This is a genomic window from Thiohalobacter sp. (assembly GCF_027000115.1).
GTDB lineage: Bacteria > Pseudomonadota > Gammaproteobacteria > Thiohalobacterales > Thiohalobacteraceae > JALTON01.
Map to the genome: position 1 here is coordinate 1 of NZ_JALTON010000045.1, position 43,602 is coordinate 43,602.

Annotated in this window: 40 protein-coding genes; 10 read left to right on the top strand and 30 right to left on the bottom strand. The window is 67.5% G+C overall.

Translation table 11 applies throughout. From position 1 onward, the window contains the following. The coding region (gene priA / locus MVF76_RS08070; RefSeq protein ID WP_297528298.1) for a replication restart helicase PriA at nucleotides 1-1,587 on the bottom strand (1,587 nt) is incomplete at its 3' end. Nucleotides 1,588-1,970: 383 nt separating this feature from the next. Here priA and MVF76_RS08075 point away from each other — a divergent pair. The 4 genes from MVF76_RS08075 (at nucleotide 1,971) to MVF76_RS08090 (ending at nucleotide 3,934) form a co-directional block, all read left to right on the top strand. After that, complete coding sequence (locus MVF76_RS08075) at nucleotides 1,971-2,354, top strand: hypothetical protein (protein WP_297528299.1); 384 nt, start codon at nucleotides 1,971-1,973, stop codon at nucleotides 2,352-2,354. Nucleotides 2,355-2,368: 14 nt separating this feature from the next. Further along, nucleotides 2,369-2,917: an RNA polymerase sigma factor gene (locus tag MVF76_RS08080; RefSeq protein ID WP_297528300.1), complete on the top strand. Its 549-nt coding sequence runs from the start codon at nucleotides 2,369-2,371 to the stop codon at nucleotides 2,915-2,917. Further along, a complete protein-coding gene (locus MVF76_RS08085; protein WP_297528301.1) occupies nucleotides 2,914-3,255 on the top strand; it encodes a DUF3619 family protein in 342 nt (113 codons plus the stop codon). Before MVF76_RS08080 ends, MVF76_RS08085 begins: the two co-directional genes overlap by 4 nt. 145 nt (nucleotides 3,256-3,400) lie before the next feature. Continuing rightward, complete coding sequence (locus MVF76_RS08090; RefSeq protein ID WP_297528302.1) at nucleotides 3,401-3,934, top strand: DUF3106 domain-containing protein; 534 nt, start codon at nucleotides 3,401-3,403, stop codon at nucleotides 3,932-3,934. A 116-nt stretch (nucleotides 3,935-4,050) separates the two neighbouring features. Here the strand turns inward: MVF76_RS08090 and MVF76_RS08095 are convergent, their stop codons facing one another. The 4 genes from MVF76_RS08095 to MVF76_RS08110 form a co-directional block, all read right to left on the bottom strand. Further along, a complete protein-coding gene (locus MVF76_RS08095) occupies nucleotides 4,051-4,773 on the bottom strand; it encodes a DUF6901 family protein (protein WP_297528303.1) in 723 nt (240 codons plus the stop codon). 141 nt (nucleotides 4,774-4,914) lie between these two features. Next, nucleotides 4,915-6,273 carry an NAD(P)(+) transhydrogenase (Re/Si-specific) subunit beta gene (locus MVF76_RS08100; RefSeq protein WP_297528304.1) on the bottom strand — a complete coding sequence of 453 codons (1,359 nt, stop codon included), beginning with the start codon at nucleotides 6,271-6,273 and terminating at the stop codon, nucleotides 4,915-4,917. Beyond that, on the bottom strand, nucleotides 6,270-6,566 hold the full coding sequence (locus MVF76_RS08105; RefSeq protein ID WP_297528337.1) for an NAD(P) transhydrogenase subunit alpha: 297 nt from the start codon (nucleotides 6,564-6,566) through the stop codon (nucleotides 6,270-6,272). The genes MVF76_RS08100 and MVF76_RS08105 overlap by 4 nt, the downstream gene beginning before the upstream one ends. Continuing rightward, the gene (locus MVF76_RS08110; protein WP_297528305.1) at nucleotides 6,560-7,693 is read right to left on the bottom strand and encodes a Re/Si-specific NAD(P)(+) transhydrogenase subunit alpha; all 1,134 of its coding nucleotides are present in this window, start codon (nucleotides 7,691-7,693) and stop codon (nucleotides 6,560-6,562) included. Before MVF76_RS08110 ends, MVF76_RS08105 begins: the two co-directional genes overlap by 7 nt. A gap of 307 nt (nucleotides 7,694-8,000) precedes the next feature. Here MVF76_RS08110 and MVF76_RS08115 point away from each other — a divergent pair, with 307 nt between their 5' ends. After that, nucleotides 8,001-8,600, top strand: a complete 600-nt coding sequence (locus MVF76_RS08115; RefSeq protein WP_297528306.1) for an HNH endonuclease — start codon at nucleotides 8,001-8,003, stop codon at nucleotides 8,598-8,600. A 37-nt stretch (nucleotides 8,601-8,637) separates the two neighbouring features. On the opposite strand, the gene MVF76_RS08120 is transcribed toward MVF76_RS08115, so the two are convergent. Beyond that, nucleotides 8,638-8,892, bottom strand: coding sequence for a hypothetical protein (locus tag MVF76_RS08120; protein ID WP_297528307.1), 255 nt, complete (start codon nucleotides 8,890-8,892; stop codon nucleotides 8,638-8,640). Between the two features lie 242 nt (nucleotides 8,893-9,134). Between MVF76_RS08120 and MVF76_RS08125 the strand changes: the two genes are divergently transcribed. Beyond that, nucleotides 9,135-10,022, top strand: coding sequence for a fructosamine kinase family protein (locus MVF76_RS08125; RefSeq protein ID WP_297528308.1), 888 nt, complete (start codon nucleotides 9,135-9,137; stop codon nucleotides 10,020-10,022). Between the two features lie 3 nt (nucleotides 10,023-10,025). Here MVF76_RS08125 and MVF76_RS08130 read toward each other — a convergent pair whose 3' ends face one another. From MVF76_RS08130 to MVF76_RS08200, 15 genes are all read right to left on the bottom strand, one after another. Continuing rightward, nucleotides 10,026-10,448, bottom strand: coding sequence for a hypothetical protein (locus MVF76_RS08130; protein ID WP_297528309.1), 423 nt, complete (start codon nucleotides 10,446-10,448; stop codon nucleotides 10,026-10,028). Nucleotides 10,449-10,456: 8 nt separating this feature from the next. Next, on the bottom strand, nucleotides 10,457-13,018 hold the full coding sequence (locus tag MVF76_RS08135; protein WP_297528310.1) for a putative bifunctional diguanylate cyclase/phosphodiesterase: 2,562 nt from the start codon (nucleotides 13,016-13,018) through the stop codon (nucleotides 10,457-10,459). Between the two features lie 203 nt (nucleotides 13,019-13,221). Next, nucleotides 13,222-14,295, bottom strand: a complete 1,074-nt coding sequence (hemE, locus tag MVF76_RS08140; RefSeq protein ID WP_297528311.1) for a uroporphyrinogen decarboxylase — start codon at nucleotides 14,293-14,295, stop codon at nucleotides 13,222-13,224. Nucleotides 14,296-14,410: 115 nt separating this feature from the next. Further along, nucleotides 14,411-15,862, bottom strand: a complete 1,452-nt coding sequence (locus MVF76_RS08145) for a glutamate synthase subunit beta (RefSeq protein ID WP_297528312.1) — start codon at nucleotides 15,860-15,862, stop codon at nucleotides 14,411-14,413. A gap of 6 nt (nucleotides 15,863-15,868) precedes the next feature. After that, the gene (gene gltB / locus MVF76_RS08150; RefSeq protein ID WP_297528313.1) at nucleotides 15,869-20,506 is read right to left on the bottom strand and encodes a glutamate synthase large subunit; all 4,638 of its coding nucleotides are present in this window, start codon (nucleotides 20,504-20,506) and stop codon (nucleotides 15,869-15,871) included. Nucleotides 20,507-20,833: 327 nt separating this feature from the next. Beyond that, nucleotides 20,834-22,423 (bottom strand): AAA family ATPase, encoded by a 1,590-nt coding sequence (locus MVF76_RS08155; protein ID WP_297528314.1) that lies wholly within the window; start codon nucleotides 22,421-22,423, stop codon nucleotides 20,834-20,836. Next, on the bottom strand, nucleotides 22,420-22,671 hold the full coding sequence (locus MVF76_RS08160) for a WGR domain-containing protein (RefSeq protein ID WP_297528315.1): 252 nt from the start codon (nucleotides 22,669-22,671) through the stop codon (nucleotides 22,420-22,422). Before MVF76_RS08160 ends, MVF76_RS08155 begins: the two co-directional genes overlap by 4 nt. A gap of 73 nt (nucleotides 22,672-22,744) precedes the next feature. Continuing rightward, a complete protein-coding gene (locus tag MVF76_RS08165; protein ID WP_317622952.1) occupies nucleotides 22,745-23,896 on the bottom strand; it encodes a deoxyguanosinetriphosphate triphosphohydrolase in 1,152 nt (383 codons plus the stop codon). 32 nt (nucleotides 23,897-23,928) lie between these two features. Further along, on the bottom strand, nucleotides 23,929-25,014 hold the full coding sequence (aroB, locus tag MVF76_RS08170; RefSeq protein WP_297528317.1) for a 3-dehydroquinate synthase: 1,086 nt from the start codon (nucleotides 25,012-25,014) through the stop codon (nucleotides 23,929-23,931). Nucleotides 25,015-25,127: 113 nt separating this feature from the next. Next, a complete protein-coding gene (aroK, locus tag MVF76_RS08175) occupies nucleotides 25,128-25,670 on the bottom strand; it encodes a shikimate kinase AroK (RefSeq protein ID WP_297528318.1) in 543 nt (180 codons plus the stop codon). A gap of 42 nt (nucleotides 25,671-25,712) precedes the next feature. Continuing rightward, entirely contained in the window at nucleotides 25,713-27,866 is a 2,154-nt protein-coding gene (gene pilQ / locus MVF76_RS08180) for a type IV pilus secretin PilQ (protein WP_297528319.1), read from the bottom strand. A 21-nt stretch (nucleotides 27,867-27,887) separates the two neighbouring features. Beyond that, a complete protein-coding gene (locus MVF76_RS08185; RefSeq protein ID WP_297528320.1) occupies nucleotides 27,888-28,421 on the bottom strand; it encodes a pilus assembly protein PilP in 534 nt (177 codons plus the stop codon). An 8-nt stretch (nucleotides 28,422-28,429) separates the two neighbouring features. Further along, entirely contained in the window at nucleotides 28,430-29,044 is a 615-nt protein-coding gene (locus MVF76_RS08190) for a type 4a pilus biogenesis protein PilO (protein WP_297528321.1), read from the bottom strand. Further along, entirely contained in the window at nucleotides 29,044-29,622 is a 579-nt protein-coding gene (locus MVF76_RS08195) for a PilN domain-containing protein (protein ID WP_297528322.1), read from the bottom strand. Before MVF76_RS08195 ends, MVF76_RS08190 begins: the two co-directional genes overlap by 1 nt. Before the next feature lie 15 nt (nucleotides 29,623-29,637). Continuing rightward, a complete protein-coding gene (locus MVF76_RS08200; protein WP_297528323.1) occupies nucleotides 29,638-30,714 on the bottom strand; it encodes a pilus assembly protein PilM in 1,077 nt (358 codons plus the stop codon). Between the two features lie 219 nt (nucleotides 30,715-30,933). Between MVF76_RS08200 and MVF76_RS08205 the strand changes: the two genes are divergently transcribed. Next, nucleotides 30,934-33,357: a penicillin-binding protein 1A gene (locus MVF76_RS08205; RefSeq protein WP_297528324.1), complete on the top strand. Its 2,424-nt coding sequence runs from the start codon at nucleotides 30,934-30,936 to the stop codon at nucleotides 33,355-33,357. Between the two features lie 53 nt (nucleotides 33,358-33,410). Further along, a complete protein-coding gene (locus tag MVF76_RS08210; RefSeq protein ID WP_297528325.1) occupies nucleotides 33,411-34,061 on the top strand; it encodes a hypothetical protein in 651 nt (216 codons plus the stop codon). Nucleotides 34,062-34,206: 145 nt separating this feature from the next. Here the strand turns inward: MVF76_RS08210 and MVF76_RS08215 are convergent, their stop codons facing one another. The 5 genes from MVF76_RS08215 to MVF76_RS08235 form a co-directional block, all read right to left on the bottom strand. Beyond that, nucleotides 34,207-35,460, bottom strand: coding sequence for a malic enzyme-like NAD(P)-binding protein (locus tag MVF76_RS08215; protein WP_297528326.1), 1,254 nt, complete (start codon nucleotides 35,458-35,460; stop codon nucleotides 34,207-34,209). Nucleotides 35,461-35,554: 94 nt separating this feature from the next. Further along, on the bottom strand, nucleotides 35,555-37,012 hold the full coding sequence (locus tag MVF76_RS08220; protein WP_297528327.1) for a M48 family metalloprotease: 1,458 nt from the start codon (nucleotides 37,010-37,012) through the stop codon (nucleotides 35,555-35,557). Next, a complete protein-coding gene (locus MVF76_RS08225; RefSeq protein ID WP_297528328.1) occupies nucleotides 37,009-37,839 on the bottom strand; it encodes a thermonuclease family protein in 831 nt (276 codons plus the stop codon). The genes MVF76_RS08220 and MVF76_RS08225 overlap by 4 nt, the downstream gene beginning before the upstream one ends. A 9-nt stretch (nucleotides 37,840-37,848) precedes the next feature. Then, nucleotides 37,849-38,052: a 50S ribosomal protein L31 gene (gene rpmE, locus MVF76_RS08230; RefSeq protein ID WP_297528329.1), complete on the bottom strand. Its 204-nt coding sequence runs from the start codon at nucleotides 38,050-38,052 to the stop codon at nucleotides 37,849-37,851. Nucleotides 38,053-38,524: 472 nt separating this feature from the next. Beyond that, a complete protein-coding gene (locus MVF76_RS08235) occupies nucleotides 38,525-38,872 on the bottom strand; it encodes a DUF3135 domain-containing protein (protein WP_297528330.1) in 348 nt (115 codons plus the stop codon). Nucleotides 38,873-39,023: 151 nt separating this feature from the next. Between MVF76_RS08235 and MVF76_RS08240 the strand changes: the two genes are divergently transcribed. After that, nucleotides 39,024-39,221, top strand: coding sequence for a hypothetical protein (locus MVF76_RS08240; protein WP_297528331.1), 198 nt, complete (start codon nucleotides 39,024-39,026; stop codon nucleotides 39,219-39,221). A 17-nt stretch (nucleotides 39,222-39,238) separates the two neighbouring features. Beyond that, nucleotides 39,239-40,552 (top strand): 30S ribosomal protein S12 methylthiotransferase RimO, encoded by a 1,314-nt coding sequence (rimO, locus tag MVF76_RS08245; RefSeq protein WP_317622951.1) that lies wholly within the window; start codon nucleotides 39,239-39,241, stop codon nucleotides 40,550-40,552. A 39-nt stretch (nucleotides 40,553-40,591) separates the two neighbouring features. Here rimO and MVF76_RS08250 read toward each other — a convergent pair whose 3' ends face one another. The 4 genes from MVF76_RS08250 to MVF76_RS08265 form a co-directional block, all read right to left on the bottom strand. Then, on the bottom strand, nucleotides 40,592-40,834 hold the full coding sequence (locus MVF76_RS08250) for a Rho-binding antiterminator (protein ID WP_297528333.1): 243 nt from the start codon (nucleotides 40,832-40,834) through the stop codon (nucleotides 40,592-40,594). Further along, a complete protein-coding gene (locus MVF76_RS08255) occupies nucleotides 40,827-41,012 on the bottom strand; it encodes a CPXCG motif-containing cysteine-rich protein (RefSeq protein WP_297528334.1) in 186 nt (61 codons plus the stop codon). Before MVF76_RS08255 ends, MVF76_RS08250 begins: the two co-directional genes overlap by 8 nt. Continuing rightward, nucleotides 41,005-42,171 carry a radical SAM family heme chaperone HemW gene (gene hemW, locus MVF76_RS08260; protein WP_297528335.1) on the bottom strand — a complete coding sequence of 389 codons (1,167 nt, stop codon included), beginning with the start codon at nucleotides 42,169-42,171 and terminating at the stop codon, nucleotides 41,005-41,007. Before hemW ends, MVF76_RS08255 begins: the two co-directional genes overlap by 8 nt. Continuing rightward, nucleotides 42,164-43,602 (bottom strand): efflux RND transporter permease subunit (locus MVF76_RS08265; protein WP_297528336.1); only part of this gene is annotated, 1,439 nt, incomplete at its 5' end. The genes hemW and MVF76_RS08265, both read right to left, overlap by 8 nt.

The window sequence follows — 43,602 nt, forward strand, 5'->3', positions numbered from 1 at the left end:
GCCGCGGCCGCGGCTGCTGTCACGATCGATGCGCAGGATGCGTGCCTCGGGGAAGTGCGTCTGCAGGGCCTGTTCCACCCGCTCGGTGCCGGTGCCGACGGCGCGCAGTTCGGCACTGCCGCACTGCGGGCAGTGCGCGGGGATGGCTCGTTGATGATCGCAGTGATGGCAGTGCAGCCGGCCACGGCGCTGGTGCAGGGTGAGGTGGGCATCGCAGCGCTCGCAGCGCGCCACCCAGCCGCACGGGTGGCACAGGAGCACGGGTGCGAAGCCGCGGCGATTGAGGAACAGCAGCACCTGGTTGCCGGCGGCGAGGGTGTCGGCCATGCGCTGGCGCAGGGCCAGGCTCAGGCCCTCGTCCATGGGCTGGGCGCGCACATCGATCAGCGACAGCGGCGGCGCCTCGGCGCCGCCGGCGCGCTCCGGCAGGTGCAGCCGGCGGTAGCGGCCGCGCTCGGCGTTGTACAGGGACTCCAGCGAGGGTGTCGCGCTGCCCAGCACCGCCGGCACCCCGGCGAGCTGGGCGCGGCGGATGAGCAGGTCGCGGGCCGAATAGCGGAAGCCGTCCTGCTGCTTGAACGAAGGGTCGTGCTCCTCGTCGATCAGGAACAGTCCGGGCCGTGCCAGCGGGGTGAACACCGCCGAGCGGGTGCCCACGACCACGCCGACCTCGCCCCGCTGCGCCGCCAGCCAGGCATTGAGGCGTTCCCCTTCGGGCAGCGCCGAGTGCAGCACGGCGATGTCGCAGTCGAGCCGCCGGCGCAGGCGTGACACCAGCTGCGGCGTCAGCCCGATCTCGGGGACCAGCAGCAGGGCCTGTTCACCACGGGCGAGGCAGGCCTGGATGGCGCGCAGGTAGACCTCGGTCTTGCCGCTGCCGGTGACGCCCTCGAGCAGGAAGCGTTCGAAGCCGCCGAGTGCGCCGGTGATGGCCTCGATGGCCGCGCGCTGTGCCGGTTCCGGTGCCGGTGGCGTGGCCGGCGGGAGCGGCGGCAGGCCGGGGGCGGCTTCGATCGCCGCTACCCAGCCCTTGTCGCGCAGCCGGCGGAGGCTGGCGCGATCGCCGGCGCCGGTGATGGCCTCGTCGGCGAGTTCGCCCTCGCGCAGCCGGTCGAGCAGTGCCTGCTGTCGCGGCGCACGGGCGCAGGCGTCGGCGGTCACTGCGGCGCCCGCCTCGGTCAGTCGCCAGCGCCGTGCCGGGCGCCCTGCGGCCGGCGCGCCCTGCCGCAGCCGCACCGGCAGCAGGGCGGCGAACACCTCGCCGGTCGCGTGGTGGTAGTAGCCCGCCGCCCAGTGCGCCAGCGCCAGCAGTTGCGGGTCGATCAGCGGGACTTCATCGAGTACCGCCTCCGCCGGTCGCAGCCGCGCCGGATCGTGCCGGGGGCGATCCAGCACCCCCACCAGCACCCCCACCAGCCGCCGCTTGCCGAAGGGCACGCGCACCCTGACCCCGGGCCTCAGGCCTGCGGGATCGACGCCCTCGGGGGGCAGATAGTCGAGGCTGTCGGCCAGCGGGCAGGGCACGGCGACGGCGAGGACGGGGCCGGTTGCGGGCGGGGACCCGGAAGGCGGGTTAGGTGAATTCATTGCGGTTGTCTGTTATGAGATGACGGTAAGCCCTTGTCCCGATGTGAGTCGCCGCTTATCCACAAAAACTGTGGATAACTTTGTGGAACACTTGGGGTAAAGGGGCTGCAAGCCGCGCCATTATTGCACTTTTGTTAATTTGGTGAAATTTGCGCCACCGAAAAAAGACATTAAAACTCAGTAACATAGGTAAATCGTCGGGTTCCCGTCGGGCGATCCCGATCGGGGACATGCCGGTTCGTCGGGATCGTTGCCGCGCTGTGCATAAGCCGCTGTTGTCAAGTCCCCGCAAAGCGCTTTTTTTACGGGGTTTCCGTGTCTGTCAACCCTTTTCCGGGGTGTGCGTCGAACAGGGTGAGACGCAACCCACGGGAGACACTAGCATGAAAAAGACCCTTCTGATCGCCGTTCTGTTCAGCCTGGCTCCGGGCCTCGGGGCCGGCGCCGCCCTTGCCGACGCGCTGCCCGGCCGGGACCTGGGGGATCGCATCGATCACCGCCTGGATCGCAAGGGCGAACGCATCGATCAACGCCTGGACCGGCGCGGTGAGCTCATCGATCGGCGCCTCGATCGCCGGGCGGCGTGGGCCGATGCCCATGGCCGCGAGGGCCTGGCCCAGCGTCTGGATCGCAAGGGGGATCGGATCGAGCGGCGCCTGGACCGCAAGGGTGACCGTATCGAGCACCGGCTCGACCGCAAGGGGGACCGCATCGACCGCCGGCTGGATCATCGCCGCGACCGGGTTCATCATGCACGCAAACCCTGACCCGGAACCGGAGCATGGCCGATGGCACCGCGGCCCCGTCCGCGCTGGATCGATTTCTTGCCGATGTCGAGCGGCGCGCGCTGCGCATGGCGGAGTACGCCACGGGCAATCGTGACGATGCCCTGGAGCTGGTGCAGGAGGCCATGCTGCGGCTGGTGGAGCGCTATGCCGGGCGCGATCCGTCCGACTGGCCGAAGCTGTTCCATCGCATCCTGCACAATGCCATCAACGACTGGTACCGCCGGCGCAGTGTGCGCCGCCGGTGGCTGGTCTGGTCGCGGCCGTCGGACGACCCCGAGGCGGACCCGGTGCCCGAGGCCGCGGATCCCGCCGACCCGGATCCGGCCCGCGAGGTGGCGCGCGATGCGGCCATGGCGGCGTTGCGCGCCGGCCTGCGTGCCCTGCCCCTGCGCCAGCAGCAGGCGTTCCTGCTGCGGGTCTGGGAGGGGCTGGACGTTGCCGAGACGGCCTATGCCATGGGTTGCTCGGAGGGCAGCGTGAAGACACATCTGTCGCGGGCCATGAGTCGGCTGCGCGAGCAACTGGGAGCCCACTGGCCATGACAGGGAACACGGACGAATTCGAGCGCAGGGTCCGCGCCCTGCTGGATGCGGACGCCGACGCCCTCGACCCGGCGACCCGCGAGCGGCTGGCCGCCGCGCGGCAACGGGCGCTGGCGCAGGCCCGGGAGGGCGGGGGATCGCGCCGGGGCTGGGTCTGGGGGCTCGCGGCCAGCCTGGTGCTTGGCATTGCGCTGATCCTGACGCTGCGCCAGGGCGAACCTGCGGCGCCGGCGCTGGAGGACCTGGCGGTGCTCTCGGCCGACGAGGCGCCGGAGTTCTACGAGGATCTCGACTTCTACACCTGGCTGGCCGAGCAGGCGCAGGCGGAACAGGGTTAGGTGGCCGCGAGGTGCCGGAGCGATCATGGGCAGGTTATTCGGGCATGGTGCTGGCGGGATCGGCGTTCCTTGCGCGCCCGGCACTGGCAGGCGGCCGAGCTGGATGGTGCACCGCCAGCGGACACACGCAAGCAGAAGATTGAGGATGAGCAAGAGGATCGCTGAAACACTGCTGGCCTGCCTGCTGCTGTGGCCGCTGGCAGGCTGGACGCTGGACTGGGATGCGCTGAAGCCCGAGGAGCAGCGCGTGCTCGCGCCCTTCCGCGAGCAGTGGGCGCAGATCCCCGAGGCACGCCAGCAGCGGCTGCGCGAGGGGGCGGCCCGCTGGCGGCAGATGACGCCGGAGCAGCGCGCTGCGCTGAAAGCGCGTTTCCGTCGCTGGCAGTCGCTGGACCCGGAGCAGCGCGCGCGCATCCGCGAACGCTACGAGCGTTTCCGTGCCCTGCCGCCCGAGGAGCAGGCCCGCATTCGCGAGGGCTACCGCTGGTTCCGCAATCTCCCGCCGGAACGCCGCGAGGCACTGCGTGAACGCTGGCGCAGCATGAGCCCCGAACAGCGACGCAAGGTGATCGAACACCGTAAGCAGCTGCACGAGCGCTGGCAACGCATGTCGCCACAGGAGCGCGATGCGGCCCGGCAGCGCCTGCGGGACCGCATGCGGCGTTCACCCGAACGCTGAGAGTCGCCCAATATCGGTCAAACGGCGCGCCGAGGTCGAAGGAACACGGAGGTTCCCCGGCGTTCTCTGCGCCTCCGTGACCTCCGCGTTCATCCCGCGCCCGCCGGGGAATCCTGCTAAGCGTCGCCAGGGTCGACATCCTCCGCCAGCGGCGCGAACAGCGGCTCCAGGCCGCTCAGCATCTCGCCGATGGCATTGGGTAACGCGATGGTGAAGATGTCCAGTATCAGCAGTGCCCTGATGGCGGCGCTGTCCTCGGAGGCGTGGCGGATGCGGCGGGCAAACTCGCGATTGGTCTTGTGCGCCAGCCGGTAGATGGCATCCAGGCCCATCAGCTCGAAATCGAACTTTCCGCCCCGCTTGCGCGCGAAGTACTGCGCCAGCAGGTACATGCCGGTGGCGCGATAGACCGTTTCCTCGGCCGTTGCCAGCGGCAGGTGAAAGCGCGCCATGGGCCGGAAATGGCGCAGATGCGGGCAGCCGCTGGTGGGCATGATGAGCCCGAACAGCGAGCTCAGCGCCCGCTGCGGCGAGACCTCGGCGCAGATGCGGCGTTCCGGCGTTTCCACTTCCAGCGCGACCCGCTCTGCCGAGGCGCAGGCACTGCACTCCTCGATGGGGCCGGCCAGCGCCGCCGCCAGCGGGCAGAAGGGGTGCGCGTCTGCCTGCAGCGGACAGTGGCTGCACTGGCGATTCTCCAGCCGTGCCCACTCGGGCAGCGGGCCTTCCGGACGCTGCAGCAGCAGGGTCTCGGCATCCAGCACCAGCGGGATCTCGATCGGCGCCTGTTCCGGCGCGGTCATGCGGTAGACCAGGGTGCGGGTACGGCGGTCGGTCATGGAAGAGCGGCTCCCCACGCAAGACGGGTACGTCTACCCGAGGGTAGTCGAGGGGGGTGGGGATGGGAAGGGTGGATGGTGAGGCGTGAGGCGTGAGGGCACCCGCGGATATGACCCTCCGCGGGTGCGCAGGTTACGCGACTACATCTGTTTGACCTGGGCGATCAGCTCGGAGGCGACCTTCTGGGCATCGCCATAGACCATGCGGGTGTTGTCGAGGAAGAACAGCTTGTTCTCGATGCCGGAGAAGCCCCGGCCCTTGCCGCGCTTGATGACGATGACGTTCTTCGCCTGATCGACGTTGAGAATGGGCATGCCGTAGATGGGACTGGACTTGTCGGTACGCGCGGCCGGATTGACCACGTCGTTGGCACCGATCACCAGGGCCACGTCGGCCTGGGCGAACTCGGAGTTGATCTCTTCCAGATCGAAGATCTTGTCGTAGGGCACGCCGGCCTCGGCCAGCAGCACGTTCATGTGCCCGGGCATGCGGCCGGCGACCGGGTGAATGGCGAACTTCACTTCCACGCCGCGCTCCTCCAGCAGCTCGGTCAGTTCCCAGATCTTGTGCTGGGCCTGGGCCACGGCCATGCCGTAGCCGGGCACGATGATCACCTTGTTGGCATAGGCCATCAGCGCCGCGGCGTCGGTGGGCGTCATTTCCTTCATCTCGCCCTCGGTGGCCTCGGCCTCGCCGACCTCGGCTGCGCCGAAGCCCGAGAACAGCACGTTGCTCAGCGGCCGGTTCATGGCCTTGGCCATGAGCTGGGTGAGCAGGGTGCCGGCCGAGCCCACCACCGTGCCGGCAATGATCATGGCCGCATTGCCGAGCACGAAGCCCTCGAAGGCCACGGCCAGGCCGGTGAATGCGTTGTACAGCGAGATCACTACCGGCATGTCGGCGCCCCCGATCGGCAGTGTCATCATGACACCGAAGGCCAGCGCCAGGGCGAAGAATACGAACAGCGAGAAGCCGCCGACCTGGTCGGCGCTGGCGATGACGATGCCGAACACCAGCATCAGGCCGAACACCGCAAGGTTCACGAGCTGCTGGTTGGGGAACAGCAGGGATTTCTTCATCAGCCCCTGCAGCTTGGCGAAGGCCACCATGGAGCCGGAGAAGGCCACCGAGCCGATCAGGGCGCCGGCCACGGCCAGGGTCTGGAAGCTGGCCGAGTGCACCTCGCCCTTGAGCAGTTCCACCGCCGCGATGGCCGCCGCGGCGCCGCCGCCCATGCCGTTGTAGATGGCGATCATCTGCGGCATGTCGGTCATGGCAACTTTCTTGCCGGTATACCAGGCCGCGCCACCACCGATCAGCATGGCGAGGATCATGAGGCCGAAGTTGTGCATGCCTGGCCAGAAGAAGGTGGCCAGGGTGGCGACGGCCATGCCGACGCCGGCCCAGATGATGCCGCCGCGCGCGGTACGCGGCGAACTCATCCGCTTGAGGCCGAGGATGAAGAGTACGGCCGCGGCGAAGTAGCTCAGTTCGATCATTGGCCGCGCTCCCTGCTGGTCTTGAACATCTCGAGCATGCGCTCGGTGACCACGTAGCCGCCGACGGCGTTGCCCGCGGCCAGCATGACGCCGATGAAGCCGATGAAGCGCTCCATGTCGGTCGCGGCGTGGCCCATGGCGACCATGGCGCCGACCAGCACGATGCCGTGCACGAAGTTGGAGCCCGACATCAGGGGAGTGTGCAGGATGACCGGCACGCGGGAAATGACCTCGTAGCCGGTGAAGGCGGCGAGCATGAAGATGTAGAGTGCAGTGAAGCCTTCGATCATGATGCGTCTCCTTCCACCCGCTGGCGGGTCGGCTGGTGCCGGATCTCGCCCTCGTGGGTCAGCGCGCTGTCGCGAATCACCTCGTCTTCCCAGTCGAGATTCAGTTCGCCCTCGCTGATCATGGGGCTGAGGAAGTTGAACAGGTTTCTGGCGTACATCTCGCTGGCGTGCACCGGCAGCATGGCGGGCACGTTGAGCGGGCCGTACACGGTCACGCAGCCGTACACGTACTCCTCGCCCGGCTTCGTGACCTCGCAGTTGCCGCCACCCTCCGCGGCCAGGTCGATGATGACCGAGCCGACCTTCATGTTCTCGACCATCTCCTGGCTGATGATCTTCGGCGACGGTTTGCCCGGGATGGCTGCGGTGGTGATCACGGCATCGGCCTGGGTGACATGCCGTGCCAGCACCTCGATCTGCTTGCGCTTCTCTTCCTCGGTCAGCTCGCGGGCGTAGCCGCCACTGCCCTCGGCCGACACGCCGGTATCCACGAAACGGGCGCCCAGCGATTCCACCTGCTCCCTGGTGGCGCTGCGCACGTCATAGCCTTCGACAATGGCGCCCAGGCGCCTGGCGGTGGCGATGGCCTGCAGGCCGGCGACGCCGGCGCCGATCACCAGCACCTTTGCCGGGCGGATGGTGCCGGCCGCGGTGGTGAGCATGGGAAAGAAGCGGCCGGTGCGGTCGGCGGCCATGATCGCTGCCTTGTAGCCGGCGACCGCGGCCTGCGAGGACAGGGCATCCATGCTCTGGGCACGCGAGATGCGCGGGATCAGCTCCATGGCAAAGGCCGTGATCCGGCGATCGCGCATGCGCGCCACCCGCTCGGGGTACTTGTGCGGCAGCATGAAGCCGATGACCACCGCGCCCTCGCGCATGAGGTCGATTTCCTCCTCGCCGGGCGGCTGGACCTTGAAGATGACGTCGGCCTCGCCGAACAGCTTCGCGCGGTCCTCGGTGAAGGTGACGCCGATGTAGTCCTCGTCCACATAGTGGGCACCGGCGCCGGCGTCATGCTCGATGAACACCTCGGCGCCGAGATCGACGAAACGCTTGGCAACCGAGGGATCGAGCGCGACACGACGCTCCCCCGGCAGCGTTTCCCTGGGTACAGCCAAACGTATTGCCATGGGTGCTACCTCATCCGCGGCCGGGTGGCCGCCGGCCTGGCCTGGACTGAATTCGGGTGGCGGGCGGGCACGGGCGCCGACCCTCAAAGGGGCGACATGATACCGGATTCATGGAAGTGATTGAATCGTGGCCGGGAGGCCTGGCGCGAGGCCGGCCGGGACCGCGTTCGGCAATCGTCTGATGGCCGAAATATCACCGTAAAACAGCAGTTAAGGTTGTCCGGCCCATTTACATACGGCAAGGGTTCTGCGATAAAGGAGGCAATGCCCGGCCCGGCTGCCGTGGCTGCCCGAAGGAGGGGGACGCATGAACCTGCTGGCGCACCAGATCCTGAGGACCGACGCCTCCGGCATGCCGCTGGAGTGGGTGGACTATCGTGAGGCGGTCCGCCTGTACCACCTCGGTCAGGTGGCCTACGCCTGTGGATCGACGCTGTTCCGGGTCCACGGCGGCATCAATGCCCGCAGCGGCCGGCAGAGCGTCATCGAACTCAATTCCATCATTGCCACCCAGGGCGCCAACCATGCCCTGCGCCGTGGCCATGCCGACTATGTGCCGCCGCTGAACAACCGGACCCTGTTCCGGCGCGACGCCTTCCTCTGCCTGTACTGCGGGGGGCGGTTCCAGGTCAGCGAGCTGTCACGGGATCATGTCACGCCCCTCAGTCAGGCCGGACAGGACGTCTGGACCAACGTGGTCACGGCCTGCAAGCGCTGCAACAATCACAAGGCGGGCCGGCGCCCCGAGGAGGCCGGCATGGAACTGCTGGCGGTACCCTTCACCCCCACCCATGCCGAGTACATCTACCTGCAGGGCAAGCGGGTACTGGCGGACCAGATGGAATTCCTGCTCGCCCACTTCCCGCGCCACAGCCCGCTGCATGCCCGGTTGCGAGCCGGGATGTGACGAGGGGCGTCGAGCCGGTTTTGTTGCAACCTGCAGGTCAGCGCCTGTCGGTCTTCGTCCCGGCGTTGCCCGCGGGCTGGACGCCGGCGTCACCCGCCTGAGGTTGTACCGATTCCGGATGTGTGGCCAGCCATTCGGCCAGTTTTTCCTCGACCGGATATTCGCTGCCGGAGCCTTCGACCACGATGCAGTCTTCGAGCAGCTTGACCGGCAGGGTACTGGGACATTCGGCGTGAACGGGCGCGGACAGGAGCAGCGTCGCGCTCGCTGCGCAAAGAGACAGGTTCTTCATGTGGATTACCCCTGTATGAACGATTCCATGTTCCGCAGCGGATCCCCGGTTCCGGTGCTTTGCCGGCACCTGATGTGACAGAAACCTCGCGTTGAAATGGATCCGGCTGCGGTTATCCTTCCAGTGCAGGGTGAAGTGTGGTCGCTGCGCGGGTTGTCGGGTATCCGCATACGCGGAGCAGCGCTGTAGGCACTAAAGTGCAGAATATGTAGGCGCAGGCTGACGCCGGAGGGAATATCCTGGTGGACACGGACTGGGCGATCATTGCAGAGGCTGTTCGCGCACAGGGCGGCGTCGACATCGACCCCGAACGGCGGCAGCCGGTGGGGGGCGGCTGCATCAACGAGGCCTGGCGGGTCGAGGGTGACCCGGCGCCGGTGTTCGTCAAGCGCAACCGGGGGGCGCTGGCGGACATGTTCGAAGCCGAGGCCGAGGGCCTGCGCGCCATTGTCGACAGCGACAGCGTGCGTGCGCCGCGGCCGCTGTGCACGGGCGTGGCCGGTAGCCGTGCCTTTCTGGTGCTGGAGTACCTGCCCTTCGGGCATGGCACCGGCTCGGCTCAGGCCATCCTGGGCCGGCAGCTGGCAGCAATGCACCGCGCCACCGCGCCGGCCTTCGGCTGGCATCGCGACAATACCATCGGCTCGACACCCCAGGTCAATGACTGGACCCCGGACTGGGTGGCGTTTCTTCGGGTGCATCGGCTCGGTTACCAGTACGAACTGGCGGCGGCCAACGGCTTCGGCGGGGAGCTGACCCGGCTGGGCGAGCGCCTGCTGGCGTTACTGGATGGATTCTTCACCGATCACCGGCCACAGCCGAGTCTGCTGCACGGCGATCTCTGGTCGGGGAACCAGGGCGTGCTGGCCTCGGGCGAGCCGGTGATCTTCGATCCGGCCACCTACTACGGCGACCGCGAGGCGGACCTGGCCATGACCGAGCTGTTCGGCGGCTTCGGTGCGGACTTTCATGCAGCCTACCGGGAGGCCTGGCCGCTGGATGCGGGTTACGAGGTACGCAAGGTCCTGTACAACCTCTATCACATTCTCAACCATCTCAACCTGTTCGGTGGCGGCTACCACGGCCAGGCACTGTCCATGACCCGCCGCCTGCTGGCCGAGCTGGGCTGAAGCCTATTCGCCCTTGCGGCCGCGTGCCATCTCCTCCAGCCAGCCTTTCCAGTTGGATGGCTGGTTGGGTGACAGATTGGCGCGCACTTCGTAGAGTTTTTCGAGGTGCAACGCCAGCGCCTGCACGAAGGGCAGGTCACGGGCCTCGCGGCAGTAGGCATCGAGTTCGGCCATGAGCTGGAAGGGTGTCACCTCGCCGAGGATGTTGTAGGTCTTGTCCAGCAGCAGGTTGTAGGCCGAGAGATGACCGGCGACCCACTGGGCGAAGGCGAGCGCGGCCTCGCCGCCCTGGTCGCGGGCCTGCAGATAGTCGGCGCAGGTGCGGCCGCCGGCACCGAACACGGCATAGTTGCCGTTGAGATCCCGAGCCTGGACGCTGGTGGTGCAGCTCAGGGCGATCATCAGCAGAAGCCGGCGCCAGGTCATGATACGCCTCACGGTCCCTGGATGAGCGAGAGATGAGGCCCGGCGCAGGACGGCGGCGCCTCGGGATGCCGCGCCAGCCAGGCCTCGAAGTCCGCGATCTCCATCGGGCGTGCGATGTGGAAGCCCTGGGCCTGGTCGCAGCGCAGGATTTCCAGCAGATCCCAGATTTCCTGATTCTCTACTTCTTCGGCCACCACTTCCAGTCCCAGGTTGTGGGCGAGATCGATGGTCGAGCGCACGATGATGGCGGCATTGTCGTTTTCGAGCATGTCCATGACGAAGGACTTGTCGATCTTGATGCGGTTCACCGGCATCTGCTTGAGGTAGGCCAGCGAGGAAAAGCCGGTCCCGTAGTCGTCGACCGAGAGCCGCACACCGAGCCGGCTGAGTCGCCCGAGGATGCGGTTGGCGCGCTCGGGGTTCTTCATCATGGCGTTTTCGGTGATTTCCAGTTCCAGGCAGTGACCTGGCAGGCGGTGCCGGCGCAGCAGGCTGTCGACGTGCTCGGCAATGTCGCTATGGTCGAGGTTCCAGGTCGACAGGTTCACCGCCACCGGGATGTCCCAGCGCCGCGCGCGCCATTCGGCACACTGGGCAAGTGCCCTGTCCAGCACCCACAGCGTGAGCGGGCGTATGAGCGCCGTCTGCTCCGCCGTCTGGATGAGATATTCCGGCGAGATGTTGTGCCAGCGGGGCCACCGCAACAGCACCTCCACACCGACCAGCCGGCTGTCGGCAACCGCCAGCTTGGGATGGAAAGCCAGCGTCAGTTCGCCCTCGTCGATGGCCTTGCGCAGTTCGCCGATCAGCGACAGCCGGGCCACGCTGTGGCGGTCGGCATCGGCGTCGTAGACACTGTAGGTCAGGCCCTCGTGCTTGGCGACATACATGGCGACATCGGCACGCTTGATCAGGGTGGCGACGTCGTGGCCATGTTCGGGGTGGCTGGCGATGCCGATACTGGTGCCGACCAGCAGCTGGTGGTCCTGGCGTGGTATCGGCCGTTCGATGCACTCGGAGATGCGTCGGGCCATGGCCTCGGCCTCCTCGACACCTGTGTCCGGCAACAGCACCGCGAACTCGTCGCCCCCGAGGCGGGCCACGGTATCTGTACCCCGCAACAGGCCGGAGAGCCGTTGGGCGACCTCGCGCAGCACTTCATCGCCGGTGTCGTGGCCCAGGGTGTCGTTGATTTCCTTGAAGCGGTCCAGATCCAGCATCATCAGGCAGAAGGAGTGGCCTTCCCGACGGGCGCGCGACAAGGCCTGCTCCAGGCGGTCGTGGAGCAGGGCGCGGTTGGGCAGGCCGGTGAGATCGTCGTGCAGGGTCTGGTGGCGCAGCGCGCGCTGGCGCTCGTCGATACGCGCCTGCATCTGTTCGAAGGCCTGCACCAGGTCGCGCGCCTCGATGCTGTCTGCCTGGGGCAGGGGCTGATGCGTGTGACCATCGGCCACCGCCTTCATGGCCCGGGTCAGGCTGCCGATGGGGCCGAGCACGGTGCGCTGGAAATAGACATAACCGACGCCGATGACCAGAAAGGCGATACCGGCGAGCAGCCAGGTGTTCTGGATCAGCCGCTGCGCGACCTGCGCCCACAATGCCACTTCGGCGCGCGCGGCGTTGTCCAGTTCGATTTCAATGCTTTCCAGCAGTTTCCAGATTTCCGCATACAAGGGCTGGATACGGTTGGCAATCAAGGGTATGTCGGCACGCCATTCGGTACTGGCCTGTTGCTTGCGAAAGGCCTCGAAGCCTGCATGCCAGGTCTCGGCCGCGTCGCGCATGCCGGCGAGCGACTCGCTGCCCTGCAGGCCCAGGCGGCCGTCGTCGGCCAGCGCCCGCAGCTTGTCGAGCAGGGCGAGTACCTGTCTGTAATGCAGATCGATGTCGTGGCGCGCATCGAGCTGACCGCGCTGGCTGTCGCCATAGATCCCGGCGCGGCGAATGAGGTAGAGCCGGAAGGCCCCGACCATCTGGCCCCAGGCGTGTTGCGCGCGCGTGAACAGGCGCCGGGCGCCAGCCCCGCCAGGCTCCGATTCCGCCTCGCTCAACGCGAGCTGTACCAATGTATTGAAGCGGACATTGGCCGGCCCCAGGGTGTCGTCCACGATCTCGATGGCGGGGAACAGTTGCTGAAGATCGGACCGGATTGCCATCAGCCGCCGGGCCTCGCGGTCCAGTTCCCGGATGGCCGCCTCCAGACGGGTCGCCTGGGCCGCCAGGCCCTCCTCGCGAATCCAGTCCAGCGCCTTGAGCCGGCGCGCGTGCCGCCCGGCATCGACGATTCGTGCCTCGACCTCCCGGCGCGCGGCCTCGGATGGCTTGAGCAGGTGCCCTTGCAGCGCGTATTCGGTGCCCCACACGGCGCTGCGCACCGCCCGGCTGTGCAGGGCCGCCTCGCTGCGCCGCGTGATGCTCTCGGCGGTCGCCTCGCGGGCGCTTTCGACGTATTCATGTATGACCAGCGCACTGGTCAGGATGATCAGCACCACGCCCAGCGCCACCAGCAGATAGCGGTGGCGGAGGCTGTGGACCCGGGATCGGGCGCGCGGTTCTGGTCGGTCGGTCATTCGTCAGCCAAGGGTTTGTTCCGCCTGTCGCAACAGGGTGACGACGGGCAGTGTGTAACGTCTTGGATCCGCGGACAATATGCAGGACAGCCTTGCCATCACAGCCCGTTTCGGTGCGGTGAACCAGGTTCATCCGCAGTCCTTGATGCAATATGCAGGTTAGCGGCTGCCGCTGTGTGGGACTTTAGTATTTTTCGGAAAAATCAGTCGCTTGTGGCGTGGAAGCCGGGAGAGAGCCGGTGCACTGCCTCGACCATGGCGGCGGCGTGCTCGGGGTCGATCTGGGGATGGATGCCGTGGCCGAGGTTGAACACATGGCCGCTGCCGGCGCCGAAGCTGGCCAACACGGCGCCGACCTCGCGTTCGATGGTGGCGGGCGAGGCGTAGAGCACGGCCGGATCCAGATTGCCCTGCAGCGCGACGCGGTCGCCGACCCGGGCGCGCGCCTGGCCGATGTCGGTGGTCCAGTCCAGGCCCAGGGCGTCGGCGCCGGCAGCGGCCATGTCCTCCAGCCACTGGCCGCCATTCTTGGTGAAGAGGATCACCGGTACGGTGCGGCCCTCGGCCTCGCGGGTCAGGCCCTCGACGATCTGGCGCATGTAGGCCAGCGAGAAGGCCCGGTAGGCGGCTGGTGACAGGACCCCGCCCCAGGTGTCGAAGACCATCAGCGCCTGGGCACCTGCGGCGACCTGGGCATTGAGATAGGCGGTCACCGCACGGGCGGTGGTGTCCAGCAGCCGATGCAGCAGTTCCGGGCGGTCGTACATCATGCCCTTGACCTGGCGGAAGTCCTTGGAGGTGCCGCCCTCGACCATGTAGGTGGCCAGCGTCCAGGGGCTGCCGGAGAAGCCGATCAGCGGTACCCGCCCGGCCAGCGCGGCGCGGATGGTGCGCACGGCGTCCATGACGTAGCCCAGCTCCTGCTCGGGATCGGGTACCGGCAGCCGCGCGACATCGGCCTCGCTGCGCACCGGGCGTTCGAAGTGCGGGCCCTCGCCTTCGGCGAAGTAGAGCCCGAGGCCCATGGCGTCGGGCACGGTGAGGATGTCCGAGAACAGGATGGCCGCGTCCAGCGGAAAGCGTTCCAGCGGCTGCAGGGTTACCTCGCAGGCGAGTTCGGGGTTGCGGCACAGGTCCATGAAGCTGCCCGCCTTCTCGCGGGTGGCGCGATACTCGGGCAGGTAGCGCCCGGCCTGGCGCATCATCCACACGGGCGTAACGTCCACGGGCTGGCGGAGCAGCGCCCGCAGGAGACGGTCGTTTTTCAGGGTCGACATGGCCGGCAGTTCAACGCAATGGCGCAAAGCAGTAAAGCATGTGACATCATGATTCCTTTGTGCTCTTGGCGCCTTTGCGTCACCGCGTCGGGCATTCGGCAGCGGGGCTGTCCTGCTATCGCGGCAGTTCCGAGCTGCCCATCAGGTATTCGTCGATGGCGCGCGCGCACTGCCGCCCCTCGCGAATGGCCCAGACCACCAGCGACTGGCCACGGCGCATGTCGCCGGCGGCGAACACCTTGTCCAGGGACGTGCGGTAGGCCGTCGGGCCTTCGGTGTCGCCGCGGACGTTGCCGCGGGCGTCGTATTCCACGCCGAGATCGTCCAGCAGACCCTCGTGCACCGGATGGACGAAGCCCATGGCGAGCAGTACCAGCTCGGCCTTGAGCACGAATTCGGAATCCGGTACCTCTTTCATCTTCCAGGCGCCATGTTCGTCCCTGTGCCATTCCACGCGGGCGCACCGCACGCCGGTCACCTGGCCGTTCTCGCCCAGGAATTCCTTGGTGGTCACGGCCCACATGCGCTCGCAGCCTTCCTCGTGGGAAGTCGAGGTCCGCAGCTTGTTCGGCCACTCCGGCCAGGTCAGCAGCTTGTCTTCCTTTTCCGGCGGTTTGGGCAGGATTTCCAGCTGGGTGACCGAGCGCGCGCCCTGGCGATTGGAAGTGCCGATGCAGTCGGAACCGGTGTCGCCGCCGCCGATGACCACCACATCCTTGCCGGTCGCCAGGATGGCCTGATCCTCGGGGATGGCGTCGCCAGCCACGCGCCGGTTCTGCTGGGGCAGAAACTCCATGGCGAAGTGCACGCCCTTGAGATCGCGTCCCGGCACCGGCAGATCGCGCGGCTTCTCCGAGCCGCCGGTCAGGGCGATGGCATCGAAGCCGTCCAGCAGCTCGCGCGCGGGCAGGTCGACGCCGACATGGGTGTTGGGCCGGAACTCGATGCCTTCGGCGGCCATCTGTTCCATGCGCCGGTCGATCAACCATTTCTCCATCTTGAAGTCGGGAATGCCGTAGCGCAGCAGGCCGCCGATGCGGTCGTTCTTTTCGAACAGGGTGACTTCGTGGCCGACACGCGCCAGTTGCTGGGCACAGGCCAGTCCCGCGGGACCGGAACCGACCACGGCGACCTTCTTGCCGGTCTTGTGTGCCGGCGGCTGCGGCGCCACCCAACCCTCCTCGAAGGCGCGATCGATGATGGCGCATTCGATGGACTTGATGGTGACCGGCTCGTCCTGCAGGTTCAGGGTGCAGGATTCCTGGCAGGGCGCGGGGCAGATGCGGCCGGTGAACTCGGGGAAGTTGTTGGTCGAGTGCAGCACCTCGATGGCATCGCGCCAGTCGCCGCGCCAGACCAGGTCGTTCCAGTCCGGAATGATGTTGTTGACCGGGCAGCCCTGGTGGCAGAAGGGAATGCCGCAGTCCATGCAGCGGCCGCCCTGGCGCCGGAGTTCCTCCTCCGGCAGCGGGATCACGAATTCCCTGTAGTGCTTCAGGCGTTCCTCGACCGGCGCGTAGCCGCGGTCATGGCGGGGAAACTCGAGAAATCCGGTTGGCTTGCCCATGGACTCTTACCTTCCTCCGGACGCGGCCAGTTCCGCGTTCCTGGACTGTTGCATCTCTTCCAGCGCACGGCGGTAGTCCACCGGCATCACCTTGACGAACTTCGGCAGGTACTCGGCCCAGTTGTCGAGTATGTCGCGGGCGACGCTGCTGTTGGTGTAGTGCAGGTGACGTTCGATCAGGCCGCGCAGGCGCTGGGCATCGTAACGGGTGAGATCCTTGCGGATATCCACCAGGCCGTGGGTCTCCAGGTCGCCACCCTCGTGGGCCAGCTCCTCGAGCAGCTCGTCTTCCTCGGGCACCGGTTCCAGTTCGACCATGGCCAGGTTGCAGCGGCTGCGGAAGTCGCCGTCGCGGTCCAGCACATAGGCGATCCCTCCCGACATGCCCGCGGCGAAGTTGCGCCCGGTCGGGCCCAGCACCACCACCACGCCGCCGGTCATGTATTCGCAGCCGTGGTCGCCCACGCCCTCGACCACCGCGGTGGCGCCCGAGTTGCGGACGGCGAAGCGCTCGCCCGCCACGCCGCGGAAGAAGCATTCGCCGGAGATGGCCCCGTAGAGCACGGTGTTGCCGACGATGATGTTGTGCTCGGGGACGATCGGGCAGTCCGCCGGCGGGTAGGCGACGATGCGGCCGCCGGAGAGGCCCTTGCCGACGTAGTCGTTGCCCTCGCCTTCCAGCTCCAGGGTCACGCCGTGTGCCAGCCAGGCGCCGAAGGACTGGCCGGCCACACCCTTGAGCCTGATGTGGATGGTGTCCTCGGGCAGACCCTCGTGGCCATAACGCTCGGCCACCCGCCCGGAGAGCATGGCGCCCACCGAGCGGTTGGTGTTCTTCACCGCTGTTTCGATCTTCACCGGTTCGCCACGTTCCAGGGCTGGCGTTGCCTGTTCGATCAGACGATTGTCCAGCGCCTTGTCGAGACCGTGGTCCTGCGCCTCGCAGTTGTGGAGTTTCTCGCCCGGCGCGGTTTCCGGCATGTGCAGGATGCGCGAATAGTCGAGGCCCCTCGCCTTCCAGTGGTCGATGGCCTTGCACATGTCCAGCCGGTCCATGCGTCCGACCATTTCGTCGAAGGTACGGAAACCCAGCTGTGCCATCAGCTGGCGTACTTCTTCGGCAACGAAGAAGAAGTAATTGACCACGTGCTCGGGCTTGCCGACGAAGCGCTTGCGCAGCTCCGGATCCTGTGTGGCCACGCCCACCGGGCAGGTGTTCAGGTGGCACTTGCGCATCATGATGCAGCCCTCCACGATCAGCGGCGCGGTGGCGAAGCCGAATTCGTCGGCGCCGAGCAGGGCGCCCACCACCACGTCGCGGCCGGTGCGCAGGCCGCCGTCCACCTGCACCGCGATGCGTGTACGCAGCTTGTTGAGCACCAGCGTCTGGTGGGTCTCGGCCAGGCCGATTTCCCAGGGGCTGCCGGCATGCTTGATGGAGGTCAGCGGGCTGGCGCCGGTGCCGCCATCGTAGCCGGCGATGGTGACGTGATCGGCGTGCGCCTTGGATACGCCCGCAGCCACGGTACCGACGCCGACCTCGGACACCAGCTTGACGCTGATGCGGGCCCGCGGGTTGACGTTCTTGAGGTCGTGGATGAGCTGCGCCAGGTCCTCGATGGAATAGATGTCGTGGTGCGGCGGCGGCGAGATCAGGCCGACACCGGGCGTGGAATGGCGCACCCTGGCGATCCACTCGTTCACCTTGTGCCCGGGGAGCTGGCCGCCCTCGCCGGGCTTGGCACCCTGTGCCATCTTGATCTGGATGTCGTCGGCGTTGACCAGATATTCGGTGGTCACTCCGAAACGGCCCGAGGCCACCTGCTTGATGGCCGAGCGCATGGAATCGCCATTCTCCAGCGGCTTGAACCGCGACGGCTCCTCGCCGCCCTCGCCGGTGTTGGACTTGCCGCCGATGCGGTTCATGGCAATGGCCAGCGTGGTGTGCGCCTCCCAGGAGATGGAGCCGAAAGACATGGCGCCGGTGGCGAAGCGCTTGACGATCTCGCTGGCCGGTTCGACCTCCTCGATCGGGATCGGCTGCTCGGCAAAGCGGAACTCGAACAGGCCGCGCAGGGTCATGGCCTCGCGGCACTGGCGGTTCACGATCTCGGTGAACTCGGCAAAGGTGCGCGCATCATTGGCGCGGGTGGCATGCTGGAGCTTGCCGATGGTCTCCGGCGTCCAGACGTGGCCGTCGCCGCGCACCCGGTAGGCATACTCGCCGCCCACGTCCAGGGCATTGGCGTAGATGGGGTTGTCGCCGTAGGCGTCACGGTGCCAGCGCACCGCTTCCTCGGCGACCTCGGGCAGGCCCGCGCCCTCGATCATGCTGGCGGTGCCGGTGAAGTAGCGGTCCACGAAGGACTGCTTCAGGCCCACGGCATCGAAGATCTGGGCGCCGCAGTAGGACTGGTAGGTGGAAATGCCCATTTTGGACATCACCTTGAGAATGCCCTTGCCGATGGCCTTGATGTAGCGCTGGTGCGCCTCCTTCTCGTCCACTTCCTCCGGGAACTCGTCCATCATGCTGGAGATGGTTTCGAAGGCGAGATAGGGGTTGATGGCCTCGGCGCCATAGCCTGCCAGCACGCAAAAGTGATGCACCTCGCGCGCCGCGCCCGTCTCCACAACCAGGCCGACCTCGGTCCGCAGTCCGGCGCGGACCAGGTGATGGTGTACCGCGGAGGTCGCCAGCAGTGCGGGTATGGGGATGCGCTGGGCGGACACGCCGCGATCGGAGAGGATGAGGATGTTGTAGCCCTCGCGGACCGCCTTTTCCGCATCCCCGCACAGCGTATCCAGTGCCTCTTCCATGCCGGCGGCGCCCAGGTCGGCGGCGTAGCAGATGTCCAGGGTGCAGGTGCGGAAGGCGCCATCGGTGGACTTCTCGATGTTGCGGATGCGCTCCAGGTCCTTGTTGGTGAGGATGGGCTGGGCCACCTCCAGACGCATGTGACCACCACCGCTGTCGAGATCCAGCAGATTGGGGCGCGGCCCGATCAGCGACACCAGCGACATCACCAGCTCCTCGCGGATGGGGTCGATCGGCGGGTTGGTGACCTGGGCGAAGTTCTGCTTGAAGTAGTTGAACAGCGGCTTGGGCTTGTTCGACAACACCGCAGGCGGGTTGTCCGCGCCCATGGAGCCGATGGCCTCCTGGCCGGTGACGGCCATCGGCTTCATCAGTACCCGCAGGTCTTCCTGGGTATAGCCGAAGGCCTGCTGGCGATCGAGCAGGGTGGCCGGGTCGCCGCCATCGGGTTCCACCGCGGTGGGCAGGTTCTTGAGATGGATCTGGGTGCGGTCCAGCCAGTCCTGGTAGGGCTGGCGGGTGGCCAGCTGTTCCTTGATTTCGGCATCGTCGATGATGCGGCCCTCGGCCATGTCGATCAGGAACATCTTGCCGGGCTGCAGCCGCCACTTCTTGACGATCCTGTGGTCGGGGATGTCCAGCACGCCCATTTCCGAGGCCATCACCACCAGATCGTCGTCGGTGATCAGGTAACGTGCCGGGCGCAGGCCATTGCGGTCGAGGGTGGCGCCGATCTGGGTGCCGTCGGTGAAGGCGACGGCCGCGGGGCCGTCCCAAGGCTCCATGAGGGCGGCGTGATACTCATAGAAGGCACGGCGTTTCTCGTCCATCAGCGGATTGCCGGCCCAGGCCTCCGGAATCAGCATCATCATGGCATGGGCCAGCGAGTAGCCGCCCATTACCAGCAGTTCCAGGGCATTGTCGAAGGCTGCGGAATCGCTGGCGCCCTCGGGGATCAGCGGCCAGACCTTGTCCAGGTCCTCGCCCAGCAGTTCCGACGCCATGGCGTGGCGGCGGGCGCGCATCCAGTTCACGTTGCCGCGCAGGGTGTTGATCTCGCCGTTGTGGGCGATCATTCGGAACGGGTGCGCGAGGTCCCAGGACGGGAAGGTGTTGGTGGAGAAGCGCTGGTGCACCAGGGCCAGCGCCGAGACCAGGCGCTCGTCCTTGAGGTCGGGGTAGTAGGCGTCGACCTGATTGGCCAGCAGCATGCCCTTGTAGACCAGGGTGCGGCTGGAGAAGGAGGGCACGTAGAACTGATCGCGGCCCGCCCAGTCCGAGGCCTCGACCTGGTTCTCCACACGCTTGCGGATCACGAACAGCTTGCGCTCGAAGCCGGCGTTGTCCTCGACCGCCGGGCCGGGCGCCACGAACACCTGGCGCACCACCGGTTCCAGCGGCTTGACCGATTCGCCCAGGCAGCCGGCATCGGTGGGCACGTCGCGCCAGCCCAGCAGGGTTTGGCCTTCCTCGGCGATGGTCTCCTCGATCAGGGCCTCGCAGGCGGCGCGGGTGCGGGGATCGCGCGGCAGGAAGATCATGCCGACGCCATACTGGCCGGCCTCGGGCAGGTCCAGCCCCGCGGCCGCGCATTCCTCGCGCAGGAAGGCATCGGGGATCTGCATCAGGATACCGGCGCCGTCGCCGGCGAGAGGGTCGGCGCCCACGGCCCCGCGGTGGGTCAGGTTGGACAGGATCTGCAGCCCCTGGCGAACGATGGCGTGACTCTTCTCGCCCTTGATGTGGGCGACGAAGCCGACCCCGCAGGCATCGTGCTCGTTGATCGGGTCGTACAGCCCCTGTTTGGGCGGCAAGGCACCACGACTCATGGTCGAACCTCTCGTAACTGATCGAAAATCCAGCCCGCATATCGCGCCAGGGCGGCAGCGGACGGCAGGTAACCTGTTGTGCCGGAGGGCGATGAACCGGATTCCAGTCACGTCCTGCGGGGCACGGTTTGTGACCGCCCGCATCCCCTGGTGCAACAATGCGGGTCGGTGTTCCGCGGCGGGGCGAGACCGGTGTGCGGACCGGGCGTGACAGACGGGTGGTCCCCGGGCGGTCGGCAAGTATAGCGCCGCCCCGGGGGCGGTTCAATTGGCCCTGCCCAAATGGGAGGGGCCAGAAGCATCTGAAATAAAGCCTGTTTCCGGCCTTCAGTCGGCAGCGATCGCGGCCTGGACCTCGCCCATGCGGCGTGGCCAGGGCTGCCCCTTGCGCACGGCCGCCGGCAGTCGGGCAATGGCGGCCCGGGCCGCGGCCCGGTCGGGGAAGCTGCCGTGGATGGCGACATACCAGTCGCCACCCTTGTAGCGGCTGTGCAGCACGCCGGTCCGCGGGTCGTCGGCCAGGCCGTGGCGGCGCAGGAAGGCTTGCGCCGAGGTCGCCTCGCGCACGCCGAGCAGTTGCAGGGTCCAGTGGTCTGCCGGCTGGGCCTTCACCCAGGCCAGGAAGGGATCCTCGGGCGGGGTGGTCGGTGGGGGTGACGGTTTTCCCGGGGCCGGGGACGCTTCCGCGGTTGCCTCGGGCGGTTCCGATGCCGGGGCCGAGGCAGACGCCTCCGGCCGCGGCGTGGTCGCCTGCGCGGAGAGCGCGGGTGCAGTGTCCGGTTCAGCGGCGTGCGGTGCCTTGTTGGGGGGTGGCTGTTCCCCGGCAACTGTCCCGCTCGCCTGCCGGGGCGCCACGGTTTCGGTCGCAACCGGTGGCCCGGGGGCCGCGGTCGCTTCGGCGGCGGCCGGCGCTTCCTCCTGCGTCGGGCCGGTTTCGGCAACGGTTTCCGGGGGCGCGGGCGTTGCCGTCCCGGAAGGCGCCTGCGCCGCGGGCGGGGGCAGCGTCAGTTCCACCAGCGGTGGTTCGCCCTCGTCCGAACCCGAGCTGAACAGGGTCCAGGCCACGACCAGCGCCAGTGCCAGGGCGCTGCCCCCCAGCAGCCAGCGCCGTTTTTGCACTCGCCCGGCCGGGGTGCCCGGCATGGCCGTCACCCGCTGGGCGCGTTCGTCCAGGGTCTGCCGGGCCAGCCGGTTGAGGGCACCCGGACGGCCCTCGGCGCGCTTGTGCATGGCGCGCACCTCGGTGGCGCTGAAGGGGCTGTCGCCTGAGTAGCCGGCGATTGCCAGCCGGTACATCAGGTAGGCCGCGCTCTGCTGGGCGTCGAAGGGGGCGATGTCCAGCCGGTGCACCAGCGGATCGCGGGCCGGGTTGAGGCCCAGCTTCAGCAGCCGCTGGTCGAGGCCGGGCTCGGCGAACAGCAGCATGCGCAGGGCCTGTACCGTCTGTCGGGGTGACTCGCCCAGCCCCAGCAGGGCCTGAACGGCCTCGTCACTCATGGCCTGGGCGTCGTCGATCACCAGTACCGCCAGCCGGCCGTCCTGCTGTAGCGCCTCGCCGCGGCGCAGGGCCTGCAGCGCAAGCTCGTCGGCGTCCAGTTCGGCGTCCAGTCCCAGGCAGGCGGCGAGGCGCTGGCGCACGTCATCCGTGCTGGCGAGTTCGTTGCCGGAGAGCATGCAGACCAGCCAGCTCTCGGGGGCGCGCAGCCGGAACTGGCGCGCCAGCGTGGTCTTGCCCGCCCCCTGCGGCGCATGGATCAGCAGGAGCTGGTCGCTGAACTGGGTGAGATGGGCGAGCAGATCCAGCCGCTGCATCAGCGCCGGATCGGCATAGAAAAAGGCATCGGCAACGCCCTCGGCGAAGGGTTCCTGTGCGAGGCCGAGGGCCGCCTGATAGCCGTTGTCGCCGCTGTCGTTCATGGCTGCTCCTGGCCCTGTACGAACACGACCCGGTAGCCGCGTCGCAACTGGTCGTCCCGTACCCGCATCAGTGCCGCCTCGGCCGATTCCCGGTCGGGAAAGTGCTCCTTCAGCAGGCGTCCGCCGGCACCCTGATGACCCCATTCGCGCACCAGCGTCCAGCCCTCCAGCAGGTCTTCCTGCAGGTGCAGGTGATAGTAGCGGGGCGCGCTGCCGTCGCTCGCCGGGATCTGCATGTAGATGCGCATGGGGGCAAGATACAAGAGACAAGATGCAACAGACAAGGAACTGCTTGTTTTGCCTGTATCTTGTGTCTCCCGATCATGTCAGCTCGCGCGGATTGTAGACGCGCTCGTACTCGGCGATGGCATAGCGGTCGGTCATGCCCGCGACATAGTCGGCCACGGCACGGGCGCGGCCGGCCTCGCCCAGCGTCTCGCCCAGCCGGCGGGCATGCGCGCGGGCCTCGTCGGGGAGCAGGCGGATGTCCTCGAAGAAGGCTTCGAACAGGGCGCGGATGACGCGCGCGGCCTTGGCGCTCATCCGATGGACGCGGTAATGACGATAGAGGTGCTCGCGCAGGAAACGCTTGAGCTCGAGGTTCTGGCGCCGCATGTCCTCGGAGAAGCGGATCAGGGGTGCCTCGTGACGACGTACGGCCTCGATGTCCGCGGGCTGTGCTGCGTCGAGGGCCGCCTGGCTGGTCTCGATCAGGTCGATGACCTGGCGGTTGATCATGCGCCGGACCACCTCGTGGATGGCGCGACGTTCGGGCAGGTCGGGATAGCTGCCGCGGACTTCCTCGAACAGGGCGCGGAACAGCTCGATGTCATCAAGTTGCTCCAGCGTGATCAGTTCCGCGCGCAGGCCGTCGTCCACGTCGTGACTGTTGTAGGCGATCTCGTCGGCAAGATTGGTGAGCTGGGCTTCGAGGCCGGGCTGCTCCCGTTTCAGGAAACGTTCACCCACATCGCCCAGTTCCCGGGCCTTGGGCAGCGAGCAATGCTTGAGAATGCCCTCGCGGGTTTCGAAGGTGAGGTTGAGTCCGCGGAAGGCGGCATAGCGTTCCTCGAGTTCGTCCACCACCCGCAGTGACTGCAGGTTGTGCTCGAAGCCACCGAAGTCCTTCATGCAGGCGTTCAGCGCATCCTGGCCGGCATGACCGAAGGGCGTATGGCCCAGGTCGTGCGCCAGGGCGATGGCCTCGGTGAGATCCTCGTTGAGGCGCAGGGCGCGGGCGATGGAGCGCGCGATCTGGGCGACTTCGATGGAATGGGTGAGACGGGTGCGGAACAGGTCGCCCTCGTGGTTGACGAAGACCTGGGTCTTGTATTCCAGGCGCCGGAAGGCGGCGGAATGGATGATGCGGTCGCGGTCGCGCTGGTACTCGCCGCGATAGCGCGGGCCGGGTTCGGCGTGGCGGCGGCCACGCGAACCGGCATCAGTGGCGGCGTAGGGGGCCAGGTCCGGCATGGGCATGCCCTTGCTGCCTGATCGGGGCCGGCTCAGTCACCGCCGGCCGCCTCGTCGAGAACGGCTCGCAGCGCGGCGGGATCGAAGTCGTCGGTGACGACCGCGTGCCCGATGCCGCGCAGCAGCACCAGCCGCAGCCCGCCGTCAAGCACCTTCTTGTCCACCGCCATCAATTCCAGGAAACGATCGCTGTCGAGGTCGGCCGGCGGGCGGGTGGGCAGCGCGGCGGCCTCGAGCAGCCGCGCGATGCGTTCGACCTCGGCCTGCTCCAGCCAGCCCAGTCGCGCCGACAGGCGCGCGGCCAGCAGCATGCCCACTGCGACCGCCTCGCCATGCAGCCAGCGCCCATAGCCGGTCGCCGTCTCGATGGCGTGACCGAAGGTGTGGCCCAGGTTGAGCAGGGCACGGCTGCCGGCCTCGCGCTCGTCCTCGGCGACGACCTCGGCCTTGTTACGGCAGGAGCGCTCGATGGCCTCGGCCAGCGCCGCCGGTTTGCGCGCAGTGAGTTCGGCCATGTGCTGCTCGAGCCAGTCGAAGAACCCGGCGTCGCGGATCAGGCCATACTTGATGACCTCGGCGATGCCGGCGGCCAGCTGGCGGTCGTCGAGGGTATTGAGGGTGTCGGTGTCGGCGATGACGCAGTTGGGCTGGTGAAAGGCGCCGATCATGTTCTTGCCCAGCGGGTGATTCACGCCGGTCTTGCCGCCGACCGAGGAATCGACCTGGGCCAGCAGCGTGGTCGGGATCTGGATGAAATCCACGCCGCGCTGGTAGCAGGCCGCGGCAAAGCCGGTGATGTCGCCGACCACCCCGCCGCCCAGCGCCACCAGGGTGCAGCGGCGGTTGAAGCGTGCCTCGAGCAGGGCGTCGAATATCCGGTTCAGGATCTCGAGGTTCTTGTAGACTTCGCCGTCGGGCAGGATGACGCTTTCGGTGCGGAAGCCCCCGAGCGCGGCCAGCACCGGCTCCAGGTACAGCGGGGCGACCGTCTCGTTGCTGACCACCATCACCTGTTTGCCCCTGATGTGGGGCGCGATCAGGTCCGCGCGGCCCAGCAGGCCGGCACCGATGTGAATGGGGTAGCTGCGTTCGCCGAGTTCGACGCGGAGGGTCTTCATGCTGTTCGATGGCCGCCGGATTGCGGCAGGGTCGCCCTTGCTGACTGTGGCGCCCACTATAAATGACGGCGTGGCCGGGGGCCAGATGCCCGCCGATGTGCCCGCTTCGCGGGTCAGACGTGGGCCGGTCCCACACCGGGCTGGCGTTCCAGCCGACGAATGATCCGGCGCACCACATCCTTGACCGTGCAGCCATCGGTCTCGACGACCAGGTCGGAGATCTCGCGGTACAGCGGCTCGCGGACCTGCATCAGGGCTTCGAGGCGTGCCCGCGGATCCTCCGTCTGCAACAAGGGGCGCTTGCGGTCATGCGCGGTGCGCGCGAGTTGCTGGTCGACCGAGGTCTTCAGGTAGATCACGGTGCCGCGGCCGCCCAGGTGATGGCGATTGGCCTCGCGCAGCACGGCGCCGCCGCCGGTGGCGAGGACGATGTCGGGACGTGAGCTGAGTTCGGCGATCACGTCCTGCTCGCGGTCGCGGAAGCCTTCCTCGCCCTCGAGCTCGAAGATCAGGGGAATGTCGACGCCGGTACGGGCCTCGATCTCGCGGTCGCTGTCGACGAAGGTCTTGCCCAGGCTGCGCGCCAGCTGGCGGCCGATGGTGGATTTGCCGGCGCCCATGGGTCCGACCAGAAAAACACTGCCCGGCACTTTCATGCCGGGCAGTATTGCCGGATCGGGCGGCGCTGGCAAGCAGGTTCAGTTGATGGCCAGGCTTTCCTTGACGATCTTGGGTGTGACGAAGATCAGCAGTTCGGACTTGTCATTGACGTCCCGGGTCTGGCGGAAGATGCGCCCGATGCCCGGCAGATCGCCGAACAGCGGGATCTTGTCGGTTTCGTTGCTGCGGGTGTGCTCGTAGATGCCACCCAGTACGACCGTCTCGCCATTGTCGACCAGGACCTGGGTTTCGACCGAGCGTGTATTGATGGAGGGTACGCCGGCAAACACCTCGCCCACATTGTCCTTGCTCACCCTGAGATCCATGATGATGCGGTCGTCCGGGGTGATCTGTGGCGTCACGCGCAGCGCGAGCACGGCCTCCTTGAACTGGACCGCAGTCGCGCCGCTGGAAGCCGCCTGCAGATAGGGGATCTCCACGCCGGAGCGAATGACGGCCTCCTTCTGGTTGGAGGTGATCACCCGCGGGCTGGAGATGACTTCGCCACGGCCTTCGGCCTGCATGGCGGAGAGTTCGAGGCGCAGGAACTCGCGGCCGAGGCGGCCGATCAGGAAGTTGACCGCGCCCATGGGCTTGTTCACCCGCAGGTCGGTGGTCAGGGCCTCCACCGGCGGATCGGAGTCGGCAGGATTGGCGATGAAGGTGCCATAGACGCCGCTCTGGGCCAGGTCGCCTTCGAGGCCGCCGCCAAGGATGCTGGTGGTGGTGTTCGAACTCTCGGTCTTGCCGATGCCGAAGCGGGCGCCGAGATCCTTGGCGAAGTCGTCGTTGGCGATGACGATGCGGGACTCGATCAGTACCTGGCGCACCGGGATGTCCAGCCGGGTGACCAGGCGGCGGATCTCTTCCAGCTTGTCCGCGGTGTCCTGCACCAGCAATGTATTGGTGCGCTGGTCGATGCTCACCGAGCCGCGCTCGGACAGCAGCGCCTGGCCACCCTCGCTGCCCTGCAGCAGGGCGGCGATGTCCGCGGCCTTGGCATAGTTGACCTGGATATACTCGGAGTACAGCGGTGCCAGTTCCTCGATCTGCTTCTGGGCCTCCAGCTCGAGTTTCTCGCGCGCAGCGATCTCCTCGCTGGGCGCGACCAGCATGACGTCGCCGTTCTTGCGCATGGCCAGGCCCTTGGTCTTGAGGATGATGTCCAGGGCCTGGTCCCAGGGCACGTTCTGCAGCCGCAGGGTCAGGTTGCCGGACACGGTGTCGCTGACCACGATGTTGGTGCCGGTGAAGTCGGCGATGAGCTGGAGAACCGAGCGGACTTCGATGTCCTGGAAGTTGAGCGACAGCCGCTCGCCGGTGTAGCCGATCTTCTCGCGCTTGCGGGCCTCGAGTTCCTCCTTGGTCGTTTCGCGGATCTCCACCGTGAACAGGTCATCGGTCTGGTAGGCGACATGGTCGTAGTCGCCATGGGCGGAGATCACCATGTGTACCTTGTTGCCACTGGGCGATATGTCGATGGTCTCGACGGGGGTGGCGAAGTCCATGACATCCAGGCGGCGGGCCATGGCTTCGGGCAATCGGGCATCGTAGAAGTCGACCACCACGCGGGCGCCTTCCTGGCGCATGTCCACGGCGGTGGAGGGGTCGGACAGCTTGACGATCACCCGGCCCTCACCATTGGGTCCACGGCGGAAGTCGATGTTCTCGATGGCCCGGCCGGAGGCGGCGGTGTCGGGGCTTGCGGCCGGTGCCGGTGCGCTGCTCGGGGCGGGCGCGGCGGCGGCCTGGGCGCCCGCGGCCACGGCGGCCGGATCCTGCAGCGTCAGCACGATGCGGTTGCCCTCGACGCGGGTGGTGTAGGGGGCCATCTGCACCAGGTTCAGTACCACGCGGGTGCGGCCCTGGGCCTCGATCGCGGTCAGGCTCTTGGCCAGGCCCACGCCGATGGTCTGGGTGCGCTGCTTGAGGCCGTTATGGGTGCCGGGCAGGTCCAGCGCAATGCGCGCCGGGTTGTCGATGGTGAAACTGAGCGGTTCCGGGGCGGGCTCGGCCAGGGTCAGGACCACCTGCACCTTGTTGCCGGGCAGGGTGCCGACGTCGACGCTCTCCAGCCGGTTGCCGTCGGCGGCCTGGGCCGCGGTGGCCAGCAGCGCCAGCAGGCCGATCCAGGCGCCGGCGAGGCTGCACGGCAGCCGGTTACGAATGTGGGCGATGTACGTACCGATCATTGTCTGCTTCCCCCCATGGGATCATTCGCTGAGCGCGAGCGAGGCCGGTCGTTCCATCCAGCCCCCAAGCCCATCCGGTATGATTTCCGTCAGTTCGATCTCGTATTCGGTGATGCGCGTGATCTTGCCGTGGTTCTGGCCCAGGTAGTTGCCGGGTCGTACGCGGTGAATGGTGCCGTCCGAGGTCTGGACCAGGCCCCAGGTCTGGCCGTCCTTCTCCAGCGTGCCCACCATGCGCAGCGTATCCAGCGGATATTCCTCCAGCGCTTCGCGCGGCCGGTTGGCATCGGGGTGGATCCCGCTGTCCTGCTCGACGCCCGGCAGCGGCGTCAGGCCGCCCTCGGTGCTGGGGGTAAAGGGATCGCGCAGATCCTGCGCCTGGTAGATGAAGGTTTCATAGGGCTTGAACTCGGGCAGCGGCTCGATGCGTGCCTTCTGGTTGTTCCGCACCTGTTCCACCCATTGCCTGAGATCGTCGGTGGATCCCACCGTGCAGCCGCCAATGGCCAGCGCCAGCAGCAGTACCGGAGCCGGCAGCCGGGGTTTCTGCGTCACGGCGCCGCTCATTGGCCGGCCTCCTCTTCCTCGTCCAGGTAACGGTAGGTCTTGGCGGTCAGCTCCATGACCAGGTCATTGTTCGTTTCTTCCTTGTCGCTGGCGCGCTGAATGGCGATGTCATGCACCGTGACGATGCGCGGCAAAGCGGCGACACCGCTGACAAAGGCACCGAACTCGTGGAAGCGGCCCTTGACCTTGATGCTGATCGGCAGCTCGGCATAGAACTCCTTGGGTATTTCCGCCTGCGGCTTGAACAGCTCGAACTCCAGGCCGCTGGCCAGGCCGGTCTGGGAGACGTCCACCAGCAGGTCGGCAACCTCGGTCTTGTTCGGGAGCTGGCGCAGCATGGTGCCGAAGGACTGTTTCATTTCCTCCAGTTGCTGTTCGTAGGCAGCGAGGTTGGCGGCCTTGGCGGCCTTGCGCTCGAATTCGGACTTGAGTTCCGTTTCCTTGCGTTCCGCCTGTTCCAGGGTCAGGAGCTGATCCTTGATATCAAACCAGTAGCCGAGAAAGAGCACCACAACGGCGATCAGCGCCACCAGTACCACGCGTGCGGCCAGCGGCCAGGCATGGACGTTGCTGAAATCCAGATCGTTGAGATCGATTTCGGACAGATTCATCAGGGGTTCTCCTGTCCGTCGGTCTGTTCACCCGTGGCCGCCGCCTTCAGCGTGGCGAGCAGCACGAAACGCGCCACCCGGTTGCGGCCGGCCTCGATCGTCTCGATGACCTGCAGGCGCGGATTGCCCAGCCACAGCGAGCTGTCGATGTTGCGCATGTAGGCCGAGACCCGGGCATTGGACTGGGCCTCGCCCTCCATGGTCAGTTCGTTGCCGCGCTGGGTGAACTTGTTCAGGTGCACGCCGTCCGGCAGCGTGCGGACCAGCTCGTCCATCAGGTGCACGCTCAGTGGCCGGTTGCTTTGCAGTTCCTGGATGACGTTCATGCGGGCCAGCAGCTGGTTCTTGGTCTTGTCCAGCGATTTGATGGTCTTGATCTGCTCGTCCAGCTTCCTGATTTCGGCCTGGAGGAAGCTGTTGCGCTGCTCCTGGCCTTCGATGAAGCCCTGCACCTGCATGTGGATCAGGAACCAGACGGCTGCGGCAAGCACCGCGACGCCGGCGGCGATGAAGGCGAATTCCTGTTGCTGTTCCTTGCGCTTCTTCTCGCGCCACGGCAGCAGATTGATGTAAGCCATAGTCCCTTGAGCTCCTCAGCGCGGGCCGAAATTGCGCAGTGCGAGGCCACAGGCGATCAGCATGGCCGGTGCGTCATTGGCCAGTGTCTGCGGCTTGATGCGAGACGCCAGTGACATGTTCGCAAACGGGTTGGCGACCCGGGTCTCTATGCCCAGCGTTTCCTGGATCAGCTCGTCGACGCCCGGAATGGAAGCGCTGCCTCCGGCCAGCAGGATCTGGTCGACACTGTTGAACTGGCTGGAGGAAAAGAAGAACTGCAGCGAGCGGTTGACCTGCTGGGCCATGGCCTCCTTGAAGGGTTCCAGCACTTCCGGAACATAGTTGTCCGGCAGTCCGCCCTGACGCTTGGCCATGCCGGCTTCCTCGTAGGACAGGCCGTAGCGGCGCATGATTTCCTCGGTCAGCTGCTTGCCGCCGAAGACCTGGTCGCGGGTGTAGATGATCTTGAGGTCATGCAGGACATTGAGCGTGGTCATGGTGGCACCCACGTCCACCACGGCGACGGTCTTTTCCACGCCCTCGTCGGGCAGTTGCGGCGCCAGCAGCTCGAAGGCGTTCTCGAGGGCGTAGGCCTCGATGTCGACGATCTCGCATTCCAGGCCGCCGGCCTCGACCGCGGCCACGCGCATTTCGACGTTCTCGCTGCGCGAGGCGGCGAGCAGCACGTCGACCGTATCGGGGTTGTTGGCGGAGGGACCGAGCACCTCGAAGTCGCGGTACACCTCTTCCAGCGGGTAGGGGATGTACTGGTCGGCCTCGAGATCGATCTGGGCCTCCATCTCGGCGTCGGACAGGGATGCCGGCATGGGAACGATCTTGGTGATGACCGAGGAGCCGGCCACTGCGACGGCGGCATGGCGGGCCCGGGTTCCGGAGCGCTTGACGGCACGGCGCACGGCCTCGCCGACGGCCTCGGCGTCGGTCACGCTCTTTTCCACCACGGAATTGGGTGGCAGGGGTTCGACGGCATAGCTCTCGACCCGGTAGCGATCCCCCGTCCTGCTCAGCTCGAGCAGTTTGACGGCAGTGGAGCTGATGTCGAGGCCGACGAGCGGAGGCTTGGTCCTTTTCAGCAGTCGCGCAAGCTGCACAGTCCTTATCCTTCCCGGTTTCCCTTCTTTTATCTTGGTGTTGCGCCGAAAACGTCCCCCGTCGCATTAGATGCCAAGGCCAAGCTTTTGTCAACTAATGTTTCCCGGACATGCTTCGGGCTACGATCTGGGTATCGGAAGCTTTACAATTTCCTTTATAGACGATTACATGACGCGCTTCACAACCCGAGCCCATCCGAGCGACCCACACTGCCCATCATGAAATGGTTCCGATTCCTTGCCGCCGGCCTGGCGGTGTTTGCATTGCTGGGTTTCCTGGCGGCCGGGGCCGTGTACTTCTTTATCGTGCCGCAGCTGCCTTCGGTGGAGGCGCTGCGCGACGTCCAGTTCCAGGTGCCGCTGCGGGTCTATTCGGCGGATGGCGGGCTGATCGCGGAGTTCGGCGAGAAGCGGCGCATCCCTGTCCGGTACGAAGAGCTGCCTCCCCAGCTCGTGCAGGCCTTCCTTGCGGCGGAGGATGACCGCTTCTTCGAACACCCGGGTGTGGACTACCAGGGCCTGTTGCGCGCGGGCTTCGAGCTGCTGCGCACCGGCGAGAAGCGCCAGGGTGGCAGCACCATCACCATGCAGGTGGCGCGCAACTTCTTCCTGTCCCGGGAAAAGACCTATCTGAGGAAACTAACGGAAATCCTGCTCGCGCTCAAGATCGAGCGCGAACTCAGCAAGGAAGAGATTCTCGAACTGTACCTGAACAAGATCTATCTGGGCCAGCGTGCCTACGGTGTGGGCGCGGCGGCGCAGATCTACTACGGCAGGCCGCTGGCCGAGCTGAGCCTGCCGCAGATGGCCATGATCGCCGGCCTGCCCAAGGCCCCCTCGCGCGACAATCCCGTCACCAATCCCGAGCGTGCCCGCATCCGCCGCGACTATGTGCTGGGGCGAATGTATCACCTCGGTTTCATCGATGCCGAGCAGTACCGCGCCGCGCTGGCCGCGGAGGAGGCGCCGGCGGCACCGCCGGAACGCAACCAGGTGGAAGCCCCCTACGTGGCCGAAATGGCCCGCGCCGAGGTGGTCGCGCGCTTTGGCGAGGAGGCGGCCTACAGCCGTGGCTACCGGGTGGTGACCACCATCGACGCCGTCCGCCAGGCCGCCGCCAATGCGGCGCTGCGCCGCGCCCTGCTCGCCTACGACCAGCGTCACGGTTATCGCGGCCCCGAGGCGCGGCTGGAACTGCCGGAGGATCCGCGGGCAGCCGAGGCCGCGGCCCGCGCAGCCCTCGGCAAGGTGCCGGCGGTGGGCGGCCTGCCGCCCGCCGTGGTGCTCGCCGTTGCCGACCGGGAGGCCGAGCTGCTGCTGGCCGACGGCCAGCGCGTGACCCTTGGGTGGGAGGCGCTGTCCTGGGCACGGCCCTATCTCGACCACAACCGTCGCGGCAAGGCCCCGGCGGTTGCCGCCGATGTGCTTGCCGTGGGCGACCGGGTGCGGCTGCAGGCGCTGCCCGAGGGGGGCTGGCGGCTGGCACAGGTGCCGGCGGTGGAGGGGGCACTGCTTGCGGTCGAACCCGACACCGGTGCCGTGCAGGCGCTGGCGGGCGGCTTCGACTTCTTTCGTTCCAAGTTCAATCGCGCGGCGCAGGCCCGGCGCCAGCCGGGGTCGAGTTTCAAGCCGATCATCTATTCTGCGGCGCTGGAGCGCGGTTTCACGCCCGCCAGCATTCTCAACGACGCACCGGTGGTGTTCGACGACCCCGCCCTGGAGTCCGCCTGGCGTCCGGAGAACTACAGCGGCCGCTTCTACGGCCCCACGCGCCTGCGCGAGGCACTGACGCATTCGCGCAACCTGGTGTCCATCCGCCTGCTGCGCGCTATTGGTGTGCCCTGGGCCGTCGAGTATGCGCAGCGTTTCGGGTTCCGGCCGGACCAGTTGCCCGCCAACCTCTCGCTGGCGCTGGGCAGCGGCAGCGTCACGCCGCTGGACATGGCGCGCGCCTACAGCGTGTTCGCCAACGGCGGTTTCCGGGTGGCGCCCTATGTGATCGACCGGATCTACCAGGGCGATGCCGAAGTGCCCGTCTATCGGGCCGAACCCGCGCGCGCCTGCCGCGACTGTCCGCCGGTCGATGACAACGAGGCCGCCCCCGCTGCGCCAGCCGGCGAGGCGCAGGCGGGTCTGCCCTCGCCGCCGCGCGCGCCGCGGGTCATCGAGGCCCGCAATGCCTGGATCATGCATTCCATGCTGCAGGACGTGGTTCGCCGCGGCACCGGCCGCCGGGCGCTCACCCTGGGCCGCAGCGACATCGCCGGCAAGACCGGCACCACCAACGACCAGCGTGATGCCTGGTTCTGCGGCTACAGCCCGGCGCTGGTGGCGGTGGCCTGGGTCGGCTTCGACGAGGTGGCGCCGCTGGGCCGGGGCGAAACCGGTGGGCGCGCTGCGTTGCCCATGTGGATCGACTTCATGCAGGCCGCATTGGCTGGTGTGCCCGAGATCCATCGGGATCCGCCGCCGGGGCTGGTCACGGTGCGCATCGATCCACGCACCGGCCTGCTGGCCGCGCCCGACCAGAATGCCCTGTTCGAGGTGTTCCGCGAGGAATTCGTGCCCCGCGAGCAGAGTCGCCCCGAACCCATCGGCAATGGCGGTGACGGCAACGGGCCGGTGACCGACCCGCTGTTCTGAGAAGTCTGATAAGCTGGACAGGACGCTGGCCCCGGTCGGCGAGGAGAACGCCCATGGCGCGCCGCCACGGCAATCACGACGAGCGCATGCGCCTGCTGATCGCGCAGGAGGCCGCCCGGCTCATGGCCGGCGGGGTTCGCGACTACGGCATGGCCAAGCGCAAGGCGGCTGCCCACCTGGGCGCGCCCGACACCCGCAACCTGCCCAGCAACACCGAGGTCGAGGCCGAGCTGGCCAGCTACCAGCGGCTGTTTCATGGCCAGCGGCAGCAGCAGGGCCTTCGGCGCATGCGCGAGGCGGCGCTGGAGGCCATGCGCTTCTTCGACCGTTTCCAGCCGCGACTGGCCGGTTCGGTGCTGAGCGGCACCGCCGGGCCTCACTCGGATGTCAACCTGCACCTGTTCGCGGCCGCCCCGGAGGAGGTCATTCTGCACCTGATCGATGCCGAGATTCCGTTCGAGGACGGCGAGCGCCGGTTGCGTTTCGAGCGTGACAACTGGGAAACCTTCCCGACCGTGCGCTTCCTGGCCGGTGAGGTGCCGATCGAGGCGGTGATCTTCCCGCTGACCCGCCAGCGCCAGGCGCCGCGCAGCCCGCTCGACGGCAAGCCCATGACCCGCGCCTCGCGGGCGCGCGTCGAGGCGCTGCTGGAGGAGGCGGCAGACGCGGGCGCCCAGGCATTGTGTTTCACACATCGGTCGTGACACGGGGGTCACGGAGGCGCAGGGTGCGCGGAGGACGGAAGGGCGCCCGCTGGCGTTGCAAGCCTTTGCCTTCCAGGGTTCCCAGTACTGAAACCGTCCGTGCCTTCCGTGTGGTCCGTGGCGCTCTTGCTCTTTCCCTGCGCCGTCAGACCGGCGAGGCGGGATAGTGCGCCGGATAGGGCGCTCGCGCCGCACCTGTCTCGACCGCGGCCTTTGCGATGGCCGGCGGCACGAAGTCGATCAGGCGCGGGTCCAGCGGCTTGGGAATGATGTAGTCCGGGCCGAAGGCGAGCGCGTCCAGGCCATAGGCCTCCAGCACCGAACCGGGCACCGGCTCCCGTGCCAGCAGACGCAGGGCGTGGACGGCGGCGATCTGCATGGCCTGGTTGATCTCGCGGGCGTGCACGTCCAGCGCGCCGCGGAAGATGAAGGGAAAGCCGAGGACATTGTTGACCTGGTTCGGGTAGTCACTGCGGCCGGTGGCCATGATCAGGTCGTCCCGCGCCTTGAGCGCCACTTCGGGACGGATCTCGGGGTCGGGGTTGGACAGTGCGAACACCACGGGTTTCGCCGCCATGGTGGCGAGCATCTCGGCACTGAGGATGTCGGGGCCGGATACGCCGATGAACACATCGGCATCGCGTATCGCATCGGCCAGGCTGCGACGGTCGGTGTCGACCGCGAAGGCCGCCTTGTACTCGTTGAGATCGTCGCGGTCGCTGTGTATGACACCCTTGCGATCCACCAGCAGCAGCCGCGCGGGATCGGCACCCAGTGCCAGCAGCAGGCGCATGGAGGCGATGCCGGCCGCGCCCGCGCCCACGCAGACGATGTCGCAGGCGTCGATGGTCTTGCCCTGGATCTCCAGCGCGTTCAGCAGTCCGGCAGCAATGATGATGGCCGTGCCGTGCTGGTCGTCGTGGAATACCGGGATGTCCAGGGCCTCGATCAGCCGGCGTTCGATCTCGAAGCAGCGCGGTGCTGCGATGTCCTCGAGATTGATGCCGCCGAAGGTCGGCGCAATGCGCCGCACCACGTCGATGAAGGTGTCCGGATCCTCGGCATCCACCTCGATGTCGAACACGTCGATGTTGGCGAAGCGCTTGAACAGCACGCCCTTCCCTTCCATCACCGGCTTGCCGGCGAGTGCGCCCACGTTGCCCAGGCCCAGTACCGCGCTGCCGTCGGTGATTACGCCCACCAGGTTGCCCCTGGCGGTATAGCGGTAGGCATCCCCGGGGCGTTCGGCGATGGCGCGCACCGGTTCGGCCACGCCCGGCGTGTAGGCCAGTGCCAGCTCCTCCTGGGTATTACAGGGCTTGGTGACCTCGATGGCGATCTTGCCGGGTACCGGTTCGGCGTGGTAGCGCAGCGCGCGGGTCTTGAGATCGTCGGACATGCAGGGAGCCTCGGTCGGGCGGATGACAGGAGCGACATCATACTCGCGAAACCCGGTCGCTGGCCACGTTGGCGGGGGGCGCGGGCGCGGCATTTCAGCGCACGATCTTGATGCGCTCGCCGGGTCGGGGTTCGCCGCCGGGGTAGTAGCCGTTGATCAGCCGGAGTTGCGCCTCGGGATGGTCGGGAATGGGCGAGTTGCGGGCCAGGTCGGCAAAACGGGTGCCGGCAGTCGCACGGATCACGTGGATGCGCTGGGCGCGTGCCAGCCCCCGTTCTTCCGGCGACAGGGCATGGAAGCTGCGCACGGTGCGCAGGATGTCGGCATCGTAGCGGAAGGGGTCGGCGCTGCGGTCAGCGCCGCCGGTGAATACCAGCGCCTTGTCGCCCCGGTACAGCACCACGTGGCGCAGCGGCAGGCGGCCCTTTGCGGTGTTCACTTCGGCGATGGCGGTGTAGCCCTCCAGCTCGCCCAGGCGGATGGCCTCGCCATATCGCAGATCGCGCAGGCCCAGGCGCCGGATCATGAACTGCCGGGGAGGGATGCGCTTGTTGAGGTCGGTCATGGTGAACTGCAGCATGCCGTCGCCCTTCGGCGTGCGGGCCACCAGGCGGTCGGGCAGGTTGTCGATGCGCCAGCCGGGCGGGAAGGTCAGGGCAAAATCCAGCGCCAGGTGATAGAAGCGGTTGCCGCGACGCACGCCCTCGCGTTCGCTGTCGCCGAATACCAGCCCCTCGATGGCATCGAGATAGGTGTCGCGGCCGTCGCGGGCAGGGCCGGTGCCGAGCCGGCCGGCGGCGGCGATCACCTCCTGCAGCCGGCGATCGTTGTCGGGATGGGTCGCGAACAGGCCGTGGTAGACGCGCGGCTCGCGGCCTTCCTCTTTTGCCCGCTCGCGTTCGAAGGCCTCCTGGTCCTTGAGCACGCCGATGACGCGCAGCATGGCGCGCGGGTCGTAGCCGTTGCGCGCCAGGTATTCCGCACCCAGACGGTCGGCCTCCAGTTCGTGCTTGCGGCCGTAGCCGCGGACGATGGCGGTTCCGGCGATGCTGGCCAGGTCGCCGGCCGCGCGAACCCCGGTGGCGCCCGCGATCACCGCGCCCAGCAGGCTGGTGGTGGTCGCGGTGGTGTACTGGCGGACCGAATGGCGTGCGGTGACGTGACCGATCTCGTGGCCGAGAACTGCGGCCAGCTCGGCCTCGGAGTTCAGGTAGGCCAGGATGCCGCGAGTGACGTAGATGTAGCCGCCCGGCAGTGCAAAGGCATTGACATCGGGGCTGTCGAGCACTGTGAAGCGGTAAATGAGCCCGGGACGGTGACTCGTCTCCGCCAGTCGCTCGCCCACCGAACGCACATAACGCGCCAGCGCCGGATCCTCGTAGGCCGGCATCTGTTTCAGGATCTGCGGATGCAGCTTGCGGCCCAGGGCGATCTCCTGGTCCTCACTCATGAGCACGAAATCGGTACCCCCGGTCACCGGATTGGTGGCGCAGCCGGGCGCGAGCAACAGCACCAGCAGGGGCAGCACCCGCAGCAGCGCGCGGCCCTTCATGGGGTTTCTTCCTCCGTGACGTTCGCTTCGGTGTCCAGGACGCGCAGGGCCGACGGATGCACCAGGCTCATGCGCAACTGGCCCCGGCGATAGTACAGCCAGCCCATGGCTTCCACGCGACGGCCGGCCAGTGCCTGGAGGTCGAGATCCGCAAAACGCGGCAGGTGGTCGCGCCGGATGCGCAGGGCGAAGCCGCGGCCGAAATTGATCCAGACCGCGCCGCGGCTTTCGGAGACATGGCTGACCCGCCCGCGGACCCGGCGGAAGCCGCGCTCGCGCGGGCTGAGCCGTTCGGTATCCAGCGGACCCAGGCGCGGCTCCGACCAGACCCCCAGGCCGGCGGCGCGGGCCGCCTCGCCGAGACGCCGGTAGCAGTCGGCCTGCCAGTCGTTGGGCGGGATGGTGATGGGAAAGCCGGCGCCGGCGGCGATCAGCAGTGCGGCGACGTTGCGCCCGTCACGCAGGAACAGGTGGGCCAGGACGCGGCCATAGCGGTCCTGGCGCTCGCGGTCGTAGCGCAACGCCACCTGGTTGCCGTTGACGAAGACCAGTCGCCGCAGGTGGTCGCGGGCGGCGATGGCGCCCGGTTCGTCCGGCTCGCCGTCCCGGCCCATCTCGGGCGTGTTGACGCCGATCAGGCGCAAGTGGCGGCCGTCGCCGAGGATCAGGGTATCGCCGTCGGTGACGTGCCGGACCCTGACCCGGTCGTCGATGCGATCGGCCGCACAATCGGGTGCGGCGAGGGCGGCACCTGCCAGCCACAAACAGAAAAGGGCGCCCGCGATACGGAACGCCCTTTCCAGCGATGGCAGCGCCGAAGCGCGCACGGTGGCGCCTTACTTCATGCCATACTTGCGGCGGAACTTGTCCAGGCGGCCGCCGGTGTCGACGATCTTCTGCTTGCCGGTATAGAAGGGGTGGCAGGCGGAGCAGACTTCGATGCTGAGGTCCTTGCCGGCGGTGGAGCGGGTCTTGAAGCTGTTGCCGCAGCTGCAGGTGACCGTGATCTCGCTGTAGTTGGGGTGGATGTCCGACTTCATCTGTTCGTCCTCGGGTACGCCGCGCCGGTCGACCCGGACCGGCGGAAAGGCGGGCGATGATACGCAAAAGCCCGCCGGGCGGCAAGCCCGCATATTGCACCAGGGCGGAAGCGGGCGGCAGGCAACTTGTTGTGTTGGCAAGCAATGAACCGGGTTTTTTGCCCATGGCCCGGAGTACGATGTGTGCCCGCCCGCTGCCTGCTGCGGCCCTGGCGGATTTTCGCTCGGCCTCGGGGGCGCTTCACTCAAGCCGTAGCGACGGCTACGGCTTTCGTTCCAGCCCTCCCCGAGCCCGGCTGCAAATCCGCCATCATCCGCAGCTCCTGGTTGCAATATGCGGGCAAGCCCGCACCCGGCCCCGTCGGGCGTGGGTGGGCCGGATGCGGGTCCCCGCTGCGGCAGGCGTCAGGCCGGTTTCCGGACGCTTGATTTCGGGGCAGATTCGAGGGGCGCCCGGCCGGAGGGACGGGGCTCAGTTGCGGGCGGGGAAGCTGAGCACGGCGCAGTCGCCGCCGGTGGCCGGCGTTGCCGGCCCCTCGGTCAGGGCCTGCAGCAGGCCACCGCGGCCGGTGATGCGTTCCCACATCAGTTCGTTCATCCGGATGGCGGCCGCCAGCGGGGTGGCCGAGGTGCGGCGGACCTGGTCGAGTTTCCACTGCAATCGCCGCAGCCGCGCCTGCGAACGTTCGGAGGCACGGCTGATGGCGGCCTCGATGGCCGCGGCACGCCGGGCCTCGAAGGCATCCGGGTCGCGATGGGCCAGCTCCGACCAGCGGTCGAAGTCGAAACGGGGGCTGCTGTCGTGGCTGTGCGTATGCATGGTCAAACGGCTCCTCGTTGCTGTGCTCCGCGGTGGACCGCGGATTCTCGTTATTGGGTGTTTCCACCTTAGCAGCGAGGCAGGCGTATGTCATGCTTTTGGCGCCCGATTTCCGACGGAGGCCACAAATTCAGCGCCAAGCTATTGATTCATGGTGTCGAAACAGCTTGTGGATAACTCTGTGGGCAACTTTCGCGACCCGCTGCGCGACCCGGAATCGTTTCTGCCGCCGCGCGCGCCTGTTCCTGAAAAACCGCTTGCCAAACAATCATGTGCGATCGGTGTCCGGGTGATCTACAATAGGTCGTCCTGTGCCGATTCGCTGTATCAGCACATTCCGATGTTGTGAACAAACCGGTCCCGCCCATGCCCCAGTCAGCGCCCCGCGTCGGTTTCGTCAGCCTCGGCTGCCCCAAGGCCACGGTCGATTCCGAACGCATCCTCACCCGCTTGCGTGCCGAGGGTTACGAAATCGTTCCCGACTACGCTTCGGCCAGCCTGGTGGTGGTCAACACCTGCGGGTTCATCGACAGTGCGGTGGAGGAATCGCTGGAGGCGATCGGCGAGGCACTGGAGGAAAACGGCCGGGTGATCGTCACCGGTTGCCTGGGCGAGCGCGGCGACACCATCCGCGAGGTGCACCCCGGGGTGCTGGCCGTCACCGGCGCCCATGCCTACGAGGCAGTGATGGCCGCGGTGCACGAACACCTGCCGCCGCCCAGCGATCCCTTCGAGGTACTGCTGCCGCCGGGCGGCATCAAGCTCACGCCCCGCCACTATGCCTATCTCAAGATCTCCGAGGGCTGCAACCACCGTTGCAGCTTCTGCATCATTCCGTCCCTGCGCGGGGACCTGGTCAGCCGGCCGGCGGGCGAGGTGCTGGAAGAGGCCGAGCGGCTGGTCGAGGCCGGCGTGCAGGAGCTGCTGGTGGTGTCCCAGGACACCAGTGCCTATGGTGTGGACCGGAAATACGCCACCACTTTCTGGGGCGGGCGACCGGTGAAGACGCGGATGACCGAGCTGGCCGCCGAGCTGGGGAGTCTGGGCGCCTGGGTGCGGTTGCACTATGTCTATCCCTACCCTCATGTCGACGAGCTGATCCCGCTCATGGCCGAGGGCCGCATCCTGCCCTATCTCGACATGCCTCTGCAGCATGCCAGCCCGCGTATCCTCCGGGCCATGAAGCGCCCGGCCGCGGCCGATCGCACCCTGGACCGGATCCGGGCCTGGCGCGCCGCCGTGCCCGGGCTGACCCTGCGCAGTACCTTCATCGTCGGTTTTCCCGGCGAGACCGAGGCCGAGTTCGAAGAGCTGCTGGATTTCCTGCGCGAGGCGCGGCTGGATCGGGTCGGCTGTTTCGCCTACTCGCCGGTCGAGGGCGCCGCCGCCAATGCGCTGCCCGATCCGGTGCCCGAGCCCGTCAAGCAGGCGCGCCTGGCCCGCTTCATGGCGGTCCAGGCCGAGATCTCGGCGGCACGGCTGGCCGGGAAGGTCGGCCGGGAGATCGAGGTGCTGGTCGATGCCGTCGACGCCGAGGGCACCGTTGCGCGCAGCCAGGCCGACGCCCCCGAAATCGACGGCCTCGTGTTCATCGACCGCACCGATCTGGCCGTCGGCAGCCGGTTGCGGGTGCGGGTGACCGATGCCAGCGAACACGATCTCTGGGCCGAACCCGTCTGAACAGCCGGTGTCCGCATCCGCCCTGGCGCAATTTTCGGGTTAGCTGGTGAACCGGACGATCCGGTCCAGCCGAATCTCGACTGCCTCGCCGTTCTCGTCCACGGCCAGCAGGAATTCGGCATGGTCCCGCGTCCGCAGGTCGCGCGGCAGCAGGCGGCCGATGTGGGTGGTGCCGTCGGGGTCGGTCCACTGCAGGTGCAACGGCGTGCGATGCAGGATGGCGACTTCCAGCTCGCTGTAGCGCGCGCAGTCGACGGGACGATAGGGGTCCGAGTCATTCATCGTCACGACGGGCCTCGAGGCCGAGGAAGTCGCCCATGGCATCGAAGCGGATGTCCAGCTCGATCGGGCGGCAGCAGACACGGCAGTCCTCGATGGTGACATGACTGCCGGCCGTTTCGTCCACGAGCGTGTCGATCGCTTCGCCGCAGTAGGGACAGGTGAAGGTCTGTTCAAGCATGGTCGGCGGGCAGGAATTCGGCGACCAGGTCATCGAGAAAGCGCGCGCCCAGGGACGTGGGGCGAATGCGCTCGCCGGCCTGCAGCAGGTCGCGCGCGACCAGCGACTCGACGGTTGCCGCTGCGCTCGACCAGGGCAGCCCGGTGCGGGCCGTGAAGTCCGCCGGCGCGAAGCCTTCGGTCAGGCGCAACGCATTGAGCATGTATTCGAACACCAGTTCCTCCGGCGCGAGGATACGGCGGTCGCCGACCCGGTCTTCGGCCTCCAGCCAGGCGCGCGGGTGGCGCAGCCGCCAGCTCCGTTCGACCTGTCCCGCGGCGGGGTCGGTCCGTTTCTGGTGGGCCCCGGCGCCGATGCCCAGATAATCCCCGAACTGCCAGTAGTTGAGGTTGTGCCGACAGCGGTGGCCATCGCGCGCATAGGCCGAAACCTCGTAACGAGTATAGCCGGCGTCTGCCAGTCGTGCCTGGCCGGCGGCCTGCATGTCGGCGATCAGGTCGGCGTCCGGCAACTGCGGCGGGAAGCGGTGGAAAAGCGTGTTCGGTTCCAGCGTGAGCTGGTACCAGGACAGGTGGGCAGGCCGCAGGGCGATGGCCTGTTCCAGGTCATCGAGTGCGGCGGCCATGTCCTGCCCCGGCAGGCCGAACATGAGATCGAGATTGAAGTTGTCGAAGCCCACGGCATGCGCCGCTTCGGCGGCGGCACGGGCCTCGGCCGGTCCGTGGATGCGGCCCAGCCGTTCCAGCGCATCGGCGTCGAAGCTCTGCGCCCCGATCGAAAGCCGGTTGATGCCGGCCGCGCGATACTCGGCAAAGCGCCCCTGCTCCAGGGTGCCTGGGTTGGCCTCCAGCGTCACCTCCAGCCCCGGTTTGAGCGGCAGCAGGCTGCGGATGCCGCAGAGCAGGCGGTCGATGGCCTCGGCGGAGAACAGGCTGGGCGTGCCGCCGCCGATGAAAATGGCCTGCAGGGTGCGTCCCCATACGCCGGGCAGCTCGCGTTCCAGGTCGGCCAGCAGGGCATCCACATAGGCGCGTTCCGGCACAGGCCCGTCTGCGGCATGGGAGTTGAAGTCGCAATAGGGACACTTGCGCAGGCACCAGGGGATGTGCACGTACAGGGTCAGCGGCGGCGGGGCCGGAAAGGCGAGGGGCTCAGGCACGGCGTTCCATGCGCAGCAGCAGGGCCGGCAACAGCAGGAAGTCGAGCACCAGTGCCAGCACGATGGTCAGCGCGGTGAGCAGGCCCATGTCGGCATTGACCTTGTAACCGGACAGCGCCAGGGTGCCGAAACCGGCGACCAGGATCAGGGTGGTGACCCACATGGCCGTGCCCACGGTGCCGAAGGCGTGACGCACCGCGGCCTGCGGCGTGGCGTGTTCGCGCAGGGCACGCAGGTACTTGCTCAGGAAGTGCACCGTGTCGTCCACCACGATGCCCAGTGTCAGCGCCACCAGCACCGCCGAGGCCAGGCCGACCTGTCCCACCGCATAACCCCATATGCCGAAGGCCATCAGCGCCGGTCCCAGGTTCGGCACCATGCTCAGCAGGCCGTAGCGCAGGCTCTTCAGCGCCAGGATCAGCAGCAGCGAAATCAGTACCAGGGCGAGCAGGGAGCCGCCCAGCATGGCGTTGATGTTGGTTTCCGATACATGCGCGAACATCAGCGACAGCCCGCTGCCCCGGGTCTGCATGTAGGGTGGCGCATTGGCGGCCAGCCAGGCCCGCGCGCGCGCGTCGAGATCGCGCAATGAACGGGCGGTCTGGTTGCGCAGCAGCACCGTGAGCCGGGTGGCCGACTTGTCGATGCTGATGCGATTGTTCAGGTCCAGTCCATAGGGCAGCGACATCTCGTAGAGCAGCAGGTACTGCGCCGCCAGCTCGCGGGACTCGGGCAGGCGATACCAGGCAGGATCGTCGCCGTGCAGGCTGCGGTTCAGGCGCTTTAGGACGTCGGTGAGGCTGTTGACATGGACGACGTCGGGCTGGGCGCGCAGCCACTCGGCGAACGCCTCCAGCTTTTCCAGGTATTCGGGCTCGGCGATGCCGCCCGAGCCCGCGGCCGGCAGCGAGTATTCGATCGCGTCCATGCCAGTCAGGTGTTCCTGCACGAAGGCGCTGGCCTGGCGCACCGGATAGCGCGGATCCAGGTATTCCATGAAATTGTCGTTGAGCTCGATGCGCGGGATGCCGGTGAGTAGCAGCAGGGCCGCGGCGCCGATGCCGTACAGCAGCGGGCGCGAGCGGCGGATCACGAACGCGGCCAGCGCCTCCATCGCCGGGCGTATGCGCGCCCGCGCGCGCTGCGGGCGCAGGGGCAGCAGCGAAGCCAGCGCCGGCAGCAGGGTGATGGCATAGAGCCAGGCTGCGGTCACGCCGACGGCAACGATGTTGCCCAGATCGTGGAAGGGCGGCGCATCGGAAAAGTTCATGGACAGGAAACCGATGGCCGTGGTCAGGCTGGTGATGGCCACCGGCTGCATGTTGAGTTCCAGCGAGCGCACCAGCGCCGCCCGGCGCGACAGCCCCTGCGCCATCTGCTGGAAGGCGGTGACCAGGATGTGGATGCTGTCGGCGACGGCGAGGGTGAGGA

Coding starts and splice junctions, on each gene's coding strand:
- MVF76_RS08205 (WP_297528324.1), top strand. CDS start 30,934: ATGAAATGGTTCCGATTCCTTGCCGCCGGCCTGGCGGTGTTTGCATTG.
- aroK (WP_297528318.1), bottom strand. CDS start 25,670: ATGAAAGTGCCGGGCAGTGTTTTTCTGGTCGGACCCATGGGCGCCGGC.
- MVF76_RS08215 (WP_297528326.1), bottom strand. CDS start 35,460: ATGTCCGACGATCTCAAGACCCGCGCGCTGCGCTACCACGCCGAACCG.
- MVF76_RS08165 (WP_317622952.1), bottom strand. CDS start 23,896: ATGCCGGACCTGGCCCCCTACGCCGCCACTGATGCCGGTTCGCGTGGC.
- MVF76_RS08080 (WP_297528300.1), top strand. CDS start 2,369: ATGGCCGATGGCACCGCGGCCCCGTCCGCGCTGGATCGATTTCTTGCC.
- pilQ (WP_297528319.1), bottom strand. CDS start 27,866: ATGATCGGTACGTACATCGCCCACATTCGTAACCGGCTGCCGTGCAGC.
- MVF76_RS08130 (WP_297528309.1), bottom strand. CDS start 10,448: ATGACCTGGCGCCGGCTTCTGCTGATGATCGCCCTGAGCTGCACCACC.
- MVF76_RS08100 (WP_297528304.1), bottom strand. CDS start 6,273: ATGATCGAACTGAGCTACTTCGCCGCGGCCGTACTCTTCATCCTCGGC.
- MVF76_RS08195 (WP_297528322.1), bottom strand. CDS start 29,622: ATGGCTTACATCAATCTGCTGCCGTGGCGCGAGAAGAAGCGCAAGGAA.
- MVF76_RS08090 (WP_297528302.1), top strand. CDS start 3,401: ATGAGCAAGAGGATCGCTGAAACACTGCTGGCCTGCCTGCTGCTGTGG.
- MVF76_RS08135 (WP_297528310.1), bottom strand. CDS start 13,018: ATGACCGACCGACCAGAACCGCGCGCCCGATCCCGGGTCCACAGCCTC.
- MVF76_RS08210 (WP_297528325.1), top strand. CDS start 33,411: ATGGCGCGCCGCCACGGCAATCACGACGAGCGCATGCGCCTGCTGATC.
- MVF76_RS08250 (WP_297528333.1), bottom strand. CDS start 40,834: ATGAATGACTCGGACCCCTATCGTCCCGTCGACTGCGCGCGCTACAGC.
- MVF76_RS08095 (WP_297528303.1), bottom strand. CDS start 4,773: ATGACCGACCGCCGTACCCGCACCCTGGTCTACCGCATGACCGCGCCG.
- MVF76_RS08235 (WP_297528330.1), bottom strand. CDS start 38,872: ATGCATACGCACAGCCACGACAGCAGCCCCCGTTTCGACTTCGACCGC.
- MVF76_RS08220 (WP_297528327.1), bottom strand. CDS start 37,012: ATGAAGGGCCGCGCGCTGCTGCGGGTGCTGCCCCTGCTGGTGCTGTTG.
- MVF76_RS08145 (WP_297528312.1), bottom strand. CDS start 15,862: ATGGGCAAGCCAACCGGATTTCTCGAGTTTCCCCGCCATGACCGCGGC.
- hemE (WP_297528311.1), bottom strand. CDS start 14,295: ATGTCGACCCTGAAAAACGACCGTCTCCTGCGGGCGCTGCTCCGCCAG.
- MVF76_RS08240 (WP_297528331.1), top strand. CDS start 39,024: ATGGTGTCGAAACAGCTTGTGGATAACTCTGTGGGCAACTTTCGCGAC.
- rimO (WP_317622951.1), top strand. CDS start 39,239: ATGCCCCAGTCAGCGCCCCGCGTCGGTTTCGTCAGCCTCGGCTGCCCC.
- MVF76_RS08190 (WP_297528321.1), bottom strand. CDS start 29,044: ATGAATCTGTCCGAAATCGATCTCAACGATCTGGATTTCAGCAACGTC.
- gltB (WP_297528313.1), bottom strand. CDS start 20,506: ATGAGTCGTGGTGCCTTGCCGCCCAAACAGGGGCTGTACGACCCGATC.
- MVF76_RS08120 (WP_297528307.1), bottom strand. CDS start 8,892: ATGAAGAACCTGTCTCTTTGCGCAGCGAGCGCGACGCTGCTCCTGTCC.
- MVF76_RS08075 (WP_297528299.1), top strand. CDS start 1,971: ATGAAAAAGACCCTTCTGATCGCCGTTCTGTTCAGCCTGGCTCCGGGC.
- aroB (WP_297528317.1), bottom strand. CDS start 25,014: ATGAAGACCCTCCGCGTCGAACTCGGCGAACGCAGCTACCCCATTCAC.
- MVF76_RS08155 (WP_297528314.1), bottom strand. CDS start 22,423: ATGAACGACAGCGGCGACAACGGCTATCAGGCGGCCCTCGGCCTCGCA.
- MVF76_RS08085 (WP_297528301.1), top strand. CDS start 2,914: ATGACAGGGAACACGGACGAATTCGAGCGCAGGGTCCGCGCCCTGCTG.
- MVF76_RS08160 (WP_297528315.1), bottom strand. CDS start 22,671: ATGCGCATCTACATGCAGATCCCGGCGAGCGACGGCAGCGCGCCCCGC.
- MVF76_RS08255 (WP_297528334.1), bottom strand. CDS start 41,012: ATGCTTGAACAGACCTTCACCTGTCCCTACTGCGGCGAAGCGATCGAC.
- MVF76_RS08115 (WP_297528306.1), top strand. CDS start 8,001: ATGAACCTGCTGGCGCACCAGATCCTGAGGACCGACGCCTCCGGCATG.
- MVF76_RS08110 (WP_297528305.1), bottom strand. CDS start 7,693: ATGGCAATACGTTTGGCTGTACCCAGGGAAACGCTGCCGGGGGAGCGT.
- rpmE (WP_297528329.1), bottom strand. CDS start 38,052: ATGAAGTCGGACATCCACCCCAACTACAGCGAGATCACGGTCACCTGC.